The 57,671-nt window shown below is 62.9% G+C and carries 48 protein-coding genes and 1 riboswitch (1 of these 49 running past the window's edge); of the genes, 23 read left to right on the forward strand and 25 right to left on the reverse strand.

The window, feature by feature from the left end:
• Window positions 1–98 precede the first annotated feature (98 nt).
• The 7 genes from OO306_RS11930 to gshB all read right to left on the reverse strand — a co-directional run bounded on the left by OO306_RS11930 (window position 99) and on the right by gshB (window position 6,065).
• Window positions 99–1,370, reverse strand: coding sequence for a dihydroorotase (locus OO306_RS11930; RefSeq protein WP_265968806.1), 1,272 nt, complete (start codon window positions 1,368–1,370; stop codon window positions 99–101).
• Window positions 1,367–2,371 carry an aspartate carbamoyltransferase catalytic subunit gene (locus OO306_RS11935; RefSeq protein ID WP_027592428.1) on the reverse strand — a complete coding sequence of 335 codons (1,005 nt, stop codon included), beginning with the start codon at window positions 2,369–2,371 and terminating at the stop codon, window positions 1,367–1,369. Before OO306_RS11935 ends, OO306_RS11930 begins: the two co-directional genes overlap by 4 nt.
• Window positions 2,372–2,383: 12 nt before the next feature.
• Window positions 2,384–2,902: a bifunctional pyr operon transcriptional regulator/uracil phosphoribosyltransferase PyrR gene (pyrR, locus tag OO306_RS11940; RefSeq protein WP_265968808.1), complete on the reverse strand. Its 519-nt coding sequence runs from the start codon at window positions 2,900–2,902 to the stop codon at window positions 2,384–2,386.
• Between the two features lie 46 nt (window positions 2,903–2,948).
• Window positions 2,949–3,374, reverse strand: a complete 426-nt coding sequence (gene ruvX, locus OO306_RS11945; protein WP_265968810.1) for a Holliday junction resolvase RuvX — start codon at window positions 3,372–3,374, stop codon at window positions 2,949–2,951.
• On the reverse strand, window positions 3,374–3,943 hold the full coding sequence (locus OO306_RS11950; RefSeq protein WP_027592431.1) for a YqgE/AlgH family protein: 570 nt from the start codon (window positions 3,941–3,943) through the stop codon (window positions 3,374–3,376). Before OO306_RS11950 ends, ruvX begins: the two co-directional genes overlap by 1 nt.
• A gap of 171 nt (window positions 3,944–4,114) precedes the next feature.
• Complete coding sequence (locus tag OO306_RS11955) at window positions 4,115–5,020, reverse strand: energy transducer TonB (RefSeq protein ID WP_265968812.1); 906 nt, start codon at window positions 5,018–5,020, stop codon at window positions 4,115–4,117.
• 91 nt (window positions 5,021–5,111) lie between these two features.
• Complete coding sequence (gene gshB, locus OO306_RS11960) at window positions 5,112–6,065, reverse strand: glutathione synthase (protein ID WP_027592433.1); 954 nt, start codon at window positions 6,063–6,065, stop codon at window positions 5,112–5,114.
• A 232-nt stretch (window positions 6,066–6,297) separates the two neighbouring features.
• On the opposite strand from gshB, the gene OO306_RS11965 reads away from it, so the two are divergent.
• From OO306_RS11965 to OO306_RS11995, 7 genes are all read left to right on the forward strand, one after another.
• On the forward strand, window positions 6,298–6,699 hold the full coding sequence (locus OO306_RS11965) for a PleD family two-component system response regulator (RefSeq protein ID WP_027592434.1): 402 nt from the start codon (window positions 6,298–6,300) through the stop codon (window positions 6,697–6,699).
• Between the two features lie 46 nt (window positions 6,700–6,745).
• The gene (gene pilH / locus OO306_RS11970; protein ID WP_265968813.1) at window positions 6,746–7,111 is read left to right on the forward strand and encodes a twitching motility response regulator PilH; all 366 of its coding nucleotides are present in this window, start codon (window positions 6,746–6,748) and stop codon (window positions 7,109–7,111) included.
• Entirely contained in the window at window positions 7,108–7,662 is a 555-nt protein-coding gene (locus tag OO306_RS11975; RefSeq protein ID WP_027592436.1) for a chemotaxis protein CheW, read from the forward strand. The genes pilH and OO306_RS11975 overlap by 4 nt, the downstream gene beginning before the upstream one ends.
• 47 nt (window positions 7,663–7,709) lie before the next feature.
• Entirely contained in the window at window positions 7,710–9,734 is a 2,025-nt protein-coding gene (locus OO306_RS11980; RefSeq protein WP_189662490.1) for a methyl-accepting chemotaxis protein, read from the forward strand.
• A 9-nt stretch (window positions 9,735–9,743) separates the two neighbouring features.
• Window positions 9,744–14,687 (forward strand): Hpt domain-containing protein, encoded by a 4,944-nt coding sequence (locus OO306_RS11985; RefSeq protein ID WP_265968815.1) that lies wholly within the window; start codon window positions 9,744–9,746, stop codon window positions 14,685–14,687.
• Window positions 14,680–15,153: a chemotaxis protein CheW gene (locus OO306_RS11990; protein ID WP_027592439.1), complete on the forward strand. Its 474-nt coding sequence runs from the start codon at window positions 14,680–14,682 to the stop codon at window positions 15,151–15,153. Before OO306_RS11985 ends, OO306_RS11990 begins: the two co-directional genes overlap by 8 nt.
• Before the next feature lie 185 nt (window positions 15,154–15,338).
• Window positions 15,339–15,956, forward strand: coding sequence for a hemolysin III family protein (locus OO306_RS11995; RefSeq protein WP_027592440.1), 618 nt, complete (start codon window positions 15,339–15,341; stop codon window positions 15,954–15,956).
• An 8-nt stretch (window positions 15,957–15,964) separates the two neighbouring features.
• Here OO306_RS11995 and OO306_RS12000 read toward each other — a convergent pair whose 3' ends face one another.
• The 3 genes from OO306_RS12000 to OO306_RS12010 form a co-directional block, all read right to left on the reverse strand.
• Window positions 15,965–16,684: a 16S rRNA (uracil(1498)-N(3))-methyltransferase gene (locus OO306_RS12000; RefSeq protein WP_085272272.1), complete on the reverse strand. Its 720-nt coding sequence runs from the start codon at window positions 16,682–16,684 to the stop codon at window positions 15,965–15,967.
• Between the two features lie 129 nt (window positions 16,685–16,813).
• Window positions 16,814–18,220: an adenosylmethionine--8-amino-7-oxononanoate transaminase gene (locus tag OO306_RS12005; RefSeq protein ID WP_027592442.1), complete on the reverse strand. Its 1,407-nt coding sequence runs from the start codon at window positions 18,218–18,220 to the stop codon at window positions 16,814–16,816.
• Window positions 18,221–18,299: 79 nt separating this feature from the next.
• Window positions 18,300–18,788 (reverse strand): hypothetical protein, encoded by a 489-nt coding sequence (locus OO306_RS12010; RefSeq protein ID WP_265968819.1) that lies wholly within the window; start codon window positions 18,786–18,788, stop codon window positions 18,300–18,302.
• A 209-nt stretch (window positions 18,789–18,997) separates the two neighbouring features.
• Here OO306_RS12010 and OO306_RS12015 point away from each other — a divergent pair, with 209 nt between their 5' ends.
• From OO306_RS12015 to OO306_RS12025, 3 genes are all read left to right on the forward strand, one after another.
• Window positions 18,998–20,884 (forward strand): flavin monoamine oxidase family protein, encoded by a 1,887-nt coding sequence (locus tag OO306_RS12015; RefSeq protein ID WP_265968820.1) that lies wholly within the window; start codon window positions 18,998–19,000, stop codon window positions 20,882–20,884.
• Between the two features lie 223 nt (window positions 20,885–21,107).
• Window positions 21,108–21,659, forward strand: a complete 552-nt coding sequence (locus OO306_RS12020) for a cytochrome b (protein ID WP_099430628.1) — start codon at window positions 21,108–21,110, stop codon at window positions 21,657–21,659.
• A 31-nt stretch (window positions 21,660–21,690) separates the two neighbouring features.
• Window positions 21,691–22,269 (forward strand): YceI family protein, encoded by a 579-nt coding sequence (locus OO306_RS12025; protein ID WP_265968821.1) that lies wholly within the window; start codon window positions 21,691–21,693, stop codon window positions 22,267–22,269.
• A gap of 71 nt (window positions 22,270–22,340) precedes the next feature.
• Here the strand turns inward: OO306_RS12025 and OO306_RS12030 are convergent, their stop codons facing one another.
• The 6 genes from OO306_RS12030 to ahcY all read right to left on the reverse strand — a co-directional run bounded on the left by OO306_RS12030 (window position 22,341) and on the right by ahcY (window position 30,553).
• Window positions 22,341–23,894, reverse strand: coding sequence for a M60 family metallopeptidase (locus tag OO306_RS12030; protein WP_265968823.1), 1,554 nt, complete (start codon window positions 23,892–23,894; stop codon window positions 22,341–22,343).
• 150 nt (window positions 23,895–24,044) lie between these two features.
• Window positions 24,045–25,931, reverse strand: coding sequence for a DEAD/DEAH box helicase (locus tag OO306_RS12035; RefSeq protein ID WP_265968825.1), 1,887 nt, complete (start codon window positions 25,929–25,931; stop codon window positions 24,045–24,047).
• A gap of 218 nt (window positions 25,932–26,149) precedes the next feature.
• On the reverse strand, window positions 26,150–26,938 hold the full coding sequence (locus OO306_RS12040; protein ID WP_265968827.1) for an ABC transporter substrate-binding protein: 789 nt from the start codon (window positions 26,936–26,938) through the stop codon (window positions 26,150–26,152).
• 52 nt (window positions 26,939–26,990) lie between these two features.
• Window positions 26,991–28,067, reverse strand: coding sequence for a hypothetical protein (locus OO306_RS12045; protein ID WP_265968828.1), 1,077 nt, complete (start codon window positions 28,065–28,067; stop codon window positions 26,991–26,993).
• 93 nt (window positions 28,068–28,160) lie between these two features.
• Complete coding sequence (gene metF, locus OO306_RS12050) at window positions 28,161–29,006, reverse strand: methylenetetrahydrofolate reductase [NAD(P)H] (RefSeq protein ID WP_027592451.1); 846 nt, start codon at window positions 29,004–29,006, stop codon at window positions 28,161–28,163.
• A 137-nt stretch (window positions 29,007–29,143) separates the two neighbouring features.
• A complete protein-coding gene (gene ahcY / locus OO306_RS12055; RefSeq protein ID WP_099430626.1) occupies window positions 29,144–30,553 on the reverse strand; it encodes an adenosylhomocysteinase in 1,410 nt (469 codons plus the stop codon).
• A 20-nt stretch (window positions 30,554–30,573) separates the two neighbouring features.
• Window positions 30,574–30,670: riboswitch (S-adenosyl-L-homocysteine riboswitch) on the reverse strand.
• A gap of 179 nt (window positions 30,671–30,849) precedes the next feature.
• Here ahcY and OO306_RS12060 point away from each other — a divergent pair.
• Complete coding sequence (locus tag OO306_RS12060) at window positions 30,850–31,251, forward strand: acyl-CoA thioesterase (RefSeq protein ID WP_027592453.1); 402 nt, start codon at window positions 30,850–30,852, stop codon at window positions 31,249–31,251.
• Window positions 31,252–31,368: 117 nt separating this feature from the next.
• Here OO306_RS12060 and OO306_RS12065 read toward each other — a convergent pair whose 3' ends face one another.
• Window positions 31,369–32,604 (reverse strand): sodium:proton antiporter, encoded by a 1,236-nt coding sequence (locus OO306_RS12065; protein WP_027592454.1) that lies wholly within the window; start codon window positions 32,602–32,604, stop codon window positions 31,369–31,371.
• A 261-nt stretch (window positions 32,605–32,865) separates the two neighbouring features.
• Here OO306_RS12065 and OO306_RS12070 point away from each other — a divergent pair, with 261 nt between their 5' ends.
• Window positions 32,866–33,699 carry an EamA family transporter gene (locus OO306_RS12070; RefSeq protein WP_099430625.1) on the forward strand — a complete coding sequence of 278 codons (834 nt, stop codon included), beginning with the start codon at window positions 32,866–32,868 and terminating at the stop codon, window positions 33,697–33,699.
• A 28-nt stretch (window positions 33,700–33,727) separates the two neighbouring features.
• The gene (locus OO306_RS12075; RefSeq protein ID WP_027592456.1) at window positions 33,728–34,114 is read left to right on the forward strand and encodes an MAPEG family protein; all 387 of its coding nucleotides are present in this window, start codon (window positions 33,728–33,730) and stop codon (window positions 34,112–34,114) included.
• Window positions 34,115–34,227: 113 nt separating this feature from the next.
• On the opposite strand, the gene OO306_RS12080 is transcribed toward OO306_RS12075, so the two are convergent.
• Entirely contained in the window at window positions 34,228–35,379 is a 1,152-nt protein-coding gene (locus tag OO306_RS12080) for a murein transglycosylase A (protein ID WP_265968834.1), read from the reverse strand.
• Between the two features lie 118 nt (window positions 35,380–35,497).
• Between OO306_RS12080 and OO306_RS12085 the strand changes: the two genes are divergently transcribed.
• Window positions 35,498–35,944 (forward strand): cytochrome c, encoded by a 447-nt coding sequence (locus tag OO306_RS12085; protein ID WP_265968835.1) that lies wholly within the window; start codon window positions 35,498–35,500, stop codon window positions 35,942–35,944.
• 122 nt (window positions 35,945–36,066) lie between these two features.
• On the opposite strand, the gene OO306_RS12090 is transcribed toward OO306_RS12085, so the two are convergent.
• From OO306_RS12090 to OO306_RS12105, 4 genes are all read right to left on the reverse strand, one after another.
• On the reverse strand, window positions 36,067–36,459 hold the full coding sequence (locus OO306_RS12090; RefSeq protein WP_027592459.1) for a DUF1090 domain-containing protein: 393 nt from the start codon (window positions 36,457–36,459) through the stop codon (window positions 36,067–36,069).
• A 131-nt stretch (window positions 36,460–36,590) separates the two neighbouring features.
• Entirely contained in the window at window positions 36,591–38,291 is a 1,701-nt protein-coding gene (gene ligB, locus OO306_RS12095) for an NAD-dependent DNA ligase LigB (RefSeq protein WP_265968836.1), read from the reverse strand.
• Between the two features lie 144 nt (window positions 38,292–38,435).
• On the reverse strand, window positions 38,436–39,626 hold the full coding sequence (gene metK / locus OO306_RS12100; protein WP_027592460.1) for a methionine adenosyltransferase: 1,191 nt from the start codon (window positions 39,624–39,626) through the stop codon (window positions 38,436–38,438).
• Between the two features lie 19 nt (window positions 39,627–39,645).
• Complete coding sequence (locus OO306_RS12105) at window positions 39,646–40,638, reverse strand: metalloregulator ArsR/SmtB family transcription factor (RefSeq protein ID WP_027592461.1); 993 nt, start codon at window positions 40,636–40,638, stop codon at window positions 39,646–39,648.
• Window positions 40,639–40,863: 225 nt separating this feature from the next.
• On the opposite strand from OO306_RS12105, the gene tkt reads away from it, so the two are divergent.
• The 9 genes from tkt (at window position 40,864) to OO306_RS12150 (ending at window position 53,797) form a co-directional block, all read left to right on the forward strand.
• Window positions 40,864–42,861: a transketolase gene (tkt, locus tag OO306_RS12110; protein ID WP_265968840.1), complete on the forward strand. Its 1,998-nt coding sequence runs from the start codon at window positions 40,864–40,866 to the stop codon at window positions 42,859–42,861.
• 271 nt (window positions 42,862–43,132) lie between these two features.
• Window positions 43,133–44,173, forward strand: a complete 1,041-nt coding sequence (locus tag OO306_RS12115) for a phosphotransferase (RefSeq protein ID WP_265968841.1) — start codon at window positions 43,133–43,135, stop codon at window positions 44,171–44,173.
• A gap of 184 nt (window positions 44,174–44,357) precedes the next feature.
• A complete protein-coding gene (locus OO306_RS12120) occupies window positions 44,358–46,379 on the forward strand; it encodes a capsular polysaccharide biosynthesis protein (RefSeq protein ID WP_265968842.1) in 2,022 nt (673 codons plus the stop codon).
• A complete protein-coding gene (locus OO306_RS12125) occupies window positions 46,319–47,635 on the forward strand; it encodes a capsule biosynthesis protein (RefSeq protein WP_265968843.1) in 1,317 nt (438 codons plus the stop codon). The genes OO306_RS12120 and OO306_RS12125 overlap by 61 nt, the downstream gene beginning before the upstream one ends.
• Complete coding sequence (locus OO306_RS12130) at window positions 47,632–48,408, forward strand: SDR family oxidoreductase (RefSeq protein ID WP_027595982.1); 777 nt, start codon at window positions 47,632–47,634, stop codon at window positions 48,406–48,408. The genes OO306_RS12125 and OO306_RS12130 overlap by 4 nt, the downstream gene beginning before the upstream one ends.
• A 7-nt stretch (window positions 48,409–48,415) precedes the next feature.
• The gene (locus OO306_RS12135) at window positions 48,416–50,050 is read left to right on the forward strand and encodes an LTA synthase family protein (protein ID WP_265968874.1); all 1,635 of its coding nucleotides are present in this window, start codon (window positions 48,416–48,418) and stop codon (window positions 50,048–50,050) included.
• A gap of 4 nt (window positions 50,051–50,054) precedes the next feature.
• On the forward strand, window positions 50,055–50,624 hold the full coding sequence (locus OO306_RS12140; RefSeq protein WP_323055829.1) for a GNAT family N-acetyltransferase: 570 nt from the start codon (window positions 50,055–50,057) through the stop codon (window positions 50,622–50,624).
• Window positions 50,621–52,750 carry a capsular polysaccharide biosynthesis protein gene (locus OO306_RS12145; RefSeq protein ID WP_265968846.1) on the forward strand — a complete coding sequence of 710 codons (2,130 nt, stop codon included), beginning with the start codon at window positions 50,621–50,623 and terminating at the stop codon, window positions 52,748–52,750. The genes OO306_RS12140 and OO306_RS12145 overlap by 4 nt, the downstream gene beginning before the upstream one ends.
• Before the next feature lie 3 nt (window positions 52,751–52,753).
• Window positions 52,754–53,797, forward strand: a complete 1,044-nt coding sequence (locus tag OO306_RS12150) for a phytanoyl-CoA dioxygenase family protein (protein ID WP_186682331.1) — start codon at window positions 52,754–52,756, stop codon at window positions 53,795–53,797.
• Window positions 53,798–54,108: 311 nt separating this feature from the next.
• Here OO306_RS12150 and OO306_RS12155 read toward each other — a convergent pair whose 3' ends face one another.
• From OO306_RS12155 to OO306_RS12165, 3 genes are all read right to left on the reverse strand, one after another.
• Window positions 54,109–54,852, reverse strand: a complete 744-nt coding sequence (locus OO306_RS12155) for a hypothetical protein (protein ID WP_265968849.1) — start codon at window positions 54,850–54,852, stop codon at window positions 54,109–54,111.
• Between the two features lie 294 nt (window positions 54,853–55,146).
• Window positions 55,147–56,499 carry an aminotransferase class I/II-fold pyridoxal phosphate-dependent enzyme gene (locus OO306_RS12160; protein WP_238215131.1) on the reverse strand — a complete coding sequence of 451 codons (1,353 nt, stop codon included), beginning with the start codon at window positions 56,497–56,499 and terminating at the stop codon, window positions 55,147–55,149.
• Between the two features lie 8 nt (window positions 56,500–56,507).
• Window positions 56,508–57,671 carry the 3' portion of a type I polyketide synthase gene (locus tag OO306_RS12165; RefSeq protein WP_265968851.1) on the reverse strand. 6,339 nt of this gene lie beyond the right edge of the window, so 1,164 of the gene's 7,503 nt are visible here — the last part of the coding sequence; its start codon lies off the right edge, out of view; it ends in the stop codon at window positions 56,508–56,510.

Here is a 57,671-nt window from a genome sequence, read left to right on the forward strand (position 1 = left end):
CCGCTCCCACAGGTTCTGCGCTTACCTTGATGATTGCGAAGGTCCTGTGGGAGCGGGCTTGCCCCGCGAATGGGCCGCAGAGCGGCCCCTGGGGTTACTCAGGCCTCGTGGCAGACGTGCCCATCGACCAAGGTATAACGCACAGCGCCAGGCAGGCAGTGGCCGATGAACGGGCAGTTCTCGCCACGGGACAGCCACTGCTCGCCGGCAACGGTCGAGGCTTTCGGGTCGAACAGCACCAGGTCCGCCGCGCCACCTACCTTCAGTTCACCCGCCGGCAGGCGCATGGCTGCAGCCGGGCCGCTGGTCAAGCGTGCCAGCAAGGTCGGCAGGTCGAGCAGGCCGTCTTCGACCAGGGTCATGGCCAGTGGCAGCAGCACTTCGACACTGCTGATACCCGGCTCCGTGGCACCGAACGGCGCCAGCTTGGCATCGCGCTCGTGCGGCTGGTGATGGCTGGAGATCGCCTGGATCACCCCCGACTTGACGGCTGCGCGCAGGCCGTCGCGGTCGGCGGCGGTGCGCAGCGGTGGCTGCACGTGGTACAGGCTGGAAAACTCGCGCAGCGACTCGTCGGTGAGAATCAGCTGGTACAGCGCCACGTCGGCGGTCACCGGCAGGCCCAGTTCCTGGGCCTGGGCGATCAAGCGCGCGCCGCGGGCGCTGGTGATCTGGGTGAAGTGCGCCCGCACGCCGCTCTGTTCGACCAGCAGCAGGTTGCGCGCCAAGGCCACGGTCTCGGCAGTTTCCGGGATGCCCGGCAGGCCGAGGAAGCTGGCCATGGCGCCTTCATGGGCCAGGCCACCTTGGGACAGGTCGCGGTCCTGGGAGTGGAACACCACGGTCAGGTCGAAGGTGGCGGCGTACTCCAGGGCACGGGCCAGGGTACGGTTGTTGGGGATTTGCTGCAGGCCATTGCCGAAGGCCACGCAACCGGTGTCGCGCAGGGCCACCAGCTCGGCCAGTTGCTCGCCTTCCAGGCCCTTGGTCAGGGCGCCGATCGGGTAGACCTTGCTGTTGCCGGCTTCGCGGGCACGGTCGAGGATCAGCTCGGCCACGGCCGAGGTGTCCAGCACCGGCTTGGTCTGCGGCGGGCAGCACAGGCTGGTCACACCGCCGGCCACGGCGGCGCGGGTTTCGCTGGCGATGTTGCCTTTGCGGCTGTAGCCCGGCTCGCGCAGAGAGACGTCGAGGTCGACCAGGCCAGGCGCTGCAATCAGGCCATCGGCCTGGATCGTGCGGCTGGCGTTGAAGCCGGCCGGTGCTGCGCCGATGGCGGCAATGCGGCCGCCGTCCAGGTGCAGGTCGGTGATCTGGTCCAGGCCGCTGTTGGGGTCGATAACCCGGGCGCCAAGAATACTGATGCTCACAGGGCGTTCTCCTGGTCGAGTTGGCGTTGCGCGTTTTGCCCGCTCATGGCCATGGACAGCACGGCCATGCGCACGGCGATGCCGTACGTCACCTGGTTGAGGATCACCGAGTGCTTGCCGTCGGCCACTGCCGATTCGATCTCTACACCGCGGTTGATCGGGCCAGGGTGCATGACGATGGCATCGGGCTTGGCACCGGCCAGGCGTGCGGTGGTCAGGCCGAACAGGCGGTAGAACTCGCCCTCGCTCGGCAGCAGGCCACCTGCCATGCGCTCACGCTGCAGGCGCAGCATGATTACCACGTCGACGTCTTTCAGGCCTTCGGCGAGGTCGGTGTAGACCTTTACGCCGTATTGCTCGATGCCGATCGGGATCAGGGTTTTCGGGCCGATCACGCGGATGTCCGGGCAGCCCAGCGCCTTGAGCGCGAGCATGTCGGAACGCGCCACGCGCGAATGCAGGATATCGCCGACGATGGCGACAGACAGGTTCTCGAAGCTGCCCTTGTGCCGACGGATGGTCAGCATGTCGAGCATGCCTTGGGTCGGGTGCGCATGGCGGCCATCGCCACCGTTGATCACGGCCACATCCGGGCACACGTGTTCAGCGATGAAGTGCGCGGCGCCCGAATCGGAGTGGCGCACGACGAACATGTCGGCAGCCATGGCTTCCAGGTTGCGCAGGGTGTCGAACAGGGTTTCGCCCTTGCTGGTCGAGGAAGTCGACACGTTGAGGCTGATCACGTCGGCAGACAGGCGCTGCGCGGCCAGTTCGAAAGTGGTGCGGGTACGGGTCGAGTTCTCGAAGAACACGTTGCAGACGGTCTTGCCGCGCAGCAACGGGACTTTTTTCACGGCCCGGGCACCGACTTCCAGGAAGGAGTCGGCGGTGTCGAGGATCTCGGTCAGCAGTTCGCGGGGCAAACCGTCGAGCGAGAGAAAGTGGCGCAGCTGGCCCTGATCATTGAGCTGCAGCGGGCGCTTGGCGTCGATTGGCGTCATCGCGGGGGACTCTTAAAGGGCGGAAGCGGAGGCGAGGTCCTGGCGCTCGAGGGCGAGCGGTGTGGGTCCGGTCAATTTTACCCGTTCATGGGCTGCCAGCGACAGGGTGGCACCCAGCACATTGGGGCGAATTGGCAGCTCGCCGGCATCCAGGTCGAGCAGGCAGACCAGGGTGACGCTGGCGGGGCGGCCGTAATCGAACAGCTCGTTGAGCGCGGCCCGGATGGTGCGACCGCTCATCAGGACGTCGTCGATCAGGACCAGGTGCTGGCCTTCGATTTCGAACGGCAGCTCGGACGGGCGTACTTGCGGGTGCAGGCCGTTCTGGCTGAAGTCATCACGGTAGAACGACACGTCCAGGGTGCCCATGGGGCTGGTATCGCCCATTTCTTCCTGCAGGGCCTGGGCGACCCAGACGCCGCCCGTGCGGATGCCGATGAAGCGCGGCTCGGTGATAGCACGGCGGGCCAGGTGGGCGCGAAGGTCGACAGCCATCTGCCGGATCAGATCGGCGGGATTGGGTAGGCTCATTGCGTGCTCCTCGGGGGCCGCCGGCTCTGCCCGGCGGCAAAGATGATCAGGTATTGGCCTCCAGCCAGCCTTGCAGCAGCAGGGCGGCGGCAATGGCGTCGACCGGGTTGTCGCGGTAGCTGCCGCGCTGGCCACCGCGGGTCAGGCGTTCGCCTTTAGCCTCGAAGGTGGTCAGGCGTTCGTCGTGGGTGTGCACGGGCAGGTTGAAGCGGCCGTTCAGGCGCCGGGCGAATTTCTCGGCGCGCGCGCTCATCTCGCTGGGGGTGCCGTCCATGTTCAGCGGCAGGCCGACGACGATGGCGTCGGGCTTCCATTCAGCGACCAGTTTTTCCACCTGGGGCCAGTCCGGCACGCCGTTCTGCGCTTTCAGGGTGCACAGCTCGCGGGCCTGGCCAGTGATGACCTGGCCAACCGCCACCCCGATCTGTTTGGTGCCGTAGTCAAAGCCCAGCAGCAGGCGTAGCTCGGCCATCAGGCGTGGCCCGCCTGGCTGGTCAGCAGGCTGAGGTTGATGCCCAGGCTGGCGGCGGCGGCGTTCAGGCGTTGGTCGCTGGCGAGGCCGAAGATGATCTCGGGGTCGAACGGGCAGTTGAGCCAGGCATTGTCGGCCAGTTCGGCTTCCAGCTGGCCGGCTTCCCAGCCCGCGTAGCCCAGGGTAATCAGGCTGTTTTGCGGCCCCACGCCCTCGGCAATGGCAAACAACACGTCCTGCGAGGTGGACAGTGACAGGCCCTGCAGTTCGACGGTGGCTTGGTAGGTGCACTCGCTGGAGTGCAGCACGAAGCCGCGATCGGTTTGCACCGGGCCGCCCTGGTAGATCGGCACGTGCAGCGTGCTGGCCGGGGGTTCATCGTCCGGGCGCAACTGTTCGAGGATGTCGGCCAGGCTGAGCTCCTGCGGTCGGTTGACCACCAGGCCCATGGCGCCATTGGCGTTGTGCTCGACGATGTACGTGAGGGTCTGGGCAAAGTTCGGATCGGCCATGTGCGGCATGGCGATCAGGAACTGATGCTTGAGGTAGCTCGGGGCGAGGGTTTTCATGGGGGATAGTGTGGCGCCAGGTGGCGAGGCTGACAAGGTGCTCTGCAGGGCTTACTTGATCCCTGTGGGAGCGGGTTTACCCGCGAATGCGTCAGATCAGGCAATTATGTTGCCTTGTCGAACGCTTTCGCGGGTAACCCCGCTCCCACAGAGGCCAGTACAGCCAGCAAATCAGTTACTGGACAACCGGTCCCCACGGGCAAAGCGCCAGGTACGGATGATCTCCAACCGGTCGAATTCCGCCAAGTCCCCGGTAAACGGCGCAAACGGCGCCGCCAGCCTCACAATACGTTGCGCCGCCTGGTCCAGCACCGGTTGCCCGGACGATTCCAGCACCAGCACTTCGTACAGCGAACCATCGCGGTTGATCGAGACCATCATGCGCAAGTTGCCGTAGATCTGCTGGCGCCGCGCTTCGTCAGGGTAATTGAGGTTGCCCACCCGCTCGACCTTCTTGCGCCATTCTTCCTTGTACCAGGCGCCCTTGTCGCGCATGGTCGAGGCGGCGTTGAGGCGGTGGATGCGCGGGCGTTTAGCATACAGCTGCTGTTCATTGGACAGCTCTGCCTCAAGGCTGGCGATCTGGCTGGACAGCTGCGAGCTGTCAAAATCAGGCGTGGGCGTTGCAGGCTTTGGTTGCGCCTTGCTTTCCTTGGGCTTGGGCTCGACTTTGTGAGGCTTGGCGGCCTGGGTCACCACGGCCGACTTCTCAGGCGTGGGCGGCGGTGCGACCTCGGGCTTGGCCGCAGGCGGGGGCGTGACCTTGTTGATCTTGCTGTCCTGGAAGGGGGCGAGTTCGGTGGTCTTGGGCACCGCCTTCTTCTCCAGTGTGCCGCTGCCTTGCTGGTTGTCCTGAGCCTGGAAATCGGCCTTCTCGGGCGCTTTCTCGCTTTTGAAGGTGGCGAGGGTGATGTCCATGGTATGGCGGATTTCAGCCGGCTTGACCACGGTAAAACCGACGCCAAGGATCAGCGCCAGGTGCACCAGGGCAGCCAGGAACAGGGTAAAGCCGAGCCGGTCCACCGGGCGAACGCGCGGTGGCAGCAGGTCGGAGGGGATGTCAGCGGGCAGCGTCATCAGGTATCCAGCAACCGCGGGGCGGGGCAGCAGGCCAAGTAAAAAGGACCCGTATCATACCCCACTCCGCGATTGTGCCGCGCGTTGCCGGTCAGCGCGCCTTCAGCTGGCGATCAATGGCGTCCATCAATTGCCCGCCGATGTCGGTGTTGAAGGCGTTGTCGATCTCGCGAATACAGGTCGGGCTGGTGACGTTGATTTCGGTGAGGTGCTCGCCAATCACGTCCAGGCCAACGAACAGCAGCCCTTTCGCGCGCAGGGTCGGGCCGACCTGGGCGGCGATCCAGCGGTCACGTTCGGTCAGCGGGCGCGCTTCGCCACGGCCACCGGCGGCCAGGTTGCCACGGGTTTCGCCACTGGCCGGGATGCGCGCCAGGCAGTAGTCGACCGGCTCGCCGTCGATCATCAGGATGCGCTTGTCGCCGTCCTTGATCGCTGGCAGGTAGGCCTGCGCCATGATCTGCTGCGCGCCCAGGGCGGTCAGGGTTTCGAGGATCACCGACAGGTTGGGGTCGCCGACCCGGTGGCGGAAGATCGAAGTGCCGCCCATGCCGTCCAGCGGCTTGAGGATCACGTCGCCATGCTTGGCCGCGAATTCGCGAATGATGTCCGGGCGGCGGCTGACCAGGGTCGGTGGCGTGCACTGCGGGAACAACGTGGCGAACAGTTTTTCGTTGCAGTCGCGCAGGCTCTGCGGGCGGTTGACCACCAGCACGCCTTCGGCCTCGGCCTGCTCCAGCAGGTAGGTGCTGTAGACGAATTCCATGTCGAACGGCGGGTCCTTGCGCATCAGGATCACGTCCAGCTCGGCCAGGGGGCTGTCCTGCTCGTCGCCCAACTCGAACCAGCGCGCCGGGTCGGCGAACACGTTTAGCGGGCGCATGCGTGCACGGGCCTTGCCTTCGCCCTGGTACAGGTCGCGCTGTTCCATGTAGAACAGGCTCCAGCCGCGTGCCTGGGCGGCCAGCAGCATGGCCAGCGAGCTGTCCTTCTTGTAGGAGATGGACGCGATGGGGTCCATGACAATGCCGAGGCGAACGCTCATGGGGTGGTTCCTCTTGGCGGCGCGCAGCCGCGATGGATCGAAAGAAAAGTGGCTCAGGGTGGCGCCGGGAGCGCCGATGGTCAAGGGGCGCAGCAGATGGAATGGCCACCCGGAGTGTGCTAAAAATGCGAGGCACAATGCTGCGCAAACCTGTAGGAGCGGCCTTGTGTCGCGAAAGGGTCGCAACGCGGCCCCAGCAATTCTGGCCTGAGCAGCGACGGTAGCCCAAGTGATGGAACAACCCCTGAAGGTCATGGTGATCGACGACTCACGCACGATCCGCCGTACCGCGCAGATGTTGCTCGGCGAAGCGGGTTGCGAGGTGATTACCGCCAGCGATGGTTTCGATGCCCTGGCCAAGATCGTCGATCACCAGCCACGCATCATCTTCGTCGATGTGTTGATGCCGCGCCTGGACGGTTACCAGACCTGCGCCGTGATCAAGCACAACAGCGCTTTCAAGGACATACCGGTGATCCTCCTGTCGTCGCGCGACGGCCTGTTCGACAAGGCCCGCGGGCGGGTGGTGGGCTCCGACCAGTTCCTCACCAAGCCGTTCAGCAAAGAAGAACTGCTCGAAGCGATCAGGGCCCATGTGCCTGGTTTTGCCGAACACCAACAACACGCACCCTGACCGCGTCCGCCATGGCGCGGTCTTACTTTCCTGATGGGGAAACAGCATGGCCCGAGTTCTGATTGTCGACGACTCGCCGACAGAGATGTACAGATTGACCGAATGGCTGGAAAAGCACGGCTACGAGGTGCTCAAGGCCAACAACGGTGGCGATGGCGTGGCCCTGGCCCGTCAGGAAAAGCCCGACGCGGTGCTGATGGACATCGTCATGCCCGGCATGAACGGCTTCCAGGCCACTCGCCAGCTGAGCAAGGACGAGGAAACCAGCGCCATTCCGGTGATCGTGGTAACCACCAAGGACCAGGAAACCGACCGTATCTGGGCGACGCGCCAGGGCGCCCGCGACTTCCTGACCAAACCGGTCGAAGAAGACGCACTGATCGCCAAGCTCAACGAAGTGCTGGGGACTTGACCACCCGCCCTCATGGCGCGTCGCTGACCGCCTTCGAGTTGCTGTTGGACATCGACCGGCGCTGCCGCCTGCTGGTGGCGGACCAGCCACCGCAGGACACCCGCCTGCAACAGTGGAGCGGGATCGGCTTTCGGATTGCCGGGCAGTGGTTCGTCGCGCCCATGGGCGAGGTGGCCGAAGTGCTGCGCGAACCGCGCAGCAGCCGTGTTCCTGGGGTTCAGCCCTGGGTCTGCGGGGTTGCCAACTTGCGCGGGCGGTTGCTGCCGGTAATGGACCTGAGCAGCTTCTTCGGGCTTGGCCCGGCCGCCCCCGGCAAGCAGCGGCGGGTGCTGGTGCTGGACCATGAGGACCTGTTCGTCGGCCTGCTGGTGGACGAAGTACTGGGGCTGCAGCACTTTGCCCTGAGCAGCCTGGAGCTGTCGCCCCCGCAGCCATTGATCCGCGCGGCCGCCCGCTTTGTGCAGGGGCACTTCCCGCGTGAACGCAATTGGGCAATTTTCAGCCCCTTCGCCCTGGCCCAGGCGCCGGGCTTTCTTGATGTGGCGTTATAGGACCTGCGAACGTGAACAAGCCTGCCACCAGCGCTACTGCAACGCCCATGGCTCCGCGTACGCGCAGCATCGCGCAGATCACCGTGCTGTTTTTGGTGCTGATCCTGTCGATCATCCTGTTGTTCGCCAATTTCGCCTACCTGAGCACCCAGTCCAACTACGACAAACAGTACATCGGCCATGCCGGTGAGCTTCGCGTGCTGTCCCAGCGGATTGCCAAGAACGCCACCGAGGCGGCGACGGGCAAGGCCTTGGCGTTCAAGCTGCTGTCGGATGCGCGCAACGATTTCGAGCGGCGCTGGAGCTACCTGCGCGAAGGTGACACGTCCACCGGCCTGCCAGCGGCACCGGCCACGGTGCGCGATGAGATGGAAGCCGTCCGCCAGGACTGGGAGAACCTGCGCAAGAACACCGATACCATCCTGGCCAGCGAGCAGACGGTGTTGTCGCTGCATCAGGTGGCGGCAACGCTTGCCGAGACCGTGCCGCAGTTGCAGGTCGAATACGAAAAGGTGGTCGAAATCCTGCTGCAGAGCGGTGCCCCAGCCAACCAGGTGGTCGTCGCCCAGCGCCAGTTGCTGCTGGCTGAGCGCATCCTCGGTTCGGTCAACACGGTGCTGGCCGGTGACGACACCGCGGCCCAGGCCGCCGATGCCTTCGGCCGCGATGCCGGGCGTTTTGGCCAGGTGCTGGAGGGCATGCTCAACGGCAACCCCGCGCTGCAGGTGACCCGCGTCGAGGACGCCGATGCCCGGGCGCGGTTGGCTGAAATCGCCGAGCTGTTCCAGTTCGTGGCCGGCTCGGTGGACGAAATCCTCGAAACATCGCCCGAACTGTTCCGCGTGCGTGAAGCCGCAGGCAACATCTTCAGCCTGTCGCAAACCCTGCTCGACGAGGCCTCGCACCTGGCCAACGGCTTCGAGAACCTGGCCGGCGGGCGTACCCTGGACACGGTCGGCGGCTACGTCCTGGGCCTGCTGGCGCTGGCCTCGATCATCCTCATTGGCCTGGTCATGGTGCGCACCACCAACCGGCAACTGCGCGAGACCGCAGAGAAGAACGAACGCAACCAGCAGGCGATCATGCGCCTGCTCGACGAGATCGAAGAGCTGGCCGATGGCGACCTGACCGTCACCGTGTCGGTTACCGAAGACTTTACCGGCGCCATCGCCGACTCGATCAACTACTCCGTCGACCAACTGCGTGACCTGGTCGCCACCATCAACCACAGCGCCGTGCAGGTAGCCGCTGCCGTGCAAGACACGCAGAACACCGCGCGTCAGCTGGCCAAAGCGTCCGAGCACCAGGCCGCGCAAATCAGCGAGGCGTCCGAGGCGGTGGGCGACATGGTCGAATCGATCGACCGGGTGTCGGCGCATGCCTATGAGTCGGCCAAGGTGGCCGAGCGCTCGGTGGCGATCGCCAACAAGGGCAACGAGGTGGTGCACAACACCATCAACGGCATGGACAACATTCGCGAACAGATCCAGGACACCGCCAAGCGGATCAAGCGCCTGGGTGAGTCGTCACAGGAGATCGGCGACATCGTTAGCCTGATCGACGACATTGCCGACCAAACCAACATCCTGGCCCTCAACGCCGCCATCCAGGCCTCGCTGGCCGGTGAAGCCGGGCGGGGCTTTGCGGTGGTTGCCGACGAAGTGCAGCGCCTGGCCGAGCGTTCGTCGTCGGCCACGCGGCAAATCGAGGCGCTGGTGCGCACCATTCAGGCCGATACCAACGAGGCGGTGATCTCCATGGAGCAGACCACCGCCGAAGTGGTGCGCGGCGCGCGCCTGGCCCAGGATGCCGGGGTGGCGCTGGCGGAGATCGAAGGGGTGTCGCAGAACCTGGCCGAGCTAATCCACAGTATTTCCGACGCGGCCCAGTTGCAGACGTCTTCCGCCGGGCAGATCTCCCACACCATGGCCGTTATCCAGCAGATCACCGCGCAGACGTCTGCCGGGTCCGGCGCCACTGCCGACAGCATCCGCCACCTGGCACGCATGGCCAGCGAGATGCGCCGGTCTGTTTCTGGTTTCACCCTGCCGGCACCTGCCGAGCCGCGCTGAGGAATGCCCATGGCTTCTGCCGCTGTAAGCCCCGAGCGCCACGAAACGGTAGCGCTGGCCTGGACCAAGGCTGCCATCCTCGACTGCCTGGGCCAGGCGCGACAGGCCCTGGAGCGCTTTGCTGGCGAGCCGGGCGATCTGTCCATGCTGGCCTTCGTGGTCGACAACCTGCACCAGGTGCACGGTTGCCTGCGCATGCTCGAGTTGCGCGGTGCGACGCGCCTGGCTGAAGAGCTGGAGCTGTTCGCCCGGGCCTTGGCCGACGGCCAGGTCAGCCCACGCGGCGACTGCCTGGGGGCGCTGTTCCGTGGCCTGGAGCAACTGCCGTCGTACCTGGAACGGCTGCGCGGCGCGCGCCACGACCTGCCCTTGGTGATGCTGCCGTTGCTCAACCAGCTGCGCGCCTGCCGCGGCGTGGAGCCCCTGGCCCAGGCCAGCCTCATCAGTGGCACTGCCCAGCGCTTTGCCGGCTCCGATGACCTGGCCAACCTTGACCTGTCGCTGGGTAACTGGCGGGAACAGATGCAGGCCGGGCCCGGCCGCGATGCCCTGCGCTCGGTGGTGAGCGCGCTGTGCGACGACCTGATGCGCATCAAGGAACGCCTGGACCAGTTCGTGCGCGGCGACCGCCAGCACAGCGAACAGTCCGAAGCCCTGCTCGCACCGTTGCGCCATGTCGCCGACACCCTGGCAGTGCTGGGCTTCCAGCAGCCGCGGCGGGTGATCATCGACCAGGTGCTGGCGCTGCAGGCCTTGGCCCCCGGCGAGGGCTCGGTGGATGACGCGGTCTTGATGGATGTGGCGGGCGCCCTGTTGTATGTGGAGGCGACCCTCAATGGCATGGTCGGCCCGCTGGAAGAAAGCGGGCAGGGCGGGATGCCGGGCTCGGACCTGACCGAGATCCGCCAGTTGGTGCTGAGCGAGTCGCTGGCCGTACTGCAGCAGGCCAAGGACTTGATTGGTGATTGCCTGGAGTCCGACTGGCCCCGGCAGCGCCTGCAGCCGCTGCCGGGGCTGCTGCAGCAAGTGCGCGGGGCGCTGGCGATGCTGATGCTGCCAGGCCCTGCCGACGTGTTTGCCGGCTGCGCCAGCTACGTGCAACGCTGGTTGCAGCACCTGGACGTCGAGCCGCCAGCCGATGAGCTGGCGCACCTGGCCGATGCCCTGAGCGCAGCCGAATGCTACCTGCAATGGCGGGTGGCCGACCCGCTTGCCGATGCTCAGCCCTTCATCGAAATGGCGCGCGCCAGCCTCGCGGCACTGGGCGTGGCCTGCGCGGTCAGCGAAACCGGCTTCGGCCAACAAGACTACGGCGATGGCATCGACGACGAGCTGCGCGATGTGTTCCTCGACGAGGCCGGTGAACTGCTGCCGGAAATCGAGCGCCACTGGCTGCGCTGGCGAGCCGACAACCAGCAGCGCGAGGCACTGCTGGAAGTGCGCCGTGCGCTGCATACGCTCAAGGGCAGCGGGCGCATGGTGCATGCCGAGGCGGTGGCCGAGCTGGCCTGGGGCGCGGAGCACCTGCTCAATCGAATGCTCGAAGGCCGAAGCGTGCTCACCCCGGAAGGAGTGGTCGCCTTGCAGCAAGTGTTCGTCCACCTGCCTGACCTGTTGGCCGACTTTGCCGCCGGGCAGTTACCGCAGCTGACCGAAATCGAGCAACTGGCCGGGCATCTGCATGCCCTGGCCGAAAACGATGCGCCACCCGCTGCTGAGGTGGATGGCCTCGATCCGCACCTGCTGGACATCTTCCGCAGCGAGGCACACGGCCACCTGGCCAGCCTCGAGGCATTCTTGCAGGGCGCCGACGGCCACGACACCCCGGTCAGCGACAGCCTGCAACGCGCCTTGCACACGCTCAAGGGCAGCGCCGCCATGGCGGGCGTGATGCCCGTCGCCGAGCTGGCCACCGCCTTCGACCGCCTGGCGCGTGAGTACAAGGGCCACCAGTTGCCCCTGCAAGTGGCGGAGATCGAATGGCTGGAGGCCGGGCGTTCATTGTTCCACCTGGGCCTGGCACAGCTGGACAGCACGCCGCTGGCGGCCATCCCGGGTGCCGCCGAATTGATCGAACAAGTGGGCCAGGCGGTGGATGTGCGCCTGGCCACCCTGCATGAAGACCCGCAGCATGCGCGCCGCAACAAGCGCGACCCGCAATTGACCGCCAGCTTCCTGGCCCAGGCCATGGACATTCTGCTCGACGCCGAGTCGTTGCTATCGCGCTGGCAAGAGCAGCCGGGGCAGCGCCAGGCGCTGGACACCCTGCTCGATGAGCTGACCAGCCTGGGCCACGCGGCGCACCTGGCTGACCTGTGGCAGATGGACGATGTCTGCGAGGCCCTGCTCGACGTCTATGGTGCCGTGGAAGAGGGCAGCCTGGCCGCCGACGCACGCTTTTTCGCCCAGGCGCAGGCAGGCCATGAAGCGCTGCTGGACATGCTCGACGAGGTGGCTGCCGGGCAGGAGATTTCGCCCAGGCCGGCGCTGATCGACAGCTTGCGCAGCCTCTTGGCGCAGGCCTTGGCACCTGAGGCCACGGGCCTTGTGGGCATCGATACGGTCACCCCGTTGCACCCCGACATGGACCTTGGCCTGGGGCTGTCGCGCAACCTGGCACTGCCGCCAGCGAGCGAGCCGTTGACTGAAGAGCCTGAAAGCCCAGGCGACAAGGAGCTGCTGGAAGTCTTCCTGGAAGAAAGCTCGGACATCGTCGAAAGCGCCGCTGCGGCCCTGGCGCGCTGGCAGGCCGACCCGCGCAGCAGTGTCGAGGTGGATAACCTGCTGCGTGACCTGCATACCCTTAAAGGCGGTGCCCGCATGGTCGAGATCGCCGCCATCGGCGACCTGGCCCACGAGCTGGAATTTCTTTACGAACTGCTCGCCGCCGGCCGCCTGCCGCCGAGCCCGCCGTTGTTTGCATTGTTGCAGAATTGCCATGACCGCCTGGCGCACATGCTCGATGCGGTGCGCCTGGGGCAGCCGCTGCATGCCGCCACGGCGCTGATCGACTACATCCGCAACTTCAGCAGTGCGGCCCTGACCGACAGCGCGGCCGGCCAAGGTGCTGTCGAGGCTTCGGCCCTCGAAGTGCCTGCTGCCGCGCCGGAGCGGGCAGCGGGCGACATGGTCAAGGTCGATGCCGAACTGCTCGACGACCTGGGCAACCTGGCCGGTGAACATTCGGTGATCCGTGGCCGCATCGAGCAGCAGGTCAACGACGCCCAGTTCACCCTCAACGAAATGGAAACCACCCTGGAGCGCATGCGTGACCAGCTGCTGCGCCTGGATGTCGAGACCCAGGGGCGGATCTCGAGCCGGCAGCCGTTCGAGAGCGATGCCTACGACGACTTCGACCCCCTTGAAATGGACCGCCACTCGCAGCTGCAGCAGCTGTCGCGGGCCCTGTTCGAGTCGGCCTCGGACCTGCTCGACCTGAAGGAAACCCTGGCCCAGCGTGCTCAGGAAGCCTACGGCCTGTTGCAGCAGCAGGCGCGGGTGAACAGCCAGTTGCAGGAAGGCCTGACCGCGACCCTGATGGTGCCCTTCGAACGCCTGGTGCCGCGCTTGCAACGCGTGGTGCGGCAGGTGGCCAGCGAACTGGGCAAGCAGGTTGAACTGGTGGTGGGCAACGCCGAAGGTGAGCTGGACCGCAGTGTGCTCGAGCGCATGGTGGCGCCCTTGGAGCACATGCTGCGCAACGCCGTCGACCATGGCCTGGAAAGCCGCGAAGCACGCCTGGCTGCCGGCAAACCGGAGCACGGCACGATTCACCTGAACCTGTTGCACGAAGGCGCCGACATCGTCATCGAGATGACCGACGATGGCGCCGGCGTACCCTTGGAGGCCGTGCGGCGCAAGGCGATCAAGCGTGGCCTGCTGGACCCGCAGGCCCACTTGAGTGATCACGAGGTCTTGCAGTTCATCCTGCGCCCCGGTTTCTCCACCGCCGAGAAGATCACCCAGATTTCCGGGCGTGGCCTGGGCATGGATGTGGTGCACGAAGAGGTCAAGCAGCTGGGGGGCTCGATGACCATCGAGTCGGCCCAGGGCAAGGGCGCACGCTTTCTGATCCGCCTGCCGTTCACGGTGTCGATCAACCGCGCGCTGATGGTGCACCTGGGCGAGGACCAATACGCGATCCCGCTCAATACCATCGAAGGCATTGTCCGCGTGCCGCCTGCGGAGCTGGCGGCGTGCTACCAACTGGATGCCCCGCGTTACGTCTACGCAGGCCACACCTACGACCTGCGTTACCTGGGTGAATTGCTGCAAGGGCAGCCACGGCCCAGCCTGCTTGGGCAAAGCGTGCCGCTGCCGGTGCTGCTGGTGCATTCCCAGGAGCAGTCGTTCGCCATCCAGGCTGACAGCCTGTCACCCAGCCGGGAGATCGTGGTGAAGAGCCTCGGCCCGCAATTCGCTGCGGTCGCCGGGTTGTCTGGCGCGACCTTGTTGGGCGACGGCCGGGTCGTGTTGATTCTCGACCTGCTGGGCCAGTTGCGTGGCCAGCAACGGCGCCTGGCGCGCTTGCCGGGCGGCGGCGATGCCCAGCGGCAATTGTTCGGCCCGGCGCCGCGCCGGTCACTGCTGGTGATGGTGGTGGACGATTCGGTCACCGTGCGCAAGGTCACCAGCCGGCTGCTGGAGCGTCATGGCATGAGCGTGCTCACTGCCAAGGACGGGGTCGATGCCATGGCGCAGTTGGAAGAGCATCGGCCGGATGTGTTGTTGCTGGACATCGAGATGCCCCGCATGGACGGTTTCGAGGTGGCCACGCGCATACGCCGTGACGAGCGCCTGAAGGATTTGCCAATCATCATGATCACCTCGCGCACCGGGCAGAAGCACCGCGACCGGGCCATGGCCATTGGTGTCAACGAATACCTGGGCAAGCCTTACCAGGAGTCTGTGTTGCTGCAGAGCATCGCCCACTGGAGCCAAACCCATGCTTGAGCTGATCTCGGGCCAGCGTAGCAGCCTTACCGGCCTGTTGTTGCCCTTGGGCGACCGTACCTTGGTCTTGCCCAATGTCGCCGTGGCCGAACTGTTCGGCCAGCGCAACCTGGTGTGCCAGCGTGGCGAGCCCGCCTGGCACCTGGGCTGGATCGACTGGCGCAAGCAGCGTTTGCCACTGATCGGCTTCGAGGCCGCATGCGGCGGCGAAACCCCGTGTGGCGAGCGCGCGCGCATCGTGGTGCTCAATGCCCTGGGCGATACCGGGCTGCGCTACCTGGCGGTGCTGCTGCAGGACATCCCTCGCTCGTGCAAGCTCGACAGCCAGCTCAATTATGTGGATGTGGCGCTGGGCAGCCTGGAGCTGGCGGCAGTGCAGGTGGGCGAGCAGGTGGCGCGGGTGCCGGACCTGGTGGCCTTGGAACGGCTGGTGCGTGACGCGGATCTGCAACCTCTCGCAGGATAGACTGCGGATAGCGCGGTCCCTGTAGGAGCAGCCTTGCGCTGCGAAGAGGCCGCAAAACGCTGCGCAGATCTACTGTGTAATCACTGGCCTCTTCGCAGCACAAGGCTGCTCCTACAAAGGGTTGAATTACCAGAGGACCGCGCAGGTTTTTGGAACCCAGCCCCTCACAGGAGGTCTGTGTTTGCATGTATTACGGTGAACGCTTCAACGCCTGGACCCACTTGGTCGGCGCCATTCTGGCCTGCATCGGTGCCATCTGGCTGATCGTCGTCGCGGGCCTGCAGGGCGACCCCTGGAAGATCGTCAGTTTCTCCATCTACGGCGGCACGCTGTTGCTGCTCTACAGCATTTCCACCCTCTACCACAGCACGCGTGGGCGGGCGAAGGTGATCATGCGCAAGCTCGATCACCTGTCGATCTACCTGCTGATCGCCGGCAGCTACACCCCGTTCTGCCTGGTCAGCTTGCGCGGGCCTTGGGGCTGGAGTTTGTTCGGGGTGGTCTGGGGGCTGGCGGTGATCGGCATGCTGCAGGAGATCAAGCCCCGCTCCGAGGCGCGGGTGCTGTCGATCATCATCTATGCGGTGATGGGCTGGATTGTCCTGGTGGCGGTCAACCCGCTGCTGCGCAGCCTCGGTACCGCCGGTTTCGCCTGGTTGGCGGCCGGCGGGGTGTTCTACACGGTGGGCATCATCTTCTTTGCCTTCGACAGCCGCTTTCGCCACTGGCACGGCATCTGGCACCTGTTCGTGATCGCCGGCAGCCTGCTGCACTTCATCGCCGTGTCGTTCTACGTACTTTAGGCGCCGGGTTAAAAATCGCCCCACAACTGCTGTGCCACCGACAGCGCCACCACTGGCGCGGTTTCGGTGCGCAGCACGCGTGGGCCGAGGCGCGCGGCGTGGAAGCCGGCGGCCTTGGCCTGGTCGACTTCAGCGTCGTTCAGTCCGCCTTCGGGGCCGATCAGGAAGGCCAGGCGTGACGGTGTGTCGTGGCTGGTCAGTGGTTCGGCCACCGGGTGCAGGACCAGTTTCAGGTCGGCTTCGGTGGTTTTGATCCATTCGGCCAGTGTCACCGGCGGATGGATCACGGGCAGGCTCGACCGGCCGCACTGTTCACAGGCACTGATGGCCACCTGGCGCCAGTGGGCCAGGCGCTTGTCGGCGCGTTCGTCCTTGAGGCGCACTTCACAGCGCTCGCTGACGATCGGGGTGATTTCGTTGGCGCCCAGTTCGGTGGCCTTTTGAATGGCCCAATCCATGCGCTCGCCACGGGACAGGCCCTGGCCAAGGTGGATGTGCAGCGCCGATTCGGCTTGGCCAGCCAGGGCCTGGTCCAGTGTCACGCGCACGGTTTTCTTGCCGACTTCGAGCAACTGGCCACGGTATTCCTGGCCGCTGCCGTCGAACAGTTGCACGGCGTCACCGGGGGCCATGCGCAGCACGCGGCCGATGTAATGGGCCTGGGCTTCGGGCAGGTCATGCTCGCCAAGGCTCAGGGGGGCGTCGATGAAGAAGCGGGACAGTCTCATGGTTCAGCTCGGACGAAAAGGGATCATGTGACCCTGTGAGAGCGGGTTCACCCGCGAATGCGAAGGTGGGGGCAACATCGCATTCGCGGGTAAACCCGCTCCCACAGGGTCGGCGGCGGGCTTTCGGGCCTAGCCCGGGTCGCGGAAGTCGGGGTGGAAGTTGGCCGGTACGGCAACGCTGACGCTGTCGCGGGTGGCGATGTCGATGCCTTCGCTGGCCACCTCGGCGAGGAAGTCGATCTGCTCGGGCGTGATCACATACGGCGGCAGGAAGTACACCACGCTGCCCAGCGGGCGCAGCAGCGCGCCGCGGGTCAGGGCGTGCTCGAAGACCTTCAGGCCACGGCGCTCCTGCCAGGGGTAGGCGACCTTGCCGGCCTTGTCCTGGACCATCTCGATGGCCAGGGCCATGCCGGTCTGGCGGATTTCGGCGACATGCGCATGGTCGGCCAGGTGCGCGGTGGCCGTGGCCATGCGCACGGACAAGGCCTTGTTGGCCTCGATCACGTTGTCCTGTTCGAAGATATCCAGGGTCGCCAGCGCTGCGGCGCAGGCCAGCGGGTTGCCGGTGTAGCTGTGCGAGTGGAGGAACGCGCGCAGGGTCGGGTAGTCGTCGTAGAAGGCCTGGTACACGGTATCGGTGGTCAGGCACGCGGCCAGCGGCAGGTAGCCCCCGGTCAGGGCCTTGGACAGGCACAGGAAGTCTGGGCGGATGCCGGCCTGTTCGCAGGCGAACATCGTCCCGGTGCGGCCGAAGCCCACGGCGATTTCGTCGTGGATCAGGTGCACGCCGTAGCGGTCACACGCTTCGCGCAGCAGTTTCAGGTAAACCGGGTGGTACATGCGCATGCCGCCTGCGCCCTGGATCAGCGGCTCGATGATCACCGCGCTGATGGTGGCGTGGTGCTCGGCCAGGGTTTGTTCCATGGCCTGGAACAGGTTGCGCGAGTGTTCTTCCCAACCCATGCCCTCAGGGCGCAGGTAGCAATCGGGGCTGGGCACCTTGATGGTGTCGAGCAGCAGCGCCTTGTAGGTTTCGGTGAACAGCGGCACGTCGCCCACCGACATCGCGGCAATGGTTTCGCCATGGTAGCTGTTGGTCAGCGTGACGAAGCGCTTCTTCTCGGGTTTGCCGATGTTCTGCCAGTAATGGAAGCTCATCTTCAACGCGACTTCGATGCAGGATGAGCCGTTGTCGGCGTAGAACACCCGGTCCAGCCCGGCCGGGGTCATGGCGACCAGGCGCTCGGACAGCTCGATCACCGGCTGGTGGCTGAAACCGGCCAGGATCACGTGCTCCAGCTGGTCGACCTGGTCCTTGATGCGCTGGTTGATGCGCGGGTTGGCATGGCCGAACACGTTGACCCACCAACTGCTCACGGCGTCCAGGTAGCGCTTGCCTTCGAAGTCCTCCAGCCACACGCCTTCACCACGCTTGATCGGGATCAGCGGCAGTTGCTCGTGGTCTTTCATCTGGGTGCAGGGGTGCCACAGGACCTTGAGGTCACGTTGCATCCACTGATCGTTGAGGCCCATGGGTACTTCTCCTGGCTTTGCTGCTGGCTTGGACCGCGTAAGCCTAAGCAAAGCTGGAGGGCACCACAACCGCTGGCAGTCATTGTCGTCGGGTACCGGTCCATTCGAGCTTGCGAATGTGCACCGTGCCGGCCTGCGAGGTGGAGATGGTCAGGCGGCGGAAGGGGCCGTCGATCACTTGTTCACAAGGTTGGGTGACAATAGGGCCGGGCCTAAGGTCCGGGTAGTCGTTGCCTTCGACGGTGAGCCAATAGAAGTTGCGAGGTGCCGGAACGAGCATGTCGTAATAATGGTTCTGAGCATCAAAGAGCATGTGCACGTTATCGTAGGGAAAATCTCTCACCACGTAGTATTCCAGCCACAAGCTTTCGACTTCCTCTGTGAAAGCAATCTGGACTTCAGAGTGTTCGCCTATGACCAACTCAGTGCCATCCTCGCCCTTGAACGCCTCGAAGCCCGACCAGGAGGTGCTGTTGGAGTGAATGGTGAGGCCTGATGGCATATCCAGTGGCTGTTGGTACCTGAGAAACTGTGGCACGACACCGGTGAAATGCTCCTCGAAGATCATGCGCAGGCCCTCCTGATGGGCTTTTGGCGATTATCGCCAGCATCGCCTACCCGCGTGTGACACGGCTACTGGCAAAAATGTCAGTTGCCAAAAGGACTTGATGTCGCCGTGCTGGCAGGGTTGGCAGAGCTGACGTATTCTTAACGCATCGCCTCGGGGCATTCCTGCCTCCCTATTTTTCTGTAACGTCTGACTCGGAGTTCGCCGACATGGCTGCTGCTTGGGTGCGCCTGTGCGCGTTGGTATTGATTGGTGTGTCCAGCGGTGCCGCGCTGGCAAAGGACAAAACACCTACGGCTATCGTGGTGGGTGGGGGCCTTGCGGGCCTCACTGCAGCCTATGAACTGCAGAGCAAGGGCTGGCAGGTGACGCTGCTGGAGGCCAAGTCGGGTATGGGCGGTCGCTCGGGCCTGGCCACCAGTGAGTGGATCGGCAACGCCAAGGCACAGCCGGTACTCAACCAGTACCTCGACCGTTTCAAACTTGAAACACTGCCAGCGCCAGAGTTCGTGCGTACGCCGGGCTACCTGATCGACGGTGAGTACTTCAGTGCGACGGACCTTGCCACCAAGCAGCCGGCTACTGCCGAGGCGCTCAAGCGCTATGAGAAAACCCTCGATGACCTGGCCCGTTCGATCGACGACCCGCTGAACCCCCAGGCGACCAGCACGCTGTTCGCCCTCGATCAGATCAACGTGTCTTCCTGGCTCGACAAGCTGCAACTGCCAGCCACCGCGCGTCAGCTGGTCAACCAGCAGATCCGTAGCCGTTACGATGAGCCGTCGCGCCTGTCGCTGCTGTATTTCGCTCAGCAGAACCGCGTTTACCGTGGTGTCAGCGACCGCGATCTGCGTGCCGCGCGCCTGCCCGGTGGCAGCCCGGTGTTGGCCCAGGCGTTCGTCAAACAGCTGAAGACCATCAAGACCAGCTCGCCGGTCACTGCCATCGTGCAGGACAAGGACGGCGTCACCGTCAAGGTTGGTAGCGTGGGCTACCAGGCCGATTACCTGGTCATGGCCGTGCCGCTGCGCGCCCTGGCCAAGATCCAGATGACCCCGGGCCTGGACAGCCAGCACCTCGCCGCGCTCAAGGGCACCAACTATGGCTGGCGCGACCAGCTGATGCTCAAGTTCAACAAGCCGGTGTGGGAAAGCCGGGCCCGTATGTCCGGCGAAATCTTCAGTAACGCAGGCCTGGGCATGCTGTGGATCGAGCCGGCGCTGAAGGGCGGGGCCAACGTGGTGATCAACCTGTCCGGCGACAACGCCCGCCTGCTGCAGGCATTTGGCGACAAGCAGATGGTCGACCAGGTGCTTATCCGCCTGCATGCGTTTTATCCACAGGCCCGCGGTTCGTTCACCGGCTACGAAGTCAAACGCTACAGCACTGACGCTGGCACCGGTGGCGCCTACCTGGCCTACGGCCCAGGGCAGATCAGCAAGTACTGGCGCCTGTGGGAGCGCCCGGTGCAGCGCATCAGCTTCGCCGGTGAGCACACTGACGCCCTCTACCCAGGCACCTTGGAAGGCGCCCTGCGCAGCGGTCAACGCGCGGCGGGCCAGGTGCAGGACCTGCTGGCCGGCAAGTCGTTCGACCCGGCCAAGGCCGTACCTGTGGCGGCGGCAGCAGCAGGCGCCGCGGCGGCCAAGGACAAGGGCGGGTTCTTCTCCAACCTGTTCGGTGGTGCTTCCGACAAGGCTGAAAAGGGCGACAAGGTGGAAAAAGCCCCGGCCAAGGCCGAGCCGGTGAAAGAAGAGGCCAAGCAGGACAAGCCAGGTTTCTTCAAGCGCCTGTTTGGTGGGGCTGACAAGCCTGAGGTGAAAGCCCAGCCGATTGCCAAGGCCGACGAAGTGGCCCCGGCACCGGCGCCACAGGCCGCTCCAGAACCGGTTGCACCGGCGCCTGTGGCCAAGGAAGCCGCGGTAAAACCTGCTGCTGCCAAACCTGCCGCAACCAAAACCGCGCCTGCCAAGCATGCCCCGGCACACAAGCCGGCGGCTAAACAGGCGCACAAGCCTGTTGAAGCGAAAAAGGCCACGGTCAAATCAGAGCCCGCGAAGAAGCCAGTGGCCAATACCCAGGCCAAGGCGGGTTGATTGATCGACAGTGCCGGCCTCTTCCTCCTGTAGGAGCAGCCTTGTGCTGCGAAGAGGCCGGCACTGGCAACCCTGAACTCACCGACTATCGTTAATGTTTCCTTAATAGGAAGCTTTCACAATATCCATCGGATTTCTCGATAATCCGAAGCAATTTTTTCCGCTTTTATTCGATACGTTACGCGTTAGTCTGTGCACAGCTTTCACGGGGAAACACGCCAACATGCAACTGCGCAATTCACCTTCTCGCTACGGCGTGGTCAGCATCATCCTGCACTGGGGTGTCGCGCTGGCAGTCTTCGGCCTGTTTGGCCTGGGGCTGTGGATGGTCGGCCTGGATTACTACGACCCTTGGCGCAAGTCGGGCCCTGACCTGCACAAGAGCATCGGCCTGGTGCTGCTGGCAGTGATGCTGCTGCGCGTACTCTGGCGTTTCATCAGCCCGCCACCGCCGGCACCGGCCAACCACGGAGCACTCACCCGCGTGGCCGCCAAGCTGGGCCATCTGGCACTGTATGTGGGGCTGTTCGCGGTGATGATCGCCGGTTATTTGATCTCCACCGCCGACGGCGTTGGTATTCCGGTATTCGGCTTGTTCGAAGTACCGGCTCTGGTCAGCGACCTGCCCGATCAGGCGGACCTGGCTGGGGTGATCCACCTCTGGCTAGCCTGGGGCCTGGTGATTTTTGCCGTGCTGCATGGCCTGGCAGCACTGAAACACCACTTCATAGACCGTGACGCGACCCTGATCCGTATGCTGGGCCGCAAAGCTTGACTCTCAACCTCAATTGCAAGGAATAGAAAGGATGTTGAAAAAGACTTTTGCCGCTCTGGCGCTCGGTACTGCACTGTTCTCCGCTGGCCAGGCCATGGCCGCTGACTACAAGATCGACAAGGAAGGCCAGCACGCGTTCGTCGACTGGAAGATCAGCCACCTGGGCTACAGCTTCATTCACGGTACCTTCAAGGACTTCGACGGCAACTTCAGCTGGGACAGCGCCAAGCCTGAAGCGAGCAAGATCAACGTCGACCTGAAGACTGCCAGCCTGTGGTCGAACCACGCCGAGCGTGACAAGCACATCGCCAGCAAAGACTTCCTGGACGTGAAGAAGTACCCGGACGCCAAGTTCGTGTCGACCGCCGTCAAATCGACCGGTGAGAAGACTGCCGACGTGACCGGTGACCTGACCCTGCACGGCGTGACCAAGCCGGTCACCTTCAAGGCCACCTTCAACGGTGAAGGCAAGGACCCATGGGGCGGCGAACGTGCTGGCTTCAACGCCACCACCACGCTGAACCTGAACGACTTCGGCATCAAAGGCCCAGGCGCGACTTCGCAGACCTTGGACCTGGATATCAGCCTTGAAGGCGTTAAGGCGAAGTAATTGCTGCACGTGTAATAAAAACGCCGGGGATGAGCGATTGACGCTCATCCCCGGCGTTTTGCTTTGCAGTGTCAGAGGTACGGGACCAGGTCAGTCAACCCCGCCGCAGGCGCTGGAAGGCCTAAGGCCTGCAGGGCGTGCCATGTGGCATCGTTTACCGTGATGACGCCCCAATCCGCCAAATAATCAGCGAGGTTGCAGTTTGCGACCAGGGACAGGGAAGTGGCGAACCCGATCAAGTCGGCCGTGCATTGTGGATTGTCGCGAATGTAGCGATCCCAGGCGGGCAGATAGTGGTCGCCGAAGCCCTTCCTGAGTTGTTCAAAAATGGCGAGGGAGTCTGGCGACTCCATGTATCGCTTCTGGTCGCGGGGCTTGGCCAGCCACGCTTTCAGCGCCGGCCAGCGAGTAGGCAGAATGTCGCTGTAGTCGTGTTTGTGAACGCGCCCGACTGCAAGCGCGTAGATGTTTACCGAGTTCTCGCGGAACATGGGTGCGACGGCATTAACGACGTTCTGAAAATGATGGCCGTACTCATGCAGCGTCACCCAGCGTTTGTGGGCTTCACCTGCAAGCAATGCACACATGTATTCGTTGCCAGGGTCACGCCTATGCGGCAGAAGGATTAATCCCGTCGTTGCGCTTGGGTTGATCGTCGACGCTGCCTCCACAGCGTGTATCCACATATTGCTGCGCCTATGCCTTGGCGATGAGTCGTCCAGGCCGCAGGCCTGGGCTTGGATGCTCAGCACTTCTTGATGGGAGCGGATAATTTCGGCGACATCGGCAATCGCAAACCGATTGAAGGTGTCGGTGTAGGCTGAAATGGCAATGCGGTCACCGACAAGCTGTACCTCGGACACTGCGTCACAGAGCAATAGCATTGTTAGAAAGTCCGAAGGCGGCGTTTGGTCGAGGACGTAGTACGGAATGGGTTGAACCGCCTCGTCGAAAATCACTCGACAGCCCGAACTGCCGTTATTGCGGATATGTACCACGCCGCCCAGTGGGTCGAGGGGCAGTATGTTTTCCCCTCGCTGCAGACGATGCTCGCGCATGTTCTGGGTTTGCTGGCTGCGGTCCGCTTGCTGCGCCAGGCCCTGAATGCCGATCGTCACGGTAACATTGCAATCATCACCCTCCAGAAAGATCGAGGCGCGGGTGTTCGCCGGAAGCTTGTAGCCGGTGGGTTTGTAATCGGCCCATTGAAGTAGCCATCGATAGGCTTGTCGATCTGCCTGTTTAGTCGGAGTCGGAGTGACCCAGACCGAGCGTGGGTGGACGAAGTAGCTGTTGGCAAGGACAGGAATGGAGGCTTCGCCATCGACGATGCGAACCAGAATGGTGTCTTTGCTGTTGAGGTAACTCGCTGGAAGATCGCCATTATGAAAGGTGCCATCGGGCTTCACACTGGCGATGCCTTTCCATCGGTTTTCTGAAAAGGCTTCGACTGTGCCCTTTCTAGCTGACGTGCTGCCACGCACATCGATGCGGGAACCCGCTCTCAACGAAAGTGTTTCTATCAGCGGTCTTGAAACTGCGATTTGTTCAAGGGCGTCGGCGTCGATGCAGTCGATGAGTGCACGTTGCGCGTTGCTGTGTTGCTGGGTTTCTGTAGTACGCACTTCTATTACTCAGTGGGGAGTGAGTAATTACGATGAGCGCAATGAAACGATGACAAAACTCGCAGGACTGATAGGTTGCGGGAGGGGGAGCATTCGGATAATGCTATGCGGTGGGCTGTTCAGCAGCCCACCGCATAGATCACTTCAATGTCAGCGATTGCGCGTCAGCAGCGCAGGTCGCTCGCCGCGTGGGCGGCTTGGCAGATCGTCCAGTTGCTCAGGCGTTGGGTAACGATCGAGCTTGGATTCCTTGCGGATGATCACTGGCTGGTTCTGCGGCTCACGCGAGCTGCGGACTGCAGGTTCCTGGCGCGCAGCATCATCGCGCGCCGGGCGACCGCGACCACCACCGTTGTTGTCACGGCGTGCACCGCCGCCCGCGTTGTTGCGCGGTGGGCGTTTCTCGCCGCTGGCGCTGCGTGGCTGGCCACCCGTGCGAGGTTGGCCGCCGTTGTTGTTGCGTGGAGCCGCCGCACCTTGGCCTTGGTTTTGACCTGCGCCAGTGCCACCGCCAGGACGGCGGTTACGCCCCTGGTTCTTGCCCTGGTACGGGCTGACGTAGTCAGCGCGGTTGCCAAAGTTGTCGACTTCGTCATCCAGGAACTCGTCCGGGGCACGGTCGGCCGGTGCTTTCGGTGTGCTGTTCTGGCTGGCTTGCTGCTGGCGTGGCTTGTTGTCACGCGGTTTGCGCTGTTGCGGCTTGTCGCCCGCCTTTTCCTTCTCGGCAGGCTTCTCGGCAGCGTGCTGCCGGGTCTTGCCCTTGTCCTTGCCTTTGTCCTTGCGGCCGCCGTTGGCGTCTTTGCCGCCTTCGCCGCGTGGCTGGTTGCGACCGCCACGGCCGGCGTTTTGCGGGCGTTCGCGCACTTCCGGCTTCTCGGCCTCGACCTGGCTTGCGTCGAAGCCCATCAGGTCGCCGTCAGCAATCTTCTGCTTGGTGACCCGCTCGATGCTCTTGAGCAGCTTCTCTTCATCAGGCGCGACCAGGGAAATGGCCTCACCCGAACGGCCGGCACGGCCCGTACGGCCGATACGGTGGACGTAGTCCTCCTCGACATTGGGCAGCTCGAAGTTGACCACGTGGGGCAACTGGTCGATGTCCAGGCCGCGGGCGGCGATGTCGGTGGCAACCAGTACCCGTACCGCGTTGGCCTTGAAGTCGGCCAGGGCTTTGGTGCGGGCGTTCTGGCTCTTGTTGCCGTGGATCGCGGCGGCGGTCAGGCCGTGCTTTTCCAGGTACTCGGCCAGGCGGTTGGCGCCATGCTTGGTACGGGTGAAGACCAACACCTGTTCCCAGGCACCCTGGGTGATCAGGTGTGCCAGCAGCGCACGCTTGTGGCTGGCGGGCAGGCGGTAGATGCGCTGCTCGATGCGCTCGACCGTGGTGTTCGGTGGGGTGACCTCGATGCGCTCCGGGTTGTGCAGGAGCTTGTCGGCCAGGTCGGTGATGTCCTTGGAGAAGGTGGCCGAGAACAGCAGGTTCTGGCGTTTGGCCGGCAGGCGGGCAAGGACCTTCTTCACGTCATGGATGAAGCCCATGTCGAGCATGCGGTCGGCTTCGTCGAGGACCAGGATTTCGACGTGGGCCAGGTCGACCTTGCCTTGGCCAGCCAGGTCAAGCAGGCGGCCAGGGCACGCGACCAGTACATCGACACCTTTGGCGATGGCCTGGATTTGTGGGTTCATGCCGACACCGCCGAAGATACAGGCGCTGACCAGCGGCAGATCACGGGCATAGACCTTGAAGCTGTCATGCACCTGGGCGGCCAGCTCGCGGGTCGGAGTCAGGACCAGTACGCGAGGCTGGCGTGGGCCATGGCGCTGCGACTTGTCAGGGTGGCCACCCGGGAACAGGCGCTCGAGGATCGGCAAGGCGAAACCGCCGGTTTTACCAGTACCTGTCTGGGCGGCGACCATCAGATCACGGCCTTGCAACACGGCGGGAACAGCCCGCTGTTGCACCGGAGTCGGCTGGGTATAGCCCGCAGCCTCGATAGCGCGGACAAGAGCCTCGGAGAGACCGAGGGAAGCAAAGGACATGGGCAATCCTGTTCTCGTGTGGGCTGGGCCCGTTGGGATGTTCTGCCTGGCGCGACGGGCATCGGTGAGATGCGATCGCGTCCGGTCCAGCTTGGCTTTCACTGCACATCCAGGAAGCGGAGGGCTGACGCGATGGTGCGTCGTTGCCGATCGGGATGCCTGTTGCTAGGCCGAGCGTCCGGGCGTAAGCCTGGCGGGAAGGCCCGAGTATAACAGAGCTATCGCGACGTGCTGCTTTCCTGCTGCTCAACGGCGTTGAGAATGTTTCCGATGTCGCCTATGTAGCGGTGGCTGATAGCGGCGTAGGCGGGTTCCTGCTTGAAGCGTTGCAACTCTTCGGAGAACGCCTGGGCCAGTGCCTCGCGCCCGGGTTTGCGGGTCAGCCCCAGGTATTGCGTCTGTCGGCTGACCACCCATGGCAGCTCTTCGATGCGTTGTTCAAGGCCCAGCTGGCGCATCAGGTAGCGCCCAACCCTGCGGTCGGTAATCAGCAAATCGATACGGCCCAGCAACAGTTTGCCGAAGTTGGCTTCATGGGTAGGGGCTGCTTCGCGGCGAAAACGCGGCGAATCGTTGAATGCGGCGCCGTAGGTGTAGCCGGGCGATGTGCCGACGGACAGGCCCGCAAGATCGTCCAGGCCGGTGACGGCATGACGGCGGCTGCGGGCCTGGAACAGCACGAACTCGACATCCGACATGGGCTCCGTTGGGTAGACCAGGTAGGGCCTGCGCGTGTCGAACTGGAAGACATCCACAATACCGTCGGCCAGCCCTTGCTCGATCATTGCCAGGCAGCGCTTCCAGGGCAGGAACTGCCATTCCACCTCTACCCCCAGGCGCTTGAATACCTGGGTGGTCACTTCGTAGTCGATGCCCCGAGGTTGGCCATCTTGCTGGTACACATACGGTGCCCAGTCGTCGGACACCAGGCGCAGGCGTTCGGCCAGAGCCAACGGGCTCAGGCAGGCGAGCAGCAGGATCCAGAACAATCGGGTGGTGGCGAACATGGCCCGCAGATTACGCGCTCGGCCTGCTCAAGGCCAGTGAAGCGGCGGCTGTTCAGGCCTGCGCCGACTTGAGCAGGTGCGCTTCGATAGCCTTGCGCTGTGCCCCGAGTGACAGGCGCAGGCCCGGGTGACGCAGGCACTGGCGCAGCTGTTCGGGCTGGATGCGGCCGTTGCGCGCATTGAAGTTCTCCAGGGCTTTGTCCCACCAGGCCGATGCACAGGCCCGGTCGAACTCGTTGGGGTAGGGGTAGCTGCCATACAGCAATTCGCGGGCAAATTGCCGCTCGTGGCTGGGCAGGGTCAGGCTCAACGCCTTGTAGCCCAGCCGATGCAGGGTCGGCGGCCGCGGCAGTTGATCGTTGACCCGTGCGACATCGGCCAGTGCAGCTTCGCTCAACGGAGTGTCGCCGTGTTTGCGCAGCCAGGCCTGGATCTTGGCGCGGAACTGGGCCTTGCGGCTCCAGTAGTGGTGGATGACGTCGGTGCACTCGGCCAACTGCAGTTTGCGGTAGGCCGCCACGGCCAGGCAGAACTCTTCGAGGGTGTAGGCCTCGCGGGCCAGTGGGTAGAACTGGTCCATCATGGCGATGGAGTGGTCCAGTGCCTGCGCGTCTTCGGCGGTGAGCCCGATCACGCCCGAGTTGATCAAGGGCATCTGGCAATCGGCCAGGCCTTGGGCCTGGAGGACGGCCAGCAGGTTCTTGTACAGCAGGCATTTCTGGTTGGCGCCGTAGCGCCCGCCGATGGCGTTGCACAGCAGGTGGCCAGGCGCGACCCGCTGGAACAGCCGCATCGGTGACTGACGGAAGAAGGTGTCGGTATCGATCAGCACCGCCATTGCATGCTGCGTCAACACCTGACGCAGCAGCACATGCTTGCTGCGAAAGTGATAACCATGCGGGGCATTCCACGCCGCGCGCGTGGCGTCGTCGAGCAGGTGCAGCGTGACCGGCAGCTTGGCATAGGGCGCCGGGTTGTCGGTATAGACCTGAATATCCAGCGCCTCGCCTGCCGATACGTCCAGGTGGGCAAGGGCACTGACGATGCTGAAGCAGGCTTCCTGATGGTAGGTGGCCGGGCCGAAAGCCAGGTAGACGAGCTGAGGGCGCGATGGCTGAGGATGCTGCATGTCAGGCAAGACCTGTTTAACCCGAAAATAAATAAGGCCTTAGTCTATGACCAAAGCCTTAATCATTTCTTAATCAGATATTGCCAAAAAGTTTCAGCGAGGCAGCTTCAGGTTGTTCCAGATCGCCAGGCTCGCTTCGGCCTGGTTCAGCGTATAGAAGTGCAAGCCCGGTGCGCCGCCTTGCAGCAGTTGTTCACACATGCGGGTGATTACTTCTTCGCCGAAGGCCTGGATGCTGGCGGTGTCGTCGCCATAGGCTTCCAGCTGCTTGCGGATCCAGCGCGGGATCTCGGCGCCGCAGGCGTCGGAGAACCGGGCCAGCTTGCTGTAATTGGTAATCGGCATGATGCCGGGCACCACCGGGATATCGACGCCCAGTTTCTGCGCACGCTCGACAAAGTAGAAATAGCTGTCGGCGTTGAAGAAGTACTGGGTGATGGCGCTGTCGGCACCGGCCTTGACCTTGTGCACGAAGTTGGCCAGGTCGATCTCGAAGTTGCGGGCCTGGGGGTGCATCTCGGGGTAGGCCGCCACTTCCAGATGGAAGTGATCACCGGTTTCCTGGCGGATGAATTCGACCAGGTCGCTGGCGTAGCGCAGCTCGCCGCTGGCCATGCCCATGCCGGAAGGCAGGTCGCCGCGCAGGGCGACGATGCGCTTGATGCCAGCAGCCTTGTACTCGGCAAGCAGGGCGCGCAGCTCTTCTTTGGTGTCGCCGACGCACGACAGGTGCGGTGCGGCAGGCACTTTCACTTCGCTCTCCAGCTGCAGCACAGTGTTCAGTGTACGGTCGCGGGTAGAGCCGCCGGCACCGTAGGTGCAGGAGAAGAAATCGGGGTTGTAGGTGGCTAGCTGGCGGGCAACGCCCATCAGCTTTTCGTGACCGGCATCGGTCTTGGTCGGGAAGAATTCGAAGCTGTAGCGGCGTTCTTGTGACATCTCTGTTTCCTCAGCTGCAGGCCATGAGCCGCACGCTGCAAGTAAAAGCCAGGGCGGTGGGGGCCGGCCTGGCTTGGGCATCGATCAAGATTAAACGACTACAAGCGCCCGCCGGCATGCCGCCGGGCGCTTGCCGCTTAGTAGCGGTATGCGTGTGGCTTGAACGGGCCTTCGACAGTCACGCCGATGTAGTCGGCTTGCTGCTGGGTCAGCTGGGTGACCACGCCGCCGAAGCCGCGGACCATTTCCAGGGCCACTTCTTCGTCGAGCTTCTTGGGCAGCACTTCTACGGTCAGGCGTTCGGCTTTCTTCTCGGCCGACAGGTCGGCGTACTTCTGCTCGAACAGGAAGATCTGTGCCAGCACCTGGTTGGCGAACGAACCGTCCATGATGCGGCTTGGGTGACCGGTGGCGTTGCCCAGGTTCACCAGACGGCCTTCAGCCAGCAGGATCAGGTAGTCGTCGTTTTGCGGGTCGAAGCTGCCAGCGCCGGTGCGGTGGATCTTGTGCACCTGCGGCTTGACCTCTTCCCAGGCCCAGTTCTTGCGCATGAAGGCGGTGTCGATCTCGTTGTCGAAGTGGCCGATGTTGCAGACCACGGCACGCTTCTTCAGGGCCTTGAGCATGTTGGCGTCGCAGACGTTGACGTTACCGGTGGTGGTGACGATCAGGTCGATCTTGCCCAGCAGCGCTTTGTCGATGCTGGCCTCGGTGCCGTTGTTGATGCCGTCGATGAACGGCGAAACCAGCTCGAAGCCGTCCATGCAGGCTTGCATGGCGCAGATCGGGTCAACTTCGGTGACCTTGACGATCATGCCTTCCTGACGCAGGGACTGGGCCGAGCCCTTGCCCACGTCACCGTAGCCGATCACCAGGGCTTGCTTGCCCGACAGCAGGTGGTCGGTGCCACGCTTGATGGCGTCGTTCAGGCTGTGACGGCAGCCGTACTTGTTGTCGTTCTTGCTCTTGGTAACCGAGTCGTTGACGTTGATCGCCGGGACTTTCAGCTCGCCCTTGGCCAGCATGTCCAGCAGGCGGTGCACGCCGGTGGTGGTCTCTTCGGTGACACCGTGGACGCGGTCCAGAACGGCTGGGTACTTCTTGTGCAGCAGCTCGGTCAGGTCGCCGCCGTCGTCGAGGATCATGTTGGCGTCCCATGGCTGGCCATCCTTGAGGATGGTCTGCTCCAGGCACCACTCGTATTCTTCCTCGGTTTCGCCTTTCCAGGCGAACACAGGGATACCGGCGGCAGCGATGGAGGCAGCGGCCTGGTCCTGGGTGGAGAAGATGTTGCAGGACGACCAGCGCACTTCGGCACCCAGGGCAACCAGGGTTTCGATCAGCACGGCAGTCTGAATGGTCATGTGGATGCAGCCCAGAATCTTCGCACCCTTGAGCGGTTGCTCGGTGAGGTACTTGCGACGCAGGCCCATCAGTGCAGGCATTTCCGATTCGGCGATGATGGTTTCGCGACGGCCCCAGGCAGCCAGGGAGATGTCAGCGACTTTGAAATCGGTAAAACCAGCAGGCGTGTTTACAGCGCTCATGAGAGCCTCCATTCGTAGTGTGCGAATGGGCGCCGTTGTGCGTTGAGCGTCCGCAGGAGCGGACAACGCCCCATCCGAGCCTGACAGGCCTAGCCTGCTGCAGCGCCCCTCGGACAGGTGGCGGGCATGGCCGCCGCTGCGGGTGGCCAAGTGAAGCGGCAGGATTATAGCCGCGACAGGGACCTTCGCCCAAGGTTTTCTGTCGATTAATCGAGACGATAGTCGATGTTCAATGGAGCGGCGGCGGCCGCTCTGCCATCATGAATGCACGTTAGCCAAGCAGGTTAGGAGTACCGATGAACTTTCACACCCGCAAATGGGTAAAACCCGAAGACCTCAACCCCAATGGCACCCTGTTCGGTGGCAGCCTGTTGCGCTGGATCGACGAAGAAGCGGCGATTTACGCCATCGTCCAGCTGGGCAACCAGCGTGTGGTGACCAAGTACATGTCGGAGATCAACTTCGTCAGTGCCTCACGCCAGGGCGACATCATCGAACTGGGCATCACCGCCACTGAATTCGGCCGCACCTCGATCACCCTCAAGTGCGAAGTGCGCAACAAGATCACCCGCAAGAGCATCCTGACCGTCGACAAGATGGTGTTCGTCAACCTCGGCGAAGATGGCATGCCGGCGGCTCACGGGCGCACCGAGATCAAATACGTCCAGGACCAGTTCCCGGACTCGGCAGTCGAGTAGGCATTTTGGGGCTGCCTTGCAGCCCATCGCGACACAAGGCCGCTCCTACAGGAGAATGCGAATCCCGTGTAGGAGCGGCCTTGTGTCGCGATGGGCCGCAAAGCGGCCCCCTTGTTTTCAGGGCTGGGCGCTAACCTTGCGCACCACCCGCCCGATGCTCAGCCCCTGCACCAGGATCGACGACAACACCACGATGTAGGTGATCGACAGCAGCAGGTCACGTTCCTCACCCAGCGGCAGCGACAGTGCCAGCGCTACCGACACGCCGCCGCGCAGGCCGCCCCAGGTCAGTACCCGCACGGTGCCTTTCGGCACACTCCGCCAGCGGCGCAGCAGCAAGATTGCCGGGGCCACGGTAAGCAGCCGCGACAGCAGGACCGCCAGTGCCAGCACCCCGCCGGCCGCCAGGTGCATCCAGTTGAACGGCAGCAGCAGCAGCTCAAGGCCGATCAGCGCGAACAGCAAAGCGTTGAGCATGTCATCGATCAACTCCCAGAAACCGTCCATGTAGCGACGGGTCATGTCGTTCATCGCCAGGTTGCGCCCCATGTTGCCGATGATCAGGCCGGCGACCACCATGGCGATCGGTGCAGAAACGTGCAGTTCGTAGCACATTGCCGAGCCACCGATGACCAGCGCCAAGGTCAGCATGACCTCGACCTGGTACTGCTCCACGCTCTTGATCATGCGGTAGGTGGCGTAGCCGATCACGCCGCCGAACACCACACCGCCAATGGCCTCGCGGGCGAACAGCACCGCCGTGTCATAGGCACTGGGGGTTTCGCCGAGCTGGATGATGCCCAGCAGCACGGTGAACACCACGACCGCGGTGCCGTCGTTGAACAGCGATTCGCCGACGATGGTGGTTTTCAGCGGCTTGGAGGCATTGGCGGTCCGCAATGCGCCGAGCACGGCAATCGGGTCGGTGGGCGAGATCAGCGCGCCGAACAGCAGGCAGTAGATCAGCGGAACCTGCCAGCCGAACATCGCGAACACCCAGTGCGACAGGTAGCCGATCACCACGGTGGCGATCAGTACGCCGATGGTCGCCAGCAGGCCGATCGGCCAGCGATAGCTGCGCAGGTCTGAGAGGTTGACGTGCAAGGCGCCGGCGAACAGCAGGAATGCCAGCATCCAGTGCATCAGCAAATCGTTGAAGTCGATCTGGTTCATCAGGCCTTCGACGCGCTCTTCGAGGCCAGGGAAGCCAATCAGGCTAAGCCCTTGCAGCATCAACGAGAACAGCAGTGCCGTGACCATCACGCCAATGGCGGGTGGCAGGCCGATGAAGCGGTAGTTGACGTAGGTGAGAAGGGTGGTGAGGCAGATAAACGCGGCAACTAATTCAAGCATCCCAAATCCTGTAACAGTGGCTTCCAAGTCGTACCCGAATGACTCGGGCAGTTCTTTGATGACCTGGCGAGGGCTTCGGGGCACACCTTTGACCGGAATTGTTGGAATCGTTCATGTGTAGGGCTTGAGTTGTACGATGGTTTTGAGATGCGCCGCCCGCGCGGCGCCCGATTTCGTAAACGCTGAAAATCTTCCGACATACGCACACCAGACTGAAGACGATATATTCGTGCCTCAATAACGTCACAAGGACTTGAAGGCGTGTTGGCAACTTCCCTGGTACTGGTCGCCGCCCTCCTGCATGCGACCTGGAACACCCTGATCAAATTCAGCGGCGAGCGCTTGTTGGTGATTGCCAGCATGGACACGGTCGCGCTGGCTTTTGCCGTGCTGGCCGTGGCCTTTGTCGAGGTGCCTCCTGCTGAAATCTGGCCCTGGTTGATCGCCTCGGCGCTGGCCGAACAGTTGTACCGCTATCTGCTGATCCAGGCCTATCGGGTGGGTGACCTGGGGCTGGTCTATCCTCTGATGCGCGGGCTGTCGCCGCTGGTGGTGCTGGGCTTGACCCTGGCCTTTGCCGGGGAATCGCTGAGCCAGCAGCAGATCATCGGCATCCTGCTCATTCCGTGTGGCATGGCGTGCCTGCTGTGGCAGGGGGGCGGTGGTGATCGGCTGCCTTGGTCGATGTTGCCTGTGGTGGCGCTGATTGGCCTGTGCATCGGTTGCTACACCTGGTTCGACGGCCAGGCGGTGCGGCTGTGGGGCAAGCCTTGGGACTACCTGGTATGGCTGACCTTGCTCAGTGCCTGGCCCTTCCCGCTGCTGGCCAGTGTGGCGCGCCGGGCACCGTTTGTGCTGTTTTGGCGAACCCAATGGCGGCTGGGGTTGGCCGTAGGGCTTTGTGTGCTGTTCAGTTATGCCCTGGTGCTGTGGGCCATGCACCTGGGGTCGGTGGCCGAGGCGGCGGCGCTGCGGGAATTGAGCGTGATCCTGGTGGTGCTGTTGGGTATGCGCTACCTCAAAGAACCTTTTGGCGGGCCAAGACTCCTAGCTTGCGGGCTGGTGCTGGCAGGCATGCTGGTAATGAAGCTCTAACCTTTCGATTGAACAAGGAGTGCTGTCCATGACCGTTGCCCTGTGGTGCATCCTGATTGCCCTGGTATTGCCGCCGCTTTGTGCATTGATCGCCAAAGTGAGCAGTGGCCGCTTCGGCCTCAAGGACAATCACGATCCGCGTGCCTTCCTGGACACGCTATCGGGCCTGCCACGCCGAGCTCATGCGGCGCAGCAGAATAGCTACGAAGCGTTTCCCGCGTTTGCGGCGGCCGTGCTGGTGGCAGATATCGTCGGCAATGCCGAGCAAGTGACGCAGGACGTGCTGGGCGTGATGTATATCACCAGCCGGTTGCTCTACATCATCTGCTACCTGGCGGACTGGGCGGCATTGCGGTCAGTGGTGTGGTTTGCCGGGTTGGCGTTGATCGTGGCGTTTTTTGTGGTTTCCGCCTGAAACCGAGTTGCCCTCTTCGCGGGTAAACCCGCTCCCACAAGGTTTAGCGCAGCCTGGAAGGTTTTCACAAGCCCTGTGGGAGCGGGTTTACCCGCGAAGAAGTCAGCGCAGAGTCAAAGGACTTTCGGTACTTCAGGCAGCGGTTTGCCCTTAGGCCACAGCATCCAGATCTGCCCTTGCTGCTTCATGTTCCCGGCCAGCTCACCTGCTTCTGGCCCAGTCCCCCAGAACAGGTCTGCACGTACCTCACCGGCAATGGCCCCCCCGGTATCCTGAGCGCCTACCGGCCGCACAACAGGGGTACCATCCGGGCGCGTAGTGGATAACCAGAGCATGCTGCCCAACGGAATCACCTTGCGGTCAATCGCCACGCTGTAGCCGGCCGTCAGTGGCACGTTGAGCGAGCCGCGCGGGCCTTCGTTACTGTCGGGGCGGGCGCTGAAAAACACGTAGCTGGGGTTGCTGGCCAGTAGCTCTGGTACCCGCTGCGGGTTGGCCTGGGCCCAGGCATGAATGCTGCCCATGCTCACGTCTTCCTTCTTCAGCTGGCCCTGTTCCACCAGCCAACGCCCGATCGGCCGGTAGGGGTGGCCATTTTGGTCGGCGTAGCCCAGGCGCAGCTGGCGGCCATCTTCCAGTTGAACCCGGCCCGAACCCTGTATCTGCAGGAACTGCAAGTCCATCGGGTCGGTCAGCCAGGCCAGCACCGGGGCTTTTACGCCCTCACGGTTGATGACTTCGGCCGTGTCGTAAGGCTTGAGCACCCGGCCATCGAGTCGCCCGCGCAGGCGCTTGCCCTTGAGCTCTGGGTACACGCTGGCGAGGTCGACCACGATCATGTCGTCGGGCACGCCGTACACCGCTACGTGGTTGGTTTCGGTCGGTTTCAGGCTGCCGGGGTAGACCGGCTCGTAATAGCCGGTGATCAGGCCGTTGGCGTTGTTCTCGGCCGAGCGCAGGCCATAGACCTGCAGGTTTTGCTGCAGGAAGGCGCGTATTTGCAGGGCATCGTCCGGCACGCTGGCTGCGGCCTCGCAGGTGGTGGCCCAGACGGCGTCGCGCTTGAGTTTTTCACAGCCATTGCGCCACGCATGGAAGCCGGCAACCAGGTCGGTGTCGCTGACGCTGGGCAAGTCCTGCCAGGTGGCGTTGGCATAGGTGGCAATGGCATGGGGCTCAGGTTTGGCGTTCTCGCCGCCGTTGCAGCCGGCCAGCAGGGCCAGCGCCGGAAGTGTCCAGGCCAGGTGGCGCAGGGCAGATTTCATAGGGGGGTTCCTGTCAGGGCGAACATGAAGATTCGCCCCTGTGTTTTATGTGGCTATTGGTCTTTGGCCCTTGGCCAGCGATACTGGCCGCCCATTTTCGTAGGCCGTAGTGACCGTGATGTTCAAGCGATTGACCGTTGTTCTGCTCGCAGCCCTTGCTCTGAGTGCCTGTGACCGTGTGGACCCGAACTCGCCGCTGGGCAAGCGCAAGGTCATCTTCAAGGACATGCTCAAGACCAGCGAGGACCTGGGCGGCATGCTGCGCGGCCGTTTGCCGTTCGACGGGGTGAAGTTCTCCGAAGGGGCCGTGAAGCTCGACAGCCTGTCGCACCAGCCGTGGCAGCACTTCCCCCAAGCGCGCGATGGCGGTGACAGCAGCGCGCGAGCGGAGGTGTGGGAGCGTCAGGCGCGGTTCCATGACCTTGCCCGGCAACTGGAGGGCGTGACCGGTGAATTGGTCGATGCGACCCGGGGCCAGCCGCTGGAGGCGGCGCAGTTGAAGGGACCGATGGACAGGGTCGAGGCTGCGTGCAAGGCTTGCCATACCGAATTCCGCAATCATTGATCGCCTGTGAGGGCCTTATCGCCGGCAAGCCAGCTCCCACAGGAAACACACAGCCCTTGAGAGCAGTGGAGTACCTGTGGGAGCCGGCTTGCCGGCGATAAGCCGCTCACGGACGCTGCACCTCAGCGGTCGAGTTCGTCGACCGCTTCCTGCAGTTCTTTGCGCGACTCGGCGAGTTTGTCTTTACGCTTGTTTATCTTTTCAGCATCGCCTTTCTTTTCGGCTTTCTTCAGGTCTTTTTCGCGTTGCGCGACTTCATGGCGCGCATCGAGCACCTTTTGTTCACGCTCTTTGCGCAGGCTGGTTTCTGTACAGTTTTTTGCACCTTCCAGTGCCTGCTCGAGCCCCGCAACCTGGTCACTGTTGCCGTGTTCGCGGGCAATCTTCAGTTGGTTCTCGATGGCGCTGCGTTTGGCCGCGCAGCCAGTCAGGCCGGCATCCGGCTCGGCAGCCTGCACGGCGCCAGCAGCCAGGCCCAGTGTTGCGAGCAAGAAAAGAGTCGAAATACGTTTCATGAAAAGCCTCCTGAACGGGGCGGGGCAGAAAAGTTGGGGGAAATCCTGCCTTGGTTTTTCCTATTTAGAAACCCTTGTTGGTTTTTTATGGCCGAAACTCAGACTTTCCCTGCGTGGGAATTGGTAAAAAATCATTGCGCGAGCGGTTTGTTGCTGATTTGGAACGCGTTTACGCCGGCCTCGTTTAACTGCGCCGCAATGGCTTGAGTTTCGTTGGCCGTAAAAAACGCTTCAAGCTGACGCGCGCGCGCTGCGCCGATACCCGGCATGGTGTGCCAATCATCGGCCGAGCGCGAGGACAGCTGCGCCCAGTCACCGTCGAGCTGCATGCCACCCGGTGCGGGAGCGCCGAGCGCGCGCAGCCAGCGGGAGAAGGGCTGTGATCGGGCGCCCTCGAAGGCGTGCAGCAGTTGCGTGGCGGTGGCGTCGCTGATGCCCGGTACCTGGCCCAGGCGCTGAGCATCGAGTTGCAGCCAATCCGTCATCGAAGTGACCAACCCAGCCCCGACCAGGCGTTGCCACGTACCTGGCCCGGTGCGCGGCATTGCCAGCCCCTGCTTGCCACTGAGCCACGTAAGCCGCGCAATGAACTGCTCGTCGCAACCGTCGTCTGCGTGCCAGCAGCTATGGGGGTGGTAGCGCCCCGGTTGCGGCGCTGCAACCGGCTGGCGTTGGACCGCGCGGTGCACCACGTGCTCGAAACGCGGGATGGTCAGGCCGGCCAGGCTGATTGCTACCTGATCACCCGGCGCAATGTCGAGGCGCTGCCAGCGTGCCAGTGAGCCCAGGCTGACCTGTGTGATCAGCCGGTCGTCCAGTGTGACCGGGTGCAGGCGCAGCACCGGCGTGACTCTGCCTGTGCGACCGACCCGGAAGCGTACCTCACGCACCTGGGCCAAGGCTTGGGCGTAGGGGTATTTCCAGGCTGCCAGCCAGTAGGGCGGCTTGGCCTGCCAACGCTCGGCGGGTGGCCGACTGCTCTGGCGCAGGATGACGCCATCGGTGGCGAAGGGCAGGGGTGAGCGGTACCAGTGTTGGCGCCAGTGTGCGGCATCGGCGGTGGAGTCGATGGCAACGCTGTAGCGCTGGCTGTCAGGGAAGCCCAGTTGTGCCAGCTGCGACAGGCGTTCGGCCTGGCTGCTGGGGCCGTGTGGCCAATCCCAGACGAACAGGCCGATGCTGGCGCCTTGTTCAGCGCTGAGCTGCTTGCGGGCGAGCAGCCCTGCCACGGTGCCCCGTGCCTTGGCGCTGCCCGCCTGGGCTTGCACGTGCTGGTCCAGGCGCAGATACAGTTCACCCTGCAACACCAGGTCAAAGGCCTGGGGCAGTTGCCGGGTAATGGAGTCGAGGCGCGGGATGTGGCGGCTCCAGTCGTGCCCCTGGGCCCCGTCACCCCGGCTCAGCAACTGTACGAGTTGCCCCTGTCGGTAGCGCAAGGACACCGCCACCCCATCGACCTTCGGCTGCACCCACAGGCCAGCCTTGCCGGCCATCCAGCGGCTGACGGCCTGCTCGTCGCCCAACTTGTCGACGCCTGTATGCGGGACGGGGTGGGTAATCGGGCCGCGCGCCGTGGCCAGTGGCGCGGGTTGCGCCTGCAGGCCGAAGCATTGCTGCCAGTGTTCCAGGCGTTGCCGGCTCTGGTCATACAGTTCGTCTGCCACCTGGGTGATGCCCAGGCGATGGTAGCTGTCGTCCCATTGGGCAATCGTGTTGCGAAGGTGGGTGACCTCGGCGTTGGCTTGTTTGGCGTCCCAGTCGGGGCAGGGGCTGGCGTGCGCCAGCGAGGCATGTAGCGATAGCAGCAGTGCGAACAACAGCATGAACGGCATGGCCAGCATCCTTGCATGGCGGGTGGGAACCCTCAGCCTAGGCAGGCTGGGTGCCGATTGCCGTGAACAGTTGTCAGCCGATATGTCACAAAAAAGCCCCTGCCGATTGCTCGGCAGGGGCTTTCGTCCAGCGCTGTAGGAAACTTACAGGCCGGCAGCGTCACGCAGCGACTGGGCGCGGTCGGTGCGTTCCCAGGTGAAGGTGGTGAAGGTGTCGTCGCCGACTGTCTTCTGCTGCGGGGTGCGGCCGAAGTGGCCGTAGGCCGCGGTTTCCTGGTACATCGGGTGGAGCAGGTCGAGCATCTTGGTGATCGCGTACGGACGCAGGTCGAAGCACTCGCGCACCAGTTGGACGATCTTGTCGTCGGAGACCTTGCCGGTACCGAAGGTGTTGATCGAGATGGAGGTTGGCTGAGCCACGCCAATGGCGTAGGAGACCTGGATCTCGCAACGCTCGGCCAGGCCGGCGGCGACGATGTTCTTGGCCACGTAGCGACCGGCGTAGGCGGCGGAACGGTCGACCTTGGACGGGTCCTTGCCGGAGAACGCGCCACCACCGTGGCGGGCCATGCCGCCGTAGGAGTCGACGATGATCTTGCGGCCGGTCAGGCCACAGTCACCCACCGGGCCACCGATGATGAAGTTGCCGGTCGGGTTGATGTGGTACTGGGTATCTTTGTGCAGCAGTTCGGCCGGCAGGGTGTGCTTGACGATCAGCTCCATCACCGCTTCTTGCAGGTCTTTTTGCGAGACCTCAGGGTTGTGCTGGGTCGACAGGACCACCGCGTCGATGCCGACTACCTTGCCATTTTCGTAACGGCAGGTGACCTGCGACTTGGCGTCCGGGCGCAGCCACGGCAGCAGGCGCGACTTGCGCGCTTCGGCCTGGCGCTCGACCAGACGGTGCGAGAAGCAGATCGGTGCTGGCATCAGCACGTCGGTTTCGTTGCTGGCGTAGCCGAACATCAGGCCCTGGTCGCCAGCGCCCTGGTCTTCCGGCTTGGAGCGGTCGACGCCCTGGGCGATGTCCACGGACTGCTTGCCGATGATGTTCATCACCGCGCAGGTGGCGCCGTCGAAGCCGACGTCGGAGCTGTTGTAGCCGATGTCGATGATGACTTTACGTACCAGTTCTTCGAGGTCGACCCAGGCGGACGTGGACACTTCGCCAGCGATGATGGCGACACCGGTCTTGACCAAGGTTTCGCAGGCCACGCGGGCGTATTTGTCCTGAGCGATGATGGCATCAAGGACAGCGTCCGAAATCTGGTCGGCGATCTTGTCCGGATGCCCTTCGGACACGGACTCGGAGGTGAAAAGGGAGTATTCGCTCATCTCGAAGGGTTCCTAAAATTTACCGATGGTGTATGTCGCCAGTCGCCCGCTGAAAATGGCGGACCTGTATCTGGAAACCGTTGCGCAAGCCCACATAGAGGCTGTCCCCGGGGACCAGCCCGGCACTATTGGCCCAACGGGCCAGGTCGTCCTGTTCGAAGCCCAGCCAGAGGTCGCCGCAGGCATCGCGCGCCCACCCCTGGTCATGGCTGCACAGTTCGGTGACCAGCAGGCTGCCGCCCGCTTTCACCCGTTTGGCCAGCTGGCGCAGGGCCAGGGCCGGGTCGCTGAAATGGTGCAGCACCATGTTCAGCACAACGCAGTCGGCTGCCACATCCGTTGCATTCAGTGCATCGGCCAACTGCAGGTTCACGTTGTCCAGGCGCTCACGCTGGCAGACCTGGCGGGCCAGTTCGAGCATGGTCGGGCTGTTGTCCAGGGCGGTCACCGTGGCGAAGCGCCGTGCCAGGTCCGGCAGGAAGCCGCCGTCGCCGGGGCCTACTTCCAGCGCGCTGGCAGTGGGCGCGAAGTTCAGCTTGTCGAGCAGCGCCAGCAGGCTTTCGCGGTACTGCGGCAGGCCGGCGATCAGGTCTTGCTGGGCGCGGAATTTTTCTTCCACGCGCAGGAAAAAGTCCTGGCTGGTGGCTGCGCGGCGTTGCTGTACCTGGGCGATGCGCGCCTGCACTGCAGGTGGCAAGGTCAGGTCGTCGACTTCTTCGAGCAACGCCGTGTGCAGACGCCCGCCCAGGCGTAGGCTGTCGGGCAGGGCGCGGCGGTAGAAAATCGCGTTGCCCTCGCGCCGGGTAGCCACCAGCTCGGCCTGGGCCAGCACCTTCAGGTGATGGCTCATGCCGGACTGGCCGATGTCGAAGATTTGCGCCAGTTCGAGCACGCCAAACGAATCGCTGGCCAGTGCGCGCAAAACATTCAGGCGCAGCGCGTCGCCGCTGGCTTTGCACAGGGCGGCCAGGGTGTCGCTTCGCTGAGGGATCGATTGCGCACGGAGGTTCATGGGGCGGCAGTCTAGACAGGCATCGTGGCACCCGCAAGGCCAATATCAAAAAGTTTTGATATTGGCGATGAGCTGCAAGGATAGAGCGGCCCCAGCCCATGCTTGCATGCACCTTGCCGCTTAAAGCGTGCCGCTTGACGCTTAAATGTTTGCCCCCAGCCCCCCAGTGGGCGAAAATGGCCGCCTTTTTTCGTATCACAACCTTTCAGCCCCAGGAGATCAGCGATGCCCAGCCGTCGTGAACGTGCCAACGCCATTCGTGCCCTCAGCATGGATGCCGTGCAAAAGGCTAACAGCGGCCACCCAGGTGCCCCTATGGGCATGGCGGATATCGCCGAAGTGCTTTGGCGTGACTACCTGAAGCACAACCCGAGCAACCCAAGCTTCGCCGACCGTGACCGCTTCGTGCTGTCCAACGGCCACGGCTCGATGCTGATCTACTCGCTGCTGCACCTGACCGGCTACGACCTGTCGATCGACGACCTCAAGGCCTTCCGCCAGCTGCACAGCCGTACCCCGGGCCACCCGGAATACGGCTACACCCCAGGCGTAGAGACCACCACCGGCCCACTGGGCCAAGGCCTGGCCAACGCCGTGGGCTTCGCCCTGGCGGAAAAAGTCCTGGGCGCACAGTTCAACCGTGAAGGCCACAACATCGTCGACCACAACACCTACGTGTTCCTCGGCGACGGCTGCATGATGGAAGGTATCTCCCACGAAGTCGCCGCTTTGGCCGGCACCCTGGGCCTGGGCAAGCTGATTGCCTTCTATGACGACAACGGCATCTCCATCGACGGCGAAGTCGAAGGCTGGTTCACCGACGACACGCCGAAGCGTTTCGAAGCCTACAACTGGCAGGTGATCCGCAACGTCGACGGCCATGACGCCGACGAGATCAAGACCGCGATCGAGACTGCACGCAAAAGCGAGCAGCCGACCCTGATCTGCTGCAAGACCATCATCGGCTTCGGTTCGCCGAACAAGCAGGGCAAGGAGGACTGCCACGGCGCACCGCTGGGCAACGACGAAATCGCCCTGGCCCGCAAAGAACTGAATTGGAACCACGGCCCGTTCGAAATCCCGGCCGACATCTATGCCGAGTGGGACGCCAAGGCCGCCGGTGCCAAGGCTGAAGCTGAGTGGAACCAGCGCTTCGACGCCTACGCCGCGGCTTTCCCAGAGCTGGCTGCCGAGTTCAAGCGCCGTGACAGCGGCGAGCTGCCGGCTGACTTCTCCGAGAAGGCCCAGGCCTACATCAACGAAGTCGCTGCCAAAGGCGAGACCATTGCCAGCCGCAAGGCCAGCCAGAATGCCCTGAACGCCTTCGGCCCGCTGCTGCCCGAGTTCCTCGGCGGTTCGGCTGACCTGGCCGGTTCCAACCTGACCCTGTGGAAAGGTTGCAAGGGCGTCGACGCCCATGACGCTAGCGGCAACTACGTCTACTACGGCGTACGCGAGTTCGGCATGACCGCGATCATGAACGGCGTTGCCCTGCACGGCGGCCTGGTGCCTTACGGCGCGACCTTCCTGATGTTCATGGAATACGCCCGCAACGCAGTGCGCATGTCGGCCCTGATGAAGCAGCGCGTGATCCACGTCTACACCCACGACTCCATCGGCCTGGGCGAAGACGGCCCGACTCACCAGCCGATCGAGCAGCTGACCAGCCTGCGCAGCACGCCGAACCTGGACACCTGGCGCCCAGCTGACGCGGTCGAATCGGCCGTGTCCTGGAAAAACGCCCTGGAGCGCAAAGACGGCCCATCGGCGCTGATCTTCTCGCGTCAGAACCTGCAGCATCAGGACCGTAACGCCCAGCAGATCGCTGAGATCAGCCGTGGTGGTTACATCCTCAAGGACTGCGCTGGCGAGCCAGAGCTGATCCTGATCGCCACCGGTTCCGAAGTGGGCCTGGCGGTTCAGGCCTTCGACAAGCTGAGCGAGCAAGGCCGCAAGGTCCGCGTGGTTTCCATGCCGTGCACCAGCGTGTTCGACGCCCAGGACGCTGGCTACAAGCAGTCTGTACTGCCACTGGAAGTGGGTGCGCGCATCGCCATCGAAGCTGCCCACGCCGACTTCTGGTACAAGTACGTCGGCCTGGAAGGCCGTATCATCGGCATGACCACCTACGGTGAGTCGGCCCCGGCCTCTGCATTGTTCGAAGAGTTCGGCTTCACCCTGGAGAACATCCTGGGCACCGCCGAAGAGCTGCTGGAAGACTGATACAGGCGTAAGGCGAGGGCTTTGCCCTCGTTTCGCGACTAAGGGCGGTAGCACATGACCTATTCATGCTGTGTCGGAGCGGCTGTGTTGTCATTCAACAATGGCAGAAGAAACCTCGACTAGGTCGATGAGAGGAAACCTACCACCACTACACCCTTTCAAATCAAAAAATTGTTGGTGAACTTTTCGTTGTGCGCGGTCCTCGTATGCCGCAGCATATTACCCTCTAACCGTCTCAGAAGGACTTAACGGCTTTGCCGGAACGGATGCCATGACTGCACTTACCTTGTCGTCAGCGGGTCGCAAAACCCTTTATCGCTGGCAACGTGCCCCACTTGAAGACAGCTTGCGTGCATTGATACCGCAATGGGGCGATCAGCCACTGTCCATAATCAGTGAAGATCTTGATTCCAACGCTTCATTCGTCAATTACGTACGTCACCATCGGATCATTGATCCGATTACTGGAAAAACACTTGAGTGCGTTGAGAAATCGATCCGTAAACTGGCGTTTGTAGGTAGCCAAGAGGCACGCTTCCATCGAGCTGAAGGAATGCTGGAAGGCAGCGCTCACTTTCATCACCCCACATGCCTCGGCGTCATCGAAACCCCGTGGGAAAGCCTGATTTTTACGGCATTCGTGCGCGGTAAGCCGCCACGTATGCATGCAATTGCCCGTCAGTTGGCACAAGGCATCGCCGAGCAAGAGCAGCTTAGCCATGACTATCTGGTCGCCCAGCCCATGCAGCAAGCCCCACTACTGTGGAGCATGGACTTTTACAGGCCTTGGTTCCTCTTGCGACCCCGCTTTAACTTTGAGAGACACCTTTCACATTTGGAGGCGCTCGGGCGCGAAGATGTGTGTTTTGCCGGATTGGCACAGCGCCTTAAGAGCTTCACTCCCATGCTGAGAGGGATGGCTAAACAGGCACGGCAAAGCCCACGCTGCATCAGCCATATGGACTATCTGCGCAAAAATCTCTTTGTGGTTAAGAATCAGCTCCATGTGATCGATTGGAGTGAAGCCAAAGTGGGACGGGTTGGCTTCGATGGCGGCGCATATCTGGGCAGCCTTTTCCGACGCAAAGACATGAAGGTATTCATAGCAGCTCAGGCTGAGTTCATCGAGACTTACCGGGCAGTGCTATCAAGTAAATTCGACTGCGACGAAGCGTTACGCAACCTTCACTACATTTTTCTGCTGACGGCGCTTTATCACTCCTTGCGCCCCGAAACCCTCGCCGAGTACCGAGAGCGGGAACGAATGCCGTTGCTCCTACAGAAATACGAGTACCTGCTTACTCTGCTGTGATCAGATGCCAATTTGATATCAAGCCCACGGTTCTGTAGGAATTTCCTGGTTTTGTTGCGTTTTTTTAAGCACCTATTATACGAATCGTGAATTTGTATTAAGATCACCGGTCACGCCCCTCCCACCGGATCCTTAGGGCTACCGCTCTTAGCTGTCCCCTCGCATGGAACACTGTTGTACGTTTATGGATGACGCCCTGCCCCGCCCACGTCTGCTGATCATGTCAAAAGGAGCTCAGCAGATCACTACCCTGCCGGCTTTGCTGCCCGATTTCGCGCTGCACCATGGCGCTTTGGACGATGTTCAGAAAGCGGACTGGGTCATGGCCTGGGGTCGCAAGCCTAGTGCATCAAAAGCCATGACAGTGGCCCACAAAAGCGGGAAACCTATACTGACCCTTGAAGACGGATTTTTACGATCTGTCGGCTTAGGCGCGGACGAACCGCCGCTGTCCCTGATCGTGGATGACGTTGGTGTGTACTACGACGCCAGCCAACCCTCAAAACTTGAACAGCTGATTCCACAAACGCTCGCACCTGAGCAAACCGCTCGCGCTTTGGCACTGCAGCATTTGTGGCAACGTGAAAAAGTTTCCAAGTACAACGCAGCGCGGATCGAGGCACCAAATCTCCCTGACGACTGCATACTGGTAGCAGATCAGACCTTTGGTGATGCATCACTGCAAGGCGCGACGCCGGCAGACTTTGCTGAAATGCTAGATGCAGCCCTACATCGTTACCCTGCAAGCACAGTGCTGCTGAAGGTTCACCCGGATGTGGTAGCAGGTCGGAAAAACGGACACTTCGACCTTGAAGCCTTGGCTGCCAACCCTCGTATCCAGATCCTAGCCCAGGACGTCCACCCTGCCGAATTGCTACCACGTATGCAGGCAGTGTTTGTGATGACTTCTCAGCTGGGATTCGACGCGCTCCTTTGGAATGTACCGGTTCACACATGGGGCATGCCGTTTTATGGAGGCTGGGGATTGACTGATGATCGTTTGCCGGCACCAGAGCGCCGTTGCCAGGCTAGCCTCGAGCAGCTTATTTTTGCCGCGTTAGTGCAGTATCCACGCTATGTCTGCCCTGAGACGTCTAAACCCTGTTCGCCAGAAACGTTGATTCAGTGGCTCGGTTTGCAACGCAAGCACCGCAGTAAATTGCCGATCAGCATTCAGATGCTTGGCTTCAGTCGCTGGAAAGAACCACTGGTCGAGATGTTCTTCAACGGTTCGGCAATACGCTTTGTCAAACCTGAACAGCCACTGACACGCGATTTGCCAGTAGTGTCCTGGGGTTGCAAGCATGATGCAGAACTCGCCACCCACCCGCACCCGGTCAACCGGGTTGAAGATGGTTTCCTTCGTTCAGTTGGTCTGGGGGCAGGGAAAGCGCGTCCGCTGTCATGGGTGGTGGATGACCTAGGCATCTATTACGACGCCACACGTCCTTCACGATTGGAACGCATTCTATGCGAGGAAGCATTCGATCCCGAGTTGCTTGTAAGGGCACAAGCCTTGCGCCTGACCATCTGCAGCGCTGGATTGACCAAGTACAACCTCACCGGCAGCGCTTGGAAACGCCCGGCAACTACCAAACGGGTGGTTCTGGTGCCCGGCCAGGTTGAGAGTGATGCCTCGATTCGCTTCGGGAGCTCTCGTATTCGCAGCAACCTGCAATTGCTGCGGGCAGTACGTGAGGGTAATCCGGATGCTTGGGTGCTCTACAAGCCACACCCTGAGGTAGTTGCGGGAACCCGTCCCCTCGGTGATGACGAATCGAAAACCCTGCACTGGTGCGATGAAGTTATCGGCGACGCGCCGCTGCAACAATTGCTCGAGCTCGTTGATGAGGTACATGTACTCACCTCGCAGTCAGGTTTCGAGGCCTTGCTGCGTGGTGTTCCGGTGACAACATACGGCCAGCCTTTCTACGCTGGCTGGGGACTGACCATAGATCGCGAATTCGAAGCAACCGTGCAGGCTCGTCGAACTCGCCAACTGACCCTGGATCAGTTGGTGGCGGGTGCACTGCTGCTTTACCCCACATACGTGAGCCAAATCACAAACCGCTTCACCACCGCAGAACAGACTCTTCACGAATTACAAAATTGGCATGCGTCTTCGCAGCCAGGAGCTACCTCTAGATGGCAGGACTTGATTCGACGCTTGTACAGTTGGTTGGGCATGAAACGCCCAGCCCGCTAAAGACAAGCCCGCCGCGTCGTCCGCTATTGGGGCCACCGCGCAATAATTTTCTGTTTCTGCAGGGAGTCAGCTCGCCTTTCTTCATTGAGTTGGCTAAGGGCTTGCGAACCATTGGACAACAGGTCCATAGCATCAGCTTTAACGTAGGGGATGTGCTGTACGGAGCCGGCTCACGGCTTAGCTGCCGTTCACCCTCCGATGATCTAGACGATTATTACGCTCAGATCTTTCGCGATCTAGACATTACCGATATCGTGCTATTCGGCGATTGTCGGCCGGTACATCGCCCAGCAGTTTCGCTGGCGCGCCTACGCGGCATCAACATTCATGTCTTCGAAGAAGGCTATTTCCGTCCCTATTGGGTCACCCTGGAGCGAGAAGGTGTAAATAGCAACTCGCGACTTCCTCGCGATCCTCGTTGGTATATGGACGTCGGTAAGCACATTCCTCGCTACCAGAATGGCAATCCGTTCAAGCTCTCATTCGCCGCTCGTGCTGCTCATGATGTGCTGTATCATGCGGGTGGTGCACTTAATGCTTTGTGTTACCCCAAGTACCGCACCCATGCCCCGTTTAGCGCGGCGGCTGAATACGCTGGGTTTATTCGGCAGAGCACTCGTTTACTACGCTCCCTGAGCCGCGATAACAAATTGGTTGCTGAGGTGGCAGAGGAACGTCGCCCGACATTTTTGCTTCCTCTTCAACTGGATAGCGATGCGCAGATCCGTGATCACTCGCCCTTTTCCAACATGTCACATGTCATCGAGCATGTTATTGACTCGTTTTCATTAAACGCCCCTTTCGATGCTCGACTTCTGGTCAAAAACCACCCGCTCACCCCTGGTTTGGTGAATTACCGGCATATCACAAACGCACTTGCTGAAAAATACGGTGTGGCTGACAGAGTCGAGTTCATGGAGAGTGGCTACATGCCTACCTTGCTCTCGCATATCACGGGCATGATTACCGTCAACAGCACCGCTGGAGCTTCGGCCTTGTTTCACAAGCGGCCAACGATTGCGCTCGCCGACCCTATTTATGCTATGCCCGGTTTGACTCATCAAGGTAGCCTGGCTGACTTCTGGCACAGACCAGAAATGCCTGACATGACACTGTTTCGTCGTTTTCGCAACACAGTCATTCACACTACCCAGGTCAATGGCGGTTTCTACACAAGCAGCGGCATCGACATGGCGGTCACCAATTGCCTCGAAGTGCTGATGGCGAAAACTTCAAGAATCGAAAAATACCTATGAACCACACCGCTTCACCCCGCTGCATCCTCATCACCGGCGCCACCGGCGGCATCGGCGGCGCGCTGGCGCCTGCCTATGCCGCGCCGGGCGTGACGCTGATTCTGCAAGGCCGGCGCCTGGACCGCCTGGATGAGATGGCCGAGCAGTGCCGCGCCTTGGGCGCCGAGGTACTGCTGGAAGCCATCGACGTGCGCGACCTGGATGGCCTGCGGGCGATGGTGCGGCGGGTCAGCGAGGCGCATCAGCCAGACTTGGTGCTGGTCGGTGCCGGGCTTAACACGGCAGTGGGCGCCAATGGCGAGGCCGAGTGCTGGGACGACAGCCGGGCGTTGCTCGAGGTGAATGTGATGGCGGCGCTGGCCACCGTGGAAGCGGCGCTGCCAGCCATGCGCAGCCGGGGCCATGGGCAGATTGCGCTGTTCAGCTCGCTGGCGGGCTGGCGTGGGTTGCCGGTGACGCCAACCTACAGTGCCAGCAAGGCGGCGATTCGGGTGTATGGCGAAGCGATCCGCGATTGGCTGGCGCCGGAAGGGGTGAAGGTGAATGTGATCGTGCCGGGCTACGTGGAGTCGAAGATGTGCTTCGAAATGCCGGGGCCCAAGCCGTTTTTGTGGACCGCCGAAAAAGCGGCCAAGCGCATCAAGCGTGGGCTGGCTGCTAACCAGGCGCGTATCAGTTTTCCGTTCCCGCTCAACCTGGGCACCTGGCTGCTGGGGCTGATCCCGCAGTGGCTTTCTTCGATGATCCTGCGTGGGCTGAAGTACAGTGATTGATGTTTCTCTGCTGCCGGTTGCGTTGATCGGCCTGATGCTGACCGTGCTGGTCGAACGCCTGTTGATACCCCGCCCTGCCCTGCGCCGCCCGGCTGATTGCTGGATGCTGCATGTGGGGTTGTGGTGCGTGGGGTTTGGGTTGCTGTATGCGCTGACCGCACGGCCGCTGTTCAGTGGTGTGAACCTGCTGTTGCTGTGGGTGCTGATCGTGCTGGTGAGCAACTCGAAGTACCACTCGCTGCGCGAACCGTTTGTGTGTGCGGATTTCGAGTACTTCAGTGATGCGGTGAAGTTTCCGCGGTTGTATTTGCCGTTCTTTGGGTTTGGCAAGGCGGCAGTGCTGGCGATCGGGTTTCTGGTTTACCTGTGGGCGGGCTTGCGCTTCGAGGTGCCGGGGGCGCGGGTTGAGGCGTTGCTGCCGGTGGTGATTGGCCTGGGGTTGCTGCGGTTGGGGCATCGTCGGGTGGTGCCGAGCTTTGATGCCGAGCGCGATGTGCGGGGCTGGGGGTTGGCGGCTAGTTTGTGGCGGTATTTTTGGGCGGCGCGGGCGCCGGTTGATCAGGCTGGGTTGGGGTCGCCGTTTGCTTGTGAGGGTAGTGTCAGGGCGGCTGGCGCATTCGCGGGTAAACCCGCTCCCACAGGGAATGGGGGTGGGGTGGGGTCGCCGGTTGACTGTGAGGGTAGTGTCAGGGCGGCTGGTGCATTCGCGGGTAAAGCCGCTCCCACGGGGAATGGGCTGGCGGACTTGGTGTCGGTGCAGAGCGAGTCGTTCTTTGATGTGCGTGGCTTGTGGCCTGGCGTGCGGGCTGAGGTGCTGGGCGAGTATGACGTGCTGGCCAGCCAGGCGCTCGCGCGCGGCAAGCTGCAGGTGGCGGCGTGGGGGGCCAACACGGTGCGTACCGAATTCGCCTACCTCACGGGCATCCCGTCCGAGCGGCTTGGCGTGCACCGTTTCAACCCTTATCGCGTACTGGCGCGCCGGGGCTTGCCGAGCATCGCTTCGCGGCTGAAGGCGCTGGGCTACCGCACGGTGTGCATTCACCCGTATGACGGTGGGTTCTACGGTCGCAATAAAGTGCTGCCGGCGTTGGGCTTCGATGAGTTCATCGATGTGCGCGCGTTCAACCCGTCGCAAAAGGCTGGGCCGTTCATTGGCGACTGTGCGGTTGCGCAGAAGATTCGCGAACTGCTGGAGGCGCCTGGGCGTACTCAGCCGTTGTTCATCCACGCGGTCACCATGGAAAACCACGGGCCGCTGCACCTGGAAAGCGTGGCCGAGCACGAGCTGCCGGCCTGGTTCGACCGCCCGTTGCAACCGGGCATGCAAGACCTGGCGCCTTACCTGCGGCATATCGGCAATGCCGATCGCATGCTTGGCATGCTGCGCGAAACGTTACTGAGCCATCCGAACGAGGCGCTGCTGTGCTTCTTTGGTGACCATGTACCGATCCTGCCCGAGGTTTACCAGGCGGTCGGCGCGCCGGCCGGCGACACTGACTACCTGATCTGGTCCAACCGGCGCCAGCCTGGCAGCCAAGCGTGCCCCATCGCTGTGCACAAGCTGTCCAGCGCACTGCTGGCACACGCCCAGGCGCCCGCACAGGGCCAGGCGGCGCACAGTGCCGTGGCTGGGGTAGCCTGAAGACGTGGTGCGCATTGTTCTGGGATCGGACCTGGCGCCGGAGCGTGCCGCAGACCCTGCCTTGGCCCAGTTGCTGACCCAGGGGCGCGGTTCGCTGGCGTTTCTGATTGGTAACCCTGCTTGCCGCTATCGCCTGCTGGGCGGGGCCATCCACTGGGACCGCGTGCTGCTGGCCTTCGAGGGCGAGCAGGCGCTGGGCTTTGCCGCCTTGAAGCATGACGGGCGTGGGCCATTTGCACTGCACTGGCGGCCGTTCATTCGCGAGTTCGGGCTAATCAGTGGCTGGGTGCGCTTTGCCGGGTTTTGCCTGAGCGAGCTGCGCGAATGGCGTTACCCGTTCTTGTTGTATGGGCTGCGCGTGAGCAAGGCGGCTCGCCAGCAAGGCATGGGGGCGGCGTTGGTGCAGGCGTGTTGTGCGCATGCGGCCAAGCTGGGCTTTACCCAGGTCGAACTGGAAGTGCCGCTGAACAACCCGCGGGCCAAACGGCTGTACCTGCACAATGGCTTTGCCCTGCGCCGCAAGCGTTGGGTGCCGTTCCCGCCGGTGCGTGGCATGTGGCGGGGGGTGCCATGAACCGTATTGAAGCGCCGGCAGCGGTGGCCTTGCAAGCACTGGTGGACGGCCCGGGTTGGGTCGGCATCATGTCGCAGTGGGTTGCCTGGAAGGTGCTGCACCTGCCGCAGTTTCTTGGGCCCGAGGGCCCGCCCTTCTGGCTGTGGCGCCGGGGAAGCAAGGCGCCGAAGGGGCTCAAGGCGATTGCCGGCATCGGCTACAAGCAGTCTTCTGCGCAGGCGCGCGTGTTGTGCCAGCGCTGGGGGCTGCCTTATATCGCGCTGGAGGACGGTTTTTTACGGTCTTCGTCGCTGGGCATCGAAGGCGACACGCCGATGTCGATGGTGGTCGACCCGATAGGCATTCACTACCTGGCAGACCGGCCTTCGCTGCTCGAGAACATCCTGCAACAGCCCGAGGCGCTGACCGAGCACGAGTTGGAGTGCGCGCACGCGCTGATCTCGCTGATGCGCAGCACGGGCATCGGCAAGTACAACAATGCCCAGGACCTGCCCGCAGACGACCCGCTGGGCCGTGAGCGGCCGTTGGTGCTGGTGGTTGACCAGACGGCGGGCGACTATTCAATCCCCGGTGGCGGTTTGTGCGAAGCGGACTACGTGCGCATGCTCGATGTCGCCTTGGCCGAGCACCCGGATGCCGATGTGCGGGTGCGTATTCACCCGGACTGCCTGGGCGGGCAGAAACCCAGCTGCCTGCTGGCCGCAGCGCAAGCCCGGGGCGTGCCGCTGGAGGCACGGCCAGTGGCGTGGGCGTCGTTGGCCAAGCGGGCACAGCGGGTGTATGTGGGCACCAGCCAGGCTGGGCTCGAGGCGTTGATTCAGGGCGTGGCGGTGACCTGCTTCGGGCTGCCGTTTTACGCTGGCTGGGGCCTGACCGACGACCGCATGCCCATCCCCCGCCGCCAGGCGCGGCCGAGCCTGGAACAACTGGTGGCGGCGGCGTACATTCGTTATTGCCGCTATGTCGACCCGCTCACCGGCCAGCTGACCGATGCGCTGACCGTCGCTCGCCAGCTGGCGCGCAAAAAGGCACGCGACACTGAATTTGCCGGGCCTACCACGGTGCTGGGGGTCAAGCGCCACAAGCAGCACAACATTCGCCGCTTCTTTGCCAGCCGCTGGGGCCAGCTGCGCTTTACCGTGGATAGCCCGCAACTGGTGCAGCAGGTGGCGGCAGAAAACGGCCGGCTGCTGGTGTGGGCGGCGCGGGAGCCCGCCAGCCTGGCTGAACGCGCGCGCCAGCAGGGGGTGCCGATCTGGCGGGTCGAGGACGGCTTCATGCGGTCCACGGGGTTGGGGGTGAGTAACAGCCCGGCCCTGTCGTTGGTGCTGGACCGTGGCGGCATTCACTATGACGCCGCGTCGGACAGTGACCTGGAATGGCTGCTGCTCAATACCGATTTCGATGACGCCAGCCTGGCCGAAGCCGCGCAGTTAAGGGCGCAGATCGTCGCCAGCGGCACCAGCAAATTCAACCTGCGCAGCGGGCCAATGCCGCCGTTGCTGAGCCAGCCGGGCCAAACACGGGTGCTGGTGGTCGGCCAGGTCGAGGATGACGCTTCGGCGCTGTGCAGTGGCGGCGGCGCAGGCTGCAACCTGCGTCTGCTGCAACGGGTGCGCGCGCAGTTGCCGGACGCCTGGATCATCTACAAACCTCACCCGGACGTCGAGGCCGGCAAGCGCCAGGGCCAGGTTGCCCCGGCGCTACTGACGGGCCTGGCTGACCAGGTGTTGGGCGGTGTCGATATCGCCAGCCTCTACGGCCAGGTCGATGCGCTGCACACCTTGAGCTCCACCGCTGGCTTCGAAGCGCTGCTGCGCGGCGTGCCGGTGGTGACTTACGGCACACCGTTCTATGCCGGCTGGGGGTTGACCCACGACCACCAGCCGCTGCCGCGCCGCACCCGGCGCCTGACCCTGGACCAGTTGGTAGCCGGCGCCTTGATGCGCTATGCGAGCTATGCCGACGTTCAGCAAGACTTGCCCTGCGATGCCTGGCACGCCCTCGCTTGCCTGTCGATGCCGCGCCCTGCGCGGTTGGCCGAACACCGGCGCGTGGCGCCGCTGCTCAATTACTCCCGGACCATGCTCGGCTGCGGCCGGCCACTGGCCCCATCAAAGGACTAGAACATGCCCGTATCGATCAAGGACATCGGCCGCTATGCGGCGCTCCCCTGGCATTGCATGCAACTGGCCACCCACGCGAAATCGTTCGAGAACAACCCGGTGCTCGGCAGTGCGCGGCTGAATGCGCTTGGCCTGCATGTGCAGCGTCGCCAATTGGCGATGGCCATGGCCAGCTACCGTCGCCAGGCCCTGGCATCGCGCCTGGATGCCGGCGAGCGTGCGCATTTTGAGGAAAACGGGTTTTTCATCCGCGAAAACGCCCTGCCCGCTGACCAGTTCGCGGCGTTGCGCGCAGAGTTGGGTGCCTTGCGCAGCACGGGTTGGGAGATGCGCCAAGGGCGTGCGGTTACCCGCCGGGTCAGCCTTGACCAGGATGTGCTGGCCAGCAACCCGGCCAGTGCGGCGTTTGTGGCGGACCGTGGGGTACGGGACCTGATTGCCTATGCATCGTCCAACACGGGCGGCATTACCTATCAGCTGCAGTCGATCATCATCGATGCTGCCAATGCCGACCAAGACCCGCAAACCCGCCTGCACGCAGATACCTTCCACCCCACCGCTAAAGCGTGGTTATTCCTGGATGACGTGGCCGACGACCAAGGGCCTTTCAGTTATGTGCCGGGGTCGCACCGCCTGACGCCCGAGCGCCTGGCCTGGGAGTATCAGCAGAGCCTGGGCGCTGCGCGCTCGACCGAGCAGATGCACCGCGAGGGCTCGTTCCGTATCGACACCCCCGACCTCGCCGCCCTCGGCCTGCCGCAGCCGCGCCGCTTTGCGGTGCCCGCCAACACCCTGGTGGTGGCTGACACATCCGGCTTCCACGCCCGCTGCGCCAGCCACCAGGCCAGCCACCGGGTAGAAATTTACGCCAGCTTGCGGCGCAATCCGTTCATCCCTTGGCGCGGCGCGCACCTGTTTGCCCTGCCGTGGATTGCCAACCATCACATGCGCTGGGACATCCGCCTGAAGCGCTGGATGGGTTTTGACAAGAAGAGCCATTGGCGGTTTGTGGAGCAGCTGAATGCCTATGAGCCGCCGCATATTTGAGGCGGTTATCCCGTCGGTCAGCACGGACCTGTAGGAGCAGCCTTGTGCTGCGAAGACGCCAGTGGCAGCAGCGAAGATTGATTGTGCTAGTACCGGCCTCTTCGCAGCACAAGGCTGCTCCTACAAGGGACTGCGCCTGGCGAAAGCCCTTGCGTGCGCTCAATTATTCCTTCGGTCAGCACAGACACCTGTAGGAGCAGCCTTGTGCTGCGAAGACGCCAGTGGCAGCAGCGAAGATTGATTGTGCTAGTACTGGCCTCTTCGCAGCCTACAAGGGGCTGCGCGTGACGAAAGCCCTTGCGTGTGCAGGGTTAAAAGCTGACGCCAAGTTTTATACCGTATTCATCCTGCACCTGAGTATCCGTTGGGGTCATTACAAACTGCCCGTCCAACTCATATTCAAAGCGGCTGTAATACAACGAGGCAATCACCGGGACCACGCCGTCCTGATTAAACAGCAGGCTCATTTCGGCAAATGGGTGAGTGCCGTCTTTCAAATCCACTTTCTCGTTGCTGATGCCATGGATCTCCAATTGCGAATCACCATTGATCAGCTTACGCACGCCAGCTTCAAAACGTAGGGTCGCGGTATTGAACCGGTAGTTGTAACCCAACGCCACCTTGGCAAAAGGCGTGCGGTTGGTGAGGTCGATGTCGTACTTGCGGTTGTTCGGCTGCAGGCGGTTCCATTTGTAACCGCCGCCCACCAGCAGGTCGACGGAATGGCGCTCAGCCAGCGCAATACGCCAGCCCAGGTCGAGGTCGGCCTGCGCGTCCTTGACCTTCTGGTTCTGGTGCTTGCTATAGAGGCCGCTGAGTTCTGCCTGGTAAATGAACCCGTCGGTTGACGTCATTTTGTTGCCGAAATTTATGAATGCGCCGCCTTCTGGCAAATGTTCCGTGTCGGTTTTACCGTGCCCGGTGAATTCCTGTTCGGTGTAGCTTCCCTGTAAGCCAAACGCAAAAGCCGGTGCAGTGTGAGAAGTCGCATCGCAAACGGTTGGCACGGCGCAGACGCACACCGATACAACAGCAGCAAGAGTCACTCTGCTCATAAGTACTCCATCGGATACACGACGGGCCCAGGGGGTGGCCCGGTTAATGATCACGATAGTCGTATTTTTTAAAGTTGCAGGCGTTACGCAAACTTTACACAGACACTTTTGTGCGTCGTTTTAAAAAGGAATTATTTAGATGTTTAACACTAGAGCGCTCGAAGTAAGTTCGACTTTTCTTGCTTCGATTTAATATGATTAGCCGCTTTGCAGTGGCCAGATTCCAGCTATCATTGATGGCTCATTGATGGCACGCCACAAGGGCTGCCAAGCAGCCCCTCAGCCCTTACCCCATCACCCCAGCCGCGCCATCTCTTCAGCGACCACCGCCACGGTGTGCTGGATCTGCTCAGGCGTATGCTCGCACGAGACAAAGAAGCGCACCCGCGCCGCCTGCTCCGGCACGGCCGGGTAGACGATCGGCTGGGCATTGATGCCCCGCTCAAACAAGGCACTGGACAACCGCCCCGCCTTGAACGAACTGCCGGTAATCACCGGGATTACCGCAAGCCCGGTGCTGGTGGCGGTGTCCAGACCCGCTTCACGCGCCAGGCGCAAGAACAACTCGCCCCGCGCCTGCACCTGGGCAACCCGCCCGTTATCCGCCGCCAGCAGCTGCAACGCCGCCAAGGCCGACGCTGCGACAGCCGGCGGCATACCGACGCTGTACAAAAAGCCCGGGGCCAGAAACTTGAGATGCTCGATCAGCGCCGTGCTGCCAGCGATATAACCGCCGCAACTGGCCAAGGTCTTGCTCAAGGTGCCCATCCAGATATCGACGTCATCACCCGCCAGGCCAAAGTGCTCACGGATACCTTTACCCGTGGCCCCCATCACGCCCAGCGAATGCGCTTCATCCACCATCAGAAACGCTTTGTGCTTGCGCTTGATGTCGACGAACCGGGGCAGCTCAGGGTAGTCGCCGTCCATGCTGTAGATGCCTTCGACCACCACCAGCACCCGCTCGAAGTGCTGGCGCTGCTCGCTCAACAGGCGGTCCAGCGCCTGCCAGTCGTTATGCGCAAAGCTCAAACGCCGTGCACCGGACAACTGAATGCCCTGCAGGACGCTGTTGTGAATCAGCTCGTCATGCACCACCAGGTCGCGCGGCCCGAACAGGTAGCCGATGGTGGTGACGTTGGTGGCATGGCCGCTGACCATCACCACGGCGTCGTCCACCTCGTACAGCCTGGCCAACCCCTGCTCCAGCTCACGGTGCAGCGGGCGATCACCCGAGACCGGGCGGCTGGCAGACACCGAGGTGCCGTAGCGGTCGATCGCCGCCTTGGCCGCCTCGGCAACGTTGGGGTGGCCGGAATACCCCAGGTAGTTGTAACTGGCGAAGTTCAGGTACTCGCGCTCGCCAATCTGGGTCTGCGCGCCGGCGGTGCCTTGGTGCAAGCGGAAAAACGGGTTGCTCAGCCCCAGCCGCTGCGCGGTTTGTTGCATCACCCGCAGGTGCTGGTAACCCGGGTGCTGGTCGAAACGGTAAAACGCTTCAGGCACCTTCAATGCAGCCTGCTGCACCTGCTCCAGGGTGGCACCTTCCGCGCCTTCGGCGCCTGTGTTACGGCGCCGCGCAAGGGCTTGCTGGATCAGGCGTTGCTTGGCGTCGCCACCAAGGCCGGTCGGGGTTTTGGCTGTCATCTGAGCTCTTAGTCAATCAATCGGTTAGGTGCCACACTGGTCTCGGCCAGTTCTGCATTCAGTTCAGCCACTTGTTCGGCGCTGAGTTCGCTGCCATGACGGGCGAGCACGTTTTGCGCCAGCTGGTCTTCGCCAGTGCCGGCTTCACCGCGCAACAGCTCAAGCAAGCGCACGCTGAGCTTATCGATGCTGGAACTGTCACTGAGTTCCATGACCGGCAGGCGAATGCCGAAGCGCTCTTCCAACGCCACCACCAACTCGACACTCATCAGCGAGTCCAGCCCCAGTTCCTGCAGCGGGCGCTGTGCATCCAGGCGCGCGGGCGGCAGGCGCAGAATCTCGCACACCTCGTGCTTGAGCATCTCGGCAAAGCGCTCGAGCAATTCGGCATCGTCAAGCTCGGCCAGCATGCGCTGGATGTCTTCACCGCCGTTGTCGTCTTCCTGGTCACCGCCGTGGGCACGGGCCAGTTCGCTGAAGCGTGGCGAGGTGGCGGTCGGCAGGAAGCGCGACAGGGCTTTGAAGTCCAGCTCGAGCACGCCTTGGCCGTTGTCACCGCTCAGCAGCATGGCTTCGAGCTGGGCCAGGGCCGCCTCGGCGCGCAGGGCAGCACCGCCCATGCGGCTTTGCAGGGCATCCTTGATCTGGCTGTTGCGGGCCAGGAAGCCGACGTCGTCAATCGCGCCCCACAGCACTGCAGTGGCCGCCAGCCCTTGGGCACGACGGTGGCGCGCCAAGGCTTCGAGCCAGTGGTTGGCGGCGACGTAGTTAGCCTGGCCGGGGTTGCCGAACAGGGTGGTGGCCGACGAGAACATCACGAAGAAGTCCAGCGGCAACGCTTGGGTCAGTTCATGCAGGTACTGCGCGCCCTTGGCCTTGGGCTCAAGCACGCGATGCAGCTGGTCGCCATCGAGGTTGCGGATCAGGCTGTCGTCGATCACTGTCGCCGCATGCACCAGGCCTCGCAGCGGCCATGGGCTGGCTGCGATGCGCTCGAACACCGCGCGCAGCTGGCCGGCATCCGTGATATCGCAAGCCACTGCCTGCACATCGATACCTTGAGCCTGCCACAGCGCCAGCTGCGGCTGAGCCTCGGCACTGGCCGGGCCACGGCGGCCCAGCAGCACCAGGTGGCGGGCGCCCTTGTCGATCAACCATTGCGCCGTGCGCAG

This window comes from Pseudomonas sp. DCB_AW, from assembly GCF_026240895.1.
GTDB classification, from domain to species: domain Bacteria; phylum Pseudomonadota; class Gammaproteobacteria; order Pseudomonadales; family Pseudomonadaceae; genus Aquipseudomonas; species Aquipseudomonas kermanshahensis.

Excerpts from the sequence above, each read along its gene's own strand:
- OO306_RS11935 (WP_027592428.1), bottom strand. The coding sequence starts at position 2,371 with ATGACGCCAATCGACGCCAAGCGCCCGCTGCAGCTCAATGATCAGGGC.
- pyrR (WP_265968808.1), bottom strand. The coding sequence starts at position 2,902 with ATGAGCCTACCCAATCCCGCCGATCTGATCCGGCAGATGGCTGTCGAC.
- ruvX (WP_265968810.1), bottom strand. The coding sequence starts at position 3,374 with ATGGCCGAGCTACGCCTGCTGCTGGGCTTTGACTACGGCACCAAACAG.
- OO306_RS11950 (WP_027592431.1), bottom strand. The coding sequence starts at position 3,943 with ATGAAAACCCTCGCCCCGAGCTACCTCAAGCATCAGTTCCTGATCGCC.
- OO306_RS11955 (WP_265968812.1), bottom strand. The coding sequence starts at position 5,020 with ATGACGCTGCCCGCTGACATCCCCTCCGACCTGCTGCCACCGCGCGTT.
- gshB (WP_027592433.1), bottom strand. The coding sequence starts at position 6,065 with ATGAGCGTTCGCCTCGGCATTGTCATGGACCCCATCGCGTCCATCTCC.
- OO306_RS11965 (WP_027592434.1), top strand. The coding sequence starts at position 6,298 with ATGGAACAACCCCTGAAGGTCATGGTGATCGACGACTCACGCACGATC.
- pilH (WP_265968813.1), top strand. The coding sequence starts at position 6,746 with ATGGCCCGAGTTCTGATTGTCGACGACTCGCCGACAGAGATGTACAGA.
- OO306_RS11980 (WP_189662490.1), top strand. The coding sequence starts at position 7,710 with ATGGCTCCGCGTACGCGCAGCATCGCGCAGATCACCGTGCTGTTTTTG.
- OO306_RS11985 (WP_265968815.1), top strand. The coding sequence starts at position 9,744 with ATGGCTTCTGCCGCTGTAAGCCCCGAGCGCCACGAAACGGTAGCGCTG.
- OO306_RS11990 (WP_027592439.1), top strand. The coding sequence starts at position 14,680 with ATGCTTGAGCTGATCTCGGGCCAGCGTAGCAGCCTTACCGGCCTGTTG.
- OO306_RS11995 (WP_027592440.1), top strand. The coding sequence starts at position 15,339 with ATGTATTACGGTGAACGCTTCAACGCCTGGACCCACTTGGTCGGCGCC.
- OO306_RS12000 (WP_085272272.1), bottom strand. The coding sequence starts at position 16,684 with ATGAGACTGTCCCGCTTCTTCATCGACGCCCCCCTGAGCCTTGGCGAG.
- OO306_RS12005 (WP_027592442.1), bottom strand. The coding sequence starts at position 18,220 with ATGGGCCTCAACGATCAGTGGATGCAACGTGACCTCAAGGTCCTGTGG.
- OO306_RS12010 (WP_265968819.1), bottom strand. The coding sequence starts at position 18,788 with ATGATCTTCGAGGAGCATTTCACCGGTGTCGTGCCACAGTTTCTCAGG.
- OO306_RS12015 (WP_265968820.1), top strand. The coding sequence starts at position 18,998 with ATGGCTGCTGCTTGGGTGCGCCTGTGCGCGTTGGTATTGATTGGTGTG.
- OO306_RS12020 (WP_099430628.1), top strand. The coding sequence starts at position 21,108 with ATGCAACTGCGCAATTCACCTTCTCGCTACGGCGTGGTCAGCATCATC.
- OO306_RS12025 (WP_265968821.1), top strand. The coding sequence starts at position 21,691 with ATGTTGAAAAAGACTTTTGCCGCTCTGGCGCTCGGTACTGCACTGTTC.
- OO306_RS12035 (WP_265968825.1), bottom strand. The coding sequence starts at position 25,931 with ATGTCCTTTGCTTCCCTCGGTCTCTCCGAGGCTCTTGTCCGCGCTATC.
- OO306_RS12040 (WP_265968827.1), bottom strand. The coding sequence starts at position 26,938 with ATGTTCGCCACCACCCGATTGTTCTGGATCCTGCTGCTCGCCTGCCTG.
- OO306_RS12045 (WP_265968828.1), bottom strand. The coding sequence starts at position 28,067 with ATGCAGCATCCTCAGCCATCGCGCCCTCAGCTCGTCTACCTGGCTTTC.
- metF (WP_027592451.1), bottom strand. The coding sequence starts at position 29,006 with ATGTCACAAGAACGCCGCTACAGCTTCGAATTCTTCCCGACCAAGACC.
- ahcY (WP_099430626.1), bottom strand. The coding sequence starts at position 30,553 with ATGAGCGCTGTAAACACGCCTGCTGGTTTTACCGATTTCAAAGTCGCT.
- OO306_RS12060 (WP_027592453.1), top strand. The coding sequence starts at position 30,850 with ATGAACTTTCACACCCGCAAATGGGTAAAACCCGAAGACCTCAACCCC.
- OO306_RS12065 (WP_027592454.1), bottom strand. The coding sequence starts at position 32,604 with ATGCTTGAATTAGTTGCCGCGTTTATCTGCCTCACCACCCTTCTCACC.
- OO306_RS12075 (WP_027592456.1), top strand. The coding sequence starts at position 33,728 with ATGACCGTTGCCCTGTGGTGCATCCTGATTGCCCTGGTATTGCCGCCG.
- OO306_RS12080 (WP_265968834.1), bottom strand. The coding sequence starts at position 35,379 with ATGAAATCTGCCCTGCGCCACCTGGCCTGGACACTTCCGGCGCTGGCC.
- OO306_RS12085 (WP_265968835.1), top strand. The coding sequence starts at position 35,498 with ATGTTCAAGCGATTGACCGTTGTTCTGCTCGCAGCCCTTGCTCTGAGT.
- OO306_RS12090 (WP_027592459.1), bottom strand. The coding sequence starts at position 36,459 with ATGAAACGTATTTCGACTCTTTTCTTGCTCGCAACACTGGGCCTGGCT.
- ligB (WP_265968836.1), bottom strand. The coding sequence starts at position 38,291 with ATGCCGTTCATGCTGTTGTTCGCACTGCTGCTATCGCTACATGCCTCG.
- metK (WP_027592460.1), bottom strand. The coding sequence starts at position 39,626 with ATGAGCGAATACTCCCTTTTCACCTCCGAGTCCGTGTCCGAAGGGCAT.
- OO306_RS12105 (WP_027592461.1), bottom strand. The coding sequence starts at position 40,638 with ATGAACCTCCGTGCGCAATCGATCCCTCAGCGAAGCGACACCCTGGCC.
- tkt (WP_265968840.1), top strand. The coding sequence starts at position 40,864 with ATGCCCAGCCGTCGTGAACGTGCCAACGCCATTCGTGCCCTCAGCATG.
- OO306_RS12115 (WP_265968841.1), top strand. The coding sequence starts at position 43,133 with ATGACTGCACTTACCTTGTCGTCAGCGGGTCGCAAAACCCTTTATCGC.
- OO306_RS12120 (WP_265968842.1), top strand. The coding sequence starts at position 44,358 with ATGGATGACGCCCTGCCCCGCCCACGTCTGCTGATCATGTCAAAAGGA.
- OO306_RS12125 (WP_265968843.1), top strand. The coding sequence starts at position 46,319 with ATGGCAGGACTTGATTCGACGCTTGTACAGTTGGTTGGGCATGAAACG.
- OO306_RS12130 (WP_027595982.1), top strand. The coding sequence starts at position 47,632 with ATGAACCACACCGCTTCACCCCGCTGCATCCTCATCACCGGCGCCACC.
- OO306_RS12145 (WP_265968846.1), top strand. The coding sequence starts at position 50,621 with ATGAACCGTATTGAAGCGCCGGCAGCGGTGGCCTTGCAAGCACTGGTG.
- OO306_RS12150 (WP_186682331.1), top strand. The coding sequence starts at position 52,754 with ATGCCCGTATCGATCAAGGACATCGGCCGCTATGCGGCGCTCCCCTGG.
- OO306_RS12155 (WP_265968849.1), bottom strand. The coding sequence starts at position 54,852 with ATGAGCAGAGTGACTCTTGCTGCTGTTGTATCGGTGTGCGTCTGCGCC.
- OO306_RS12160 (WP_238215131.1), bottom strand. The coding sequence starts at position 56,499 with ATGACAGCCAAAACCCCGACCGGCCTTGGTGGCGACGCCAAGCAACGC.